The sequence below is a fragment of the Bacteroides sp. 11BF genome, from assembly GCF_019633765.1.
GTDB lineage: Bacteria > Bacteroidota > Bacteroidia > Bacteroidales > Bacteroidaceae > Bacteroides > Bacteroides hominis.
This window is the reverse complement of sequence record NZ_JAFKPJ010000009.1, coordinates 1-57,671: the sequence shown is the minus strand read 5'-3', so window position 1 is coordinate 57,671 and position 57,671 is coordinate 1. Positions and strand designations below refer to the sequence as shown.

Below are 57,671 nucleotides of genomic sequence, written 5' to 3'. Positions count from 1 at the left end.
GGTGGCAGTGTAAAGTCGTTTATAAGATAGAAACCGGTTGACGAAGACAATAACCAGACATTTTTTGATGCGTCCCATCGGATACTGCGGAGTTTGTCATGCCACGGATTGTCTGAATCAAGAGTTGTTCCGGGGATGGGGTTCGTGTTCACCAAAACAAAAGGTATCATTAAAGGCGGTCGGAGACACATACCCGTAACAGATAACAATATGGTCAGTACGATCAGCCATGTACCCAATTTATTGTGCCAGTTCAGTGAAGTTTTCAAGGCTTTTGCCTGTGTTTTGACAGGGAGCCTTTTTCTGTGTCTTCGGCGAATGAATGAGGGAAGAAAAGTATATATGATTCCCGTTATACTGAGAATGATTAATACTACTCCCAGAAAATCAACTACCAATTTGCCGGGTGTACCGAACAACTCTCCGCTATGGAGGAGCCAGATGGTACGGAATAAGGAGGTTTTCGGTGAATAATTTTCGGGGGCTTTTAATTCTATTTTTCTGAATTGATGGTAAGGAGACACACTGGTATACAGATTAGAACGTGTGAGCACAACCAGAGTATCTCCGCGTTGGGTTATATCTGAGATTCGTTCCTCGTTTCCGGATATCGGATACTCCTGCCATTTGTTTTTGTTCAGGAGATAGACAGAGTATAATCCGGCACACCAAATATCGTTATTGGCAAGGCGGATGATATTACTTATTTTGCGATTGTCGATTCCCCGAACCAGACCTTGGTTGAAATCGGTAAAGGTGATGAAACAGGAGTCTGTTTGCCAGACTCCTGCATTACCATATGCCAGAATTTTCCCATCAGGAAGGCGTAATGTTCCTTTTATAATTCCATTATTCCAGTTTCTGTAGTGATAGCTTTCCGGCATCCAGTTTCTGTTGACTTCAACTTTTGAGAAAATTGTACGGTGATTGAGTACAATGCCTGAGAAACAGAACATCAGGATAAAGAAGCTAAAGAACAAACCTACCCATTTATGGTATTTCTTCCAGAAATTTTTCATTAGAGATTGTTACTTAGTTTAAATTGGTACTGCCATTCGGCTGAATGGCGTATTCAAAGGAATAAATGCCACTATTGCCTTCGTCATCATAAAAACTTTTGGCTTTTAGTTTTGCATATTTCCCACTGGCTGTGCGGACGATAAATACATAATCACTTGGCGTGTAAGTGGGAGGGGGGCCGGCAAAAGTGATTGCTTTACAAAGTACTTCGTTGGCAGTAGACTCCATGGTAGGAGGAGGAAATCCGGTGCCGGGAGCGGTAATGGTATAGGATGCATCGACAGTGAATGTTCCTTGAGGAACTGTCGTACAGGCTGCCATATCTTTGATATTCGTGAGTAAAGCACCGCCTTTTCCCTTACCGGACGCGCCGCTGTTGGTACGCACATTGTAACGGTTGAATGCGATATCCCAATCTGTATTTTCGGCATGGGTTTCTTCACTGACGTTTACTTCTTTTCCTTTTTCAAGTGAATAATAAATCCAGTCGTTCCCATATGCTGTTTTCCGGCTCAGGCTTACCTGTTTTACCGGTAAAGCATCTCCCCCCTGTGAGGGATCGTCGGGCAGAGAACCGTTATTGTCACCTGAGCAGGAGGTACTGATAAATGCTGATAGTACGCCAAATAATAGAATGGCGAATCTGAATTTGCTTTTGTTGTTCATACTTGTTTTAGTTTAATTTATAGTGTATAATTACATGCGATAAAATAGTTTCTTCCCGGTGAAGTGGAAGTATTGAAAGTTACCCGGTCTGAGGTATAATCGAACAGGTTGGTTATTCCTGCCGTGATTCTCAGGTTCTGCATGATGTATTGTGACACCGTCAGATCCCAAAGACAATAGGGGTTCACCTTAGCCTGATAGTAGGCTTCTACTTTCTTTCCCTCTATTTCGAGTTCGTCCAATACGTCGAATCTCTTTTTTCCCATGATATTGCCGGACAGATTGACAACTGTGGCATAACGGGGGATACGTGTATTGTATTCGGCACGGATGTTGCCGGAATGTGGGCTGGAAGAACTTAACCGGACTCCGTCAGCGTCTTTGCTTGTGTAGAGGTAATTGTAAGCTCCGTGTACATTGATGTGTCTGTTTATCTGTACCTTGCACATGGTTTCAACTCCTGCCAGATGACTTTTCCCCACATTAGTATAATGGAGTTCGGTTTGGTCATTACTCCACATTCCTTCTATTTTGTTTCGGAACCAGTTACTGTAGATGTTGGCATTGATATTGATCCAACTATTCACGTACTCTCCTGATAGTGATATATAATTGTTGGTTTCAGGTTTCAGTTTACTGTTGCCATATATCCAGAACATCCCCAGGTGATCCCAGTTCATATAGAGTTCTTTAATGCTGGGTGAACGGTATCCGCGTGCATAATTGAAGCGGACTGTGAATGGGAATACTTTATACATGACAGAAGCTTTGGGAGTGACGTTGGCACCATATTTTTCATGATAGTCACATCGCAGTCCCGCCACAACGGAGAATTGCTTGTTGATACTCCAGTCGTCCTGGAGGAAAGCGGTAGCATACCATTGGCTTTTGTTCTCTTTTACACCGGTTTCGAATTTATCACTGAACAATGACTCTCTGTAAAATTCCAAACCGCCCGTGATGGTCTGTTTGTCCAATGCCGTGGTAGTGTAAACGACGCGTGGCTGAATAATATTGTTTTTATATTCAAGGCGGCGCCCGCTTTTCAATTCGTATTTATCATAACGATTGTAATGGTCGGCATGAATAGAAGCAACCAGAGCCGATTTATCGGAAATCGTATAGTCTATTGTGCCCCCATAAGTATAGTCTGCTGATTTTTCGAATATGTTATCTGCTTGAAAATCATACTTGTTTAGCATATAATAGCTTCCCTTTAACTGGACCTTCAGTCGTTTACTGAAACGATAATCCATTTTATGGGTTACTTGCACGTCTTCGTATCCCGATATGCTGGTGGGAGTTGTGTTGAGTTCTTCGGTAATTGTGGTGTTATAGGCCGGGAAGAATTTTACCAACGGCTTTTTGTCATATAATTGATATCCGTCGAAACTTTTATAAAGTATATCGGTGTTCATCGTGAATTTTCCTAAGTTTAATCCAAGGGATAAATTGGTGTTCAGATTGGGTTTATCTAAATGGGTCCGGTACTTGTATTGTGAATGGTCCTTGGGGGTATCTTTATAATTTTGCTGGTTTCTTCCCGCATAACGTATCCCTGCGGAGGCTTCAAACTTCTTTTTGGCTTTACGGGTAATGATATTGATGACTCCACCCATAGCTTGTGAGCCGTAAAGGGCAGAAGAGGCCCCTTTGACTATTTCGATATGGTCGATGTTATAAAGATTGATTCGTGAATAGTCAATGTTGCCACCGTTTTCTCCTGCTATGCGTTCACCGTCTATCAGGAAAAGGATATGTTTGGAGCCCAAGCCCTGTATGTCGATACTGGTTCCATAACCGACTTCCTGAAAATTGAGTCCGGGTACTTCCTGGGTCAAGAGATCCTGGATGTTACCGGTTCCCCTTTCTTCTATTTGTTTTGCGGTGATTACCTGAGTGATAACCGGTGTATTTTTTATTTTTTTTTCAGTTCGGGTGGCTGTAACCACAATTTGTTCAAGGTTGAAAGGATCATCATTCATATAAGAAACTGTGTCCTTTTCTTGCCGTACATTCTGTGCTGCTAAAGGGAGTGCACCTATAAAAGTTAGTAGTAATGCAAATTTTGTTCTTATCATAATCTTTGTTTTTGGAGCAGCAAAGATATAGGGTACTTAAAGAGTGTGAAATACCTAAAAATAGGTAAAAGACGGATGCAGATTAATACTAATTCCATCGAAATAATTAGTTCAGCTTCCGGATGGCTTTTCTCACCTCGCATATCGGAGGGATTCTGCCACTTCTCTTAAAGAATTTGCAGGAGATGGTGTAAGGAGTGGAATAAAAATCGTATTTTTGCAACCAACTTTTTTAAAATAACCGGTTATGAATACCATTCAGATAAAAGATAAACTATTCACTGTTTCTATCAAGGAACAAGAGATTCAAAAAGAAGTGATTCGCGTGGCGAATGAAATTAATCGTGACCTGGCAGGTAAGAACCCTTTGTTCCTCAGTGTGTTGAATGGTTCGTTCATGTTTACTGCCGATTTGCTGAAACATATAACGATTCCCTGCGAAATTTCATTTGTAAAGTTAGCCTCTTATCAGGGAGTATCGTCTACCGGTACTATTAAAGAAGTGATCGGTATCAATGAAGATATAGCGGGACGTACTGTTGTTATCGTAGAAGATATTGTAGATACGGGACTGACTATGCAGCGTTTGCTGGAAACACTGGGAACGCGCGGGCCACAGGAAATCCACATTGCTTCGTTGCTGGTAAAGCCGGATAAGCTTAAGGTGGATCTGAATATTGAATATGTCGCAATGAATATTCCCAATGATTTCATTGTAGGATACGGACTCGATTACGACGGTTTCGGGCGTAATTATCCGGATATTTATACAGTTATAGACTAACATAAAATAAATAATAGGTATACCAGTAATGGTAAAATGTAGAATTATAAATTAACAAGATGCTGAACATTGTAATTTTCGGTGCTCCCGGTTCAGGAAAGGGAACACAAAGCGAACGTATTGTAGAGAAATACGGAATTAACCACATTTCAACAGGAGATGTATTGCGTGCAGAAATTAAAAACGGCACAGAGCTGGGTAAAACAGCTAAAGGCTACATTGATCAGGGACAGTTGATTCCGGATGAATTGATGGTAGACATTCTGGCAAGCGTATTCGATAGCTTTAAGGATAGTAAAGGGGTTATTTTTGATGGTTTCCCAAGAACTATTCCGCAAGCTGAGGCGTTGAAAGTGATGTTGAAAGAACGTGGACAGGATATCTCTGTGATGCTGGATCTGGATGTTCCGGAAGAAGAGTTGATGACTCGTCTGATTAAGCGTGGTCAGGAATCAGGTCGGGCTGATGATAATGAAGAGACTATCAAAAAGCGTCTGGTTGTATATAATACACAGACTTCACCGTTGAAAGAGTATTATAAGGGCGAAGGCAAATACCAGCATATCAATGGTCTTGGCACCATGGAAGGTATCTTTGAAGATATTTGTAAAGCGGTAGATACATTATAATTATATATGTGCCGATGTGCTCATTAAGAAAATAGCATGGATTATGGGTATGTCGGCACATGATCACATTGAAAATTTATTGATTATGGCTGAATCGAATTTTGTTGATTACGTAAAGATATACTGCCGCTCGGGTAAGGGTGGAAGAGGCTCTACGCACATGAGGCGAGAAAAATATACTCCTAACGGTGGTCCCGATGGAGGAGATGGTGGTAGAGGAGGCCATGTTATCCTGCGTGGTAACCGGAACTACTGGACATTGCTTCACCTGAGGTATGACCGTCATGCTATGGCCGGTCATGGAGAATCGGGGAGCAAGAATCGCAGTTTTGGTAAAGACGGCGCAGATAAGATTATTGAAGTCCCCTGTGGTACGGTAGTTTACAATGCCGAAACGGGAGAATATGTATGTGATGTTACGGAACATGGACAGGAAGTCATTCTCCTGAAGGGTGGCCGAGGCGGATTGGGAAACTGGCATTTCAAGACAGCTACCCGTCAGGCTCCCCGTTTTGCCCAGCCGGGTGAACCGATGCAAGAAATGACAGTGATCCTTGAATTGAAGCTGTTGGCAGATGTAGGTCTGGTTGGTTTTCCGAATGCCGGAAAGTCTACGTTATTGTCGGCTATTTCTGCGGCAAAACCCAAAATAGCTGATTATCCGTTTACTACTTTGGAGCCTAATCTGGGTATTGTGTCTTACCGTGACGGACAGTCGTTCGTGATGGCAGATATTCCGGGAATTATTGAGGGAGCCAGTGAGGGTAAAGGGCTTGGATTACGATTCTTACGTCACATTGAACGCAACTCTTTATTACTGTTTATGATACCGGCAGATAGTGACGATATCCGTAAAGATTATGAAGTGCTGCTAAACGAGCTGAAAACGTTTAATCCGGAAATGCTGGATAAGCAACGGGTACTCGCAGTCACCAAAAGTGATATGCTCGATCAGGAGTTGATGGATGAAATAGAGCCGACATTGCCTGAGGGAATCCCTCATGTGTTCATTTCGTCCGTATCCGGTCTGGGTATTTCAGTATTGAAGGATATTCTGTGGACGGAACTGAATAAAGAGAGCAATAAAATAGAGGCTATTGTGCATCGTCCGAAGGATGTCAGCAGACTGCAACAGGAACTCAAAGACATGGGAGAGGATGAAGAACTCGACTATGAGTATGAGGACGATAGTGATGAAGATGATCTGGATTACGAATACGAAGAAGAAGATTGGGAAGATAAATGATTTCACTCACCGACGATAAGAAAATGTTGGGGTATGGGCTGTTGGGCGCATACCCCAACATTTCTCATTTTGTGACGACCCGACATGGAGGTTATAGTGAGGGAGCGTATGCTTCTTTTAATTGTTCTCCTTACTCGGGGGATGAATTTGAAAAAGCAAAAAAGAATCAGCTTTTATTGTTTCAATCGTTACCGCAAGTACCGAAACATCTGATCCTCCCTTTCCAGACGCATGGAACAAAAGTGCTTCTGATTAATAAGGATTTTCTGGAGACTTCTATAGAATGTCAACAGGAAATGCTGAGCGGGATAGATGCATTGATTACCAATGAACCGGGGTGTTGTATCGGTATTTCAACGGCAGATTGTATTCCGGTACTGCTATATGATAAAGTACATGGGGGTGTAGCAGCAGTACATGCCGGATGGCGGGGAACTGTGGGGTATATCGTGGGACACACGCTTGAGAAAATGCGGGCGGCATTTGGTACAGAGGGACGGGATGTGATTGCATGTATCGGCCCGGGTATTTCTATTCAATCATTCGAAGTAGGGGACGAAGTTTATGAAGCTTTTCGTTTGAATGGTTTTGATATGTCGCGTATCTCTTTCCGACATTCGGTTACCCATAAGTACCATATTGACTTATGGGAGGCAAACCGGCAGCAACTATTAGACTTTGGTGTGCCGGGAGTTCAGATTGAAGTAGCGGATATCTGTACTTACATCCATTATGAAGATTTCTTTTCAGCGAGAAGATTAGGCATAAAGTCCGGACGTATTCTATCGGGTATTATGATAAACTGCTGATGGACAAAATTTTGATTTATTATGTATACCATTACTATATCGAAAGAGTTAAAAGAAGCATCTCCTGTTTTTGCAGGAGCTGCTGTATATGCTGAAGTGAAAAACACTTCTTATTGTGAAGGACTTTGGAAGGAGATTCAATCTTTTACAGAAAAGCTCACTACAACAACCCAGTTGGAAGATATTAAAAAACAACCAGTGATAGCTGCCACACGTGAGGCTTACAAACGGTGTGGAAAAGACCCCGGAAGATATCGCCCATCGGCCGAAGCATTACGTCGCAGGCTGATGCGGGGAATTGCCTTGTATCAGATTGATACTCTGGTCGATTTGATCAATCTGGTTTCTCTTCGGACCGGGCATTCGATAGGTGGTTTTGATGCGGATAAGATAGCGGGCACCAATCTGGAGCTGGGGATAGGCAAAAAAGAAGAGCCTTTCGAAGGTATTGGCCGTGGAGTACTGAACATAGAGGGACTTCCGGTATACCGCGATGCCGTGGGAGGAATAGGAACACCTACCAGTGATAACGAGCGGACAAAGATGGATCTGGAAACGACTCATATATTAGCCATCGTTAATGGTTATAATGGGAAGGAAGGATTGCAGGAGGCTGCCGGGATGATACAGACTTTATTGCGAAGATATGCAGGATCGGACGGAGGAACGATCACCTATTTTGAATAACAAGCGTCCATGAAGAACATACACACTTTTTTGATTTTATCTCTGTTTTCGTTGTGTACGAGTGCACAACGCAGTGCACAAACCAAATTCTCGGATATGGAGGTTAATCATGTCCGGGTGGCTACACCGGGACTTTTTGCTAAAGAGAATTGCATCATGCTCGATCTGAATTCCCTGTCTCGGAATTACTCTTTTCCTTTGCCGGGAGGTAAAGTCATTTCCGGTTATGGAACCCGTGGCGGACATAGTGGGGATGATATAAAAACTTGTGCCCGTGATACGATTCGCGCTGCTTTTGACGGAGTGGTACGTATGGCAAAACCTTATGGTGCATACGGCAATGTAATTGTGATTCGCCATCCCAATGGGTTGGAAACGGTGTACAGTCATAATGTGAAGAATCTGGTAAAAAGCGGAGATGCTGTGAAAGCGGGAAAAGCTATTGCCCTGACCGGACGTACCGGGCGGGCTACTACGGAACATTTGCATTTCGAAACGCGGATTAACGGGCAACATTTTAATCCCGGTCTTATTTTTGATATGGATAAACGCACTTTGCGCAAGGATTATCTGCAATGTACGAAGAAGGGGAAAGGGATTATTGTGAAAGCTTTGAAAAGCGAAAAAGTTCCCCCTAAGTATAAAACTCTTTCGCCTTTCCTTTATGAACTGCCCGGTATTAAAAAACCGGAATGGAATATACCAGGCCTAGCGAAATCCGCTGTGTATTCGGGTCTATAGCTTCTAAACGGCGGGCAGCTTTCAGGAGTTCGTTCCGTTTGTACTGATAATGGAGGAAGATCAATAGTTCGCTGTTTCGCATCGGATAGTATTCTAGGCAGGCTTGCCCGCACCAGGTACGACGATAGGTGCCTTTCTCAAAGATTCCGTTTGTTTTATAAATCTTACCGGTTTCGTAGATACCTTTCAAGTATACATTCCAATTGGGATGGAGACGGTAGTCCACATTGGCAATGGTAGTGAAGTATTCGGTATATTGGGCCGTTTGTGGATTCTCCAGGTCAGTGTGGGGTAAGGCACTGATAATGCCTTTGTTGTCGATCCCCTGTCGGGAGTACATCAAATCTACATAAGCGATCCATGGCCCTTTTTCATAGACGTTTCCGGCAGTGAGATACAGGATGTTTCTTCCTTTGGCCTGCTGTCCCCATGAAGCGGCATATCTTAACTGGATGGCTTTATCCAGATAGTAACTGTTCCAGTTGATAGTTGAGATCAGGGGAACTTTAGTAGCTTCTACATTTGCCGGTAGCCCGTGGAGATAGGTATCTTCATCCCCACCATTACGGTTGTTTACTATCTGGAAGTTCAATTCCTGAGTAGGGGTTACATTCCAGGTGGCAGATACACCTGCCAGAAAGCAGTTGACATAATTATTAAACTCACTGAACTCACGCACTTTAATCGGGTTGACATAGTATTCATAGCCACCCAGCATGAGGAACTGTTTTCCGGCGGTGATGGAAAAGCGTTCGGAGAGGTGATAGGTCAGATAAGCATACTCTACAGAAGAAGACAGGTTGTCCAGTACAAAGGGATTGCTGTATTTATTAAAAGATTGACGGAAATGGTAAGAGAACTTTTGGTTGATATTTCCTACAATTTCTAATTTGAACCGATTAAGTTTGAAAGCGACCTCCTCTAATTCATTCTCGGTAAAAGAAGCAGCACATGAGGTGTAGAGTTGCAGGTTCATGTGAGCGGAGAATCCTTTGTTTTCTTTTCCGGTGATGCGTTGGACTACAGAAGAAATAGAGTCGTTTGGGGAAATAATGGGTTGCTGTTGGGCCGTAACAGTACCCATGGTAAACAAGGTTACCAAAAGGAAGACGTGTCTTTTCATATTTGTGAAATCTCTTTGGGTTAATAAAAGTGATGCAAAAATAATAAAAAACGTCTTCCTTTTCGTCTTTTCAAGGTAAAACTGTCTGTTTCTCCTTAAAGTTCCTGTTCTGTTAGTCTACAAATTTCAGGCAAACAGGTTTGTCTACTTTTATATCTTTCTTGATATCGGTCAATAGTCCGGTAGTCTGGTTCCTTTCAAATATCTGAATGGTATTGGTGTCGCGGCACGCTACCAGCAAATATTTGCCGTTGGGGGTAATGATGAAGTTACGCGGATGGATTCCCGTTAACTGATAACCTACCTTGGTCAGGGTACCATTGGTCTTGTCGACTTTGAAGATGGCAATTCCGTCTGCTTTCAGGCGGTTGCTGGCATAGAGATATTTTCCGTCCGGACTGATGTGGATATCGCCACTGCCTTGCGCATTTACAGTATCGGCTGCAATGGTTTGAATTTCATCCAGCATTCCGTCGGTATACCGGAAAGCTATTACCGTCCCTCCTATTTCGTTAATAAGGTAAGCAAACTTGCTGTCCGGACTGAATATCAGATGTCGGGGACCAGAACCCGGAGCAACCTTAAAAGCTTCCGGATTACCCTTTGTCAGGAGTTTCTCTTTGTTATCGGCATTGGCATTCGGATTGAGATTGAATTTATGTATCTGATCGGTACCTAAGTCATCGGCGAGTAAATATTTGCCATCCGGAGTGATACGTACGCAGTGCAGATGAGGCATTGTCTGTCGTTCTTTATCCGGTCCGGAACCTTTAAATTCGATTACATCGGAGGCGGTTAGCAGAGAACCGTCTTTTCCGATGGGAAAGACAGTGATACTCCCTCCGCTATAGTTGGCAGTGATAACATTCTTTCCGTTGGTGATCAGGTAACACGGATCGGCCCCCATTGTTTTCTGAGTATTCAATAAGCGAAGCGTTCCTTTGGTTTTATCGAAAGCAAAGGCGCTCACAGATGCCTGGTCTTTGCTGAATTCATTGACGGAATAAACGAATTTTCCGTCGTCCGACGGAACGAGGTATGATGGGTTAGCAACTTCTGTATCACTGAGTGGTACCGATTCTCCGGTTTCTTCGTTGAATCGGAAAGTGTAAATGCCTTTACTGTCGCCGGAAGTATATGTTCCTACCAGCATAGTCAGTTCGTTGTCAGTTGTTGTTGGATCTGCCGGCTGTGCGGTTGTCTTCTTTGGAGAACAACTGGCTACAAGCATGCCGACTGCACAGATACTAATGATTTTTTCGACCATAATAAATAGATGTTATTTTGAGGGTTTGTTGGTTACCTTCGTTATATTCTGAAAACACAAAGTTAGTATAATCTCCTGTGTTTCTTTCCGGAATGAATAAAATATCTAAAATCCATCCTCTTTTTCTTTCTTTATGATGAATATTCCCTATCTTTGCAGCCACATAAGTGGTTACCACTTCCTCATCTCAAAAGGGGTTGACTGGTTTTGACAGCGGGCAGAAATGGTGGGTAAGCATGCAGTGCGTCGGTGATTTGCACTTTAATCTCAGTTATCAAAATTTTATCTGGCGAAACTAATTACGCTCTTGCTGCTTAATCGAATCATAGTAGATTAGCTTAATCCAGGCACCAGGTGCCAGGACGAGACATCACTCGGAAGCTGTTGCTCCGAAGCATTCCGGTTCAGTGGTGCAGTTACATCGGGGATAGTCAGAAGTGGCCTCGCGCTTCGGATGAAAATTTAGAGGATAAGGCAGGAATTGATGGCTTTGGTTCTGCTCCTGCACGAAAAACTTAGGCAAAGATAAGCATGTAGAAAGCTTATGATTTCCTCGTTTGGACGAGGGTTCGAATCCCTCCAGCTCCACTTTATGACAGAAACGTCCCTCTGAACCGGTAAGTTCAGGGGGATTTTTTGTTAAGAATATCCGGATTGTCCGGGTTATTTGTTACGTTTTCAACGTAAGTCGTTGATAGGTAGCTGCCTATCGGCATTTAAACTGCTGTTATTTGTCCGGGTACTTTATTTTGTCTTTTAAAATAAACACTCTACATTTGACTTCTGAGCAATTCGTCATAGAGAGTCGACAAGTGAGAAACGGTCTAATCCCAAGTATGGTTAAAGAAATTATTGTCTGCTCATATTTATTGTTTATTCATATTCCGGTAAATGCCCTTGCCAATCTATCTTTTTCTTAATAAAAACCGTATTGGGGAAACAAACTGAATATTGTCTCGTTATAATGTAGATCAGATTGATTTTTCATGTGAGTCGCCTTTCTTGATGTCCTGTTGCTCACCGATAAACGATGTGAACATCTCATTACTATTGTTTTGTTAGTATCCTCTACGACAACAGGGAGGGATTTAAGGCGTTCAGGAGCGCCACAAATCCGGTCACCTACTCACGTGATGTGCAGAAGGTAGTGTTTTTCTTTCCCCCATGACTACCTTACTATAGGGTTCCCACTTTTAATAAAACTACTCCATTTTAATTATAACAAACAAAAAGAATGAAATATATTTTATACTTCATGATGATGATATATGGTTCGTTATGCCATGCCATCGTTTGCAAACACATTGTAGAAATAAGTGAAACGAATACTCGTAAAGTGCATCAGATACGGAGAGATGCCTTGGGATATATGTGGTTTATGAGCCATACCGGAATAAGCCGGTTTGATGGAACGAAGCTGAAACACTATAAGTTGTCTGCCGAAGGACAGACTGTGGATTATTATATGGGCTGTTGCCGGCTGCTTACGGACAATGAGAATGGGTTATGGGCGGTTACCCGAAACGGAGATTTATGGACGTATAATCCGTCATTGGATAAGTTTGAGTGCAGAAACCATCTGCCGAACCAGGATAAAGCGTCAGTGCGCTTTCTCAGTGCAGATAGTCAGGGGCATATCTGGTTTTCCGCCGGAAACCGGTTGATTGTTTATCGGGGAATCACTAATACTTTCTATCGGGTGAATCACAATCTGAAACAGATTTCCGGTATGGTAGAAGTAGCTCCGGGAGAGTATTTTGTGGGTTCGGATGAAGGTCTGTTTGAGATAACCATGAAGGGGTATTCCATAGAAAAACAATCCGGCGAACTGTCCGGGAAGAGATGTCGCCGGATACATGAAATGCTTTTTCATCCGTATAGCGGCAGACTGATTATCGCAGACTATTCGGAAGGGTTAATGGTGTGGGACACGAAGTCGGAGCGGATGATTTATACATGGGACAGGCCTGTGAACAGCCGGATTAGCAGTTTGCGAACATTGGACGACCGGAATGTCTTAGTAGCAACGGACGGTGAGGGATTATATCGCATGGACATTATTAACCCGGAAATCAGGTCTTTTGTACATACCGATTTTGAGAATGGCAATTCAATTCGTACGAACCGGATTGCCGATTTGTTTGTGGATGATCAGAAACATATCTGGGTGGCGGATTATCCGGAAGGCGTATCAATGATTGATATGGATTCTCCGGATGATTATAAGTGGTATAGGTTTCAGGCAGGAAATACGCATTCATTGGCGAACAACCGGATAAATGCGGTATTACATGATTCGGACGGGGATGTCTGGTTTGCGACGGATCGTGGTATCAGTTGTTTTCACCCGTCGACAGGTAGATGGGAACGGATTGTTACAGATCTTCCTTGCCAGATGTATACTGCACTTAGCGAAACAGGTCCTGGAGAGATATGTGCCGGAAACTATGTACACGGCTTGTACATCATCCGTAAGAAGAATAATAATCAGGTTGTTCCGCATGCCCGCATTTCCGGGGTCAATGCACTTTGCCGTAAGGATAAAGATCGGTTGTGGATTGGGACGGATGAAGGTTTGTTTCTCTATTGTCCCAATGATAATGGTGTTGTGGAAGTGAAATCCTTGTCTGGTCTGCACATTCATGCCTTGTATCAGTCCGATAGCAATTGCCTGTATATTGGAACCGAAGGAAACGGTTTGCTGGTCTACCGTCCGGAGCAATCCCGGCTGGATACTGTGAAAAATTCAGGAGTTACTAATGTGTACGCTGTTTGGGAGGATGACAAGAAGCGGCTGATAGGAAGCAGTGATCAGTTTGCCTTTTCATTTGATCCTGTACAGCATTCGTTTCGGCGGTTTCCCAATAAAGGACTCCGGATTACGTCGGGAGCTTTTATTGGAGACGGCAGGCAGATACTGGGTACATACCAGGGAGCAATTGATTATGACAAACAAGAGCCTCGTTCGTTACACAAGACCTGCCTGGGATTTTATCTGGACGGGCTTCGGGTTCTGGATAAGGATATGACCGTAGAAACAGAAAATACTCCGTTAGAAAAAGCACTGAATTATACAGCTACCTTACAGTTGGATCATGATGAAAACACTTTTTCGTTTACGGCTACTGCCGTCCGCTACGATGAAATACAGGATATAGCTTACAGCTGGAAACTGGATAATACGGACTGGAGTAATCCGTCGCCGGAGAATAGAATTCGTTTTTCGAACCTTGCTCCGGGTGAATATGTCTTCTCCGTACGGGCAATATCCATTGGCAACGGACGTCCGTTTGCACAGAGGAATATGAATATCGTGATTCGTAAACCGCTCTGGAAGACAAATGGCGCTTTTCTTTGTTATGGAGTTTTGGCTATTACGCTGGGGTCTTTAGCTGTTCGTTCGTGGTTCATCTGGCAAGACAGGAATCTTTCAAGAGAAAAGATACAATTGTTTATGAATACTACCCGTAACCTCTGCATGCCGCTTACGTTGATAAAGGTTCCGTTGGAGTATCTTTATGAAAAATCGTCTTCCGAACTTGTCAATAACGTATTGCAACAGATTAAGGGTGTAAACAATCTGCTGGCCGACCTGGAAAGCATCAGCCGTATTTCGGCTTCTTCCGGGTGCCTGTCTCTTGCCGATCATGAGTTATCCATGTTTCTCAAAGAGACGGTGAACCGGTTCAGTGATTACGCAAACGAAAAATGTATTACGTTTCGTTGGGTGGACGAGCCGGCTTTTGTTACTGTGTGTCTGGATAGGGAGAAGATGGCTGCAATCCTCCGGAACCTTTTGATGGCTTTTACCGACAGTATAGACAGGGGCGGGGAAATACTTCTGAGTACATCGTGCAATACTCAAAACTGGGAGTTGAGGCTGGAGTCTGAAGATAACGGACTTCTTAAAAAAAAATTCTAAATTATAAGGGACTGGTTTCGGGAGGCTCTGCCGAGACCATGAGTTGGTTATTTATACGCAAATTAATCTGTTTGCATAAAGGCAAAATCAAATTTACTTATAAAGAAGAGCATAAACTGGTTCTTATCTTAGTCTTTCCTGTTGCCATCCGGCAATCGGAGAAATCTTCCGACCTTTCCGATCTGCTTTCCGTACCTGAATTTCCGACGAAGGACAGCGAACTGTTACCGGCTAACGAAACGTTGCCGGCAATGGAAACTCCATTCCCGAAACATCGGGAGAAGAGACGCAACGGACGTTCTTTGGTATTGGTCGAAACCCATAAAGAATTACGTAATTATCTTGTGCGAATCCTGATGCCGGATTACGAAGTTGTGTCGGTTTGCGATGCGGAAACGGCCTTTACGACTATATGTGAACGGCATCCCGATGCTGTTCTGGCCTCTTCAGCCCTTGTCGGAATTTCGGGGGAAGAACTTGCTGTCCGGATTAAATCGGATGACAGGGTAGCACATGTACCTGTGATATTGCTCGTGAAACCGGGCGAAGACAGCAAGGAGACCCAACGGAACGCCGATCTTTATGTGACAATGCCTTTTGCCATTTCGTTCTTAAAAGCAGAGATTGAAAGTCTGATTACTAACCGGGAGATTATCCGCAAGAGGTATATCCGTTTGACATTAGGGGTTGATGCTCCGGATGATGTCGAAGCCGATGTGCCGTTGTCGGATAGTGATCAGGAATTTATCAGTCTGGTGAGAAGCCTGATTGAAGAGAGACTCACCGATTCCAGGTTTACGATTGACGAACTGAGTGATTGTGTGAATATGAGCCGTTCGAGCTTTTACAATAGGATTAAGGAGATAACCGGCCATGCACCCGCAGACTATGTTCGTAGTGTACGCCTTAACAAGGCGCTGATCTTGCTGATGAGTAGGAAATATACTGTAGCCGAGGTTGCCGACATGACGGGATTCAGTGATCCGAAATATTTCAGGATCGTGTTTAAGAAACGTTTCGGAGATTCACCGACAAAGTATATAAACAATTTGTAAGTCAACGGGAGGCCGGCCGGGGGAGTGCCTTGCCGGTCTTCATTTTATTAACTAATCCTGTCAGTGGGATTGAAAGAATAACTCTTATCTTTGCTTCTCAAAATGTGAACTGCGATGTAGAATTATTGCAGAAATGGGCGAACGTAAGATTATACATATTGATATGGATGCTTTCTATGCTTCCGTGGAGCAGAGAGACCATCCGGAATTGCGTGGTAAACCGCTTGCTGTCGGGCATGCCGAGGAGCGGGGAGTAGTGGCGGCGGCAAGCTATGAAGCGCGTCGGTACGGAGTGCGTTCGGCTATGTCGTCACAGAAGGCAAAGCGCTTATGTCCGCAACTGATTTTCGTTCCCGGACGGATGGACGTATATAAATCGGTTTCCCGCCGGGTACACGAGATCTTTCATGAATACACCGATTTGATTGAACCCCTTTCGTTGGACGAGGCATTCCTGGATGTGACAGAGAATAAACAGGGAATTTTACTGGCGGTAGATATAGCCAGGGCTATCAAGCAGCGCATCCGTGAAGAGTTGAACCTGGTAGCATCGGCGGGTGTATCTTATAATAAATTCCTGGCAAAGATTGCTTCGGATTTTCGCAAGCCCGACGGACTCTGTACCATCCATCCCGATCAGGCGCTCGATTTCATTGCCCGTCTGCCCATCGAGTCATTTTGGGGAGTAGGACCGGTGACTGCCCGGAAGATGCATTTGCTGGGTATTCACAATGGCCTTCAGCTACGTGGCTGTTCGTCAGAAATGTTGGTACGGCAGTTTGGTAAAGTAGGACTGCTCTATTATGATTTTGCACGAGGAATCGATCTCCGTCCCGTAGAAGCGGTATGGATACGTAAATCAATCGGTTGCGAACATACGTTGGAGAAAGATATTCATGTGAAATCGGCTGTGATTATAGAACTTTATCACGTAGCTACGGAACTTGTGGAACGGTTGCAACGGAAGGACTTCCGGGGAAAGACGCTGATGCTGAAAATCAAATTTCATGACTTTAGCCAGATCACACGGAGCATGACGCAGGCTCAGGAACTGACGAGCCTTGAAAGAATTCTGCCTCTTGCCAAACAGTTGCTGAAAGAGGTGGAGTATGAGCAACATCCCATTCGGTTGATAGGGCTTTCGGTGTCGAATCCGAGAGAGGAGACAGATGAGCATCGGGGAGTGTGGGAACAATTGAGTTTTGAGTTCAGTGACTGGGGAAAATAGTTAAAGATCGGGATGCGGGGATGAAATAGTCGGGTGATTGTATCTGTTTAGTATTATTTTTCTTATCTTTGGGAGTGATACGGCATTGAGAACTAATAAATTATAAAAGATCATGAACCTGAGCAGATGTCCAATTCTCTTGTTGCTACTATTTGCGTTGTTCTGTAGTTGCCACGATGAAGACAGGGAGGATATACCTCCGACCGACGAACGAACCGCGAACTTCATTGTGAAATATAACGACGGATCCGGAATACATCCGGATTATAATGCTAAAGTATATATTTATTATGGAATATATTTGATGGATATTGCAGGTTTCCGCTATCTTCCGGATGGAGTTCTGGAATATGGCGGACAGGAAATAGTTCCTGATATAGAATTGTCTGCTGATGGGAAAGAAGATGTATCACTGTTATTAAATAACACGGAGAAGGTAACGGTCGTGGTTGAGAGTTCCTTTTATGAAGGGAAAATAGGAATAACAAGTTACTCTCCGGGGGATATGCCCATAAAGGGTACATTTATATTTTGGGGATAGTATGGTGGCTCGGGACAGCCGCCTGAATGTCTGTCCTCGTTTTATGATATATAAGAAAGGGGAGAAGCCGAAACTTCTCCCCTTCTGTATAGAGGCTCTGTTTGCTATGAACAGAGCCTTTGTTTGGTACGGATAGAGCCTCTGTTCAGCTTCTGCAGAGTCTCTATTTCCGGCAAGTGCTTACTTCATTCGTTTTCGGAGCAACCGGCTTCCAGTGCTTTTCCCGGTTGCATCCGGGGGAATTGCCGGTTTCTCCGGAAAAGCCCTTAAAGCTGCCGGAATCTGTTTGCTACAATCCGTGTATCACTTTCATCAGTTGTTCGCCCAGTCCGATGGTATAGCCTTGTGAAACAAAAACTACCCGGTTGAACGTATCACCGATAATAAACATCGGCAAGATGGTGCTGTTAGGCAATTTCATTGATTCGGCAATTTGTTTCTGGATGGCTCCGTTTACATCGATACCATAGATAATGGTCGAGGGCAGTCCAGGGAATTCTGTTGGGCGGAACTTCTTATATTGTTCTTCATTAGGGAAAAGCAGTACCATTTTGCGGCCCCATTTTTCGAATTCGCTGCTTAGGGCCGCAATATCCCGGAGAGCATGGTTTGTCGGTTCTTGTCCGGCTCCCAACACGGCAACTACAAAATATCCCCGTCCGCAAGTCTGAAGAATGCTTTGCGGTTCGGTGGTTCCTATCGGCAGGTAGGTGGATTCGGAGTTGAAATTACCGATCACCTGCACCTGATCCTTACTTTCGCGCATCACCAGATCGACAGTTGTTGTCTTTCCCTCTTCGATGGTGAAGAAAGTGATGTTGGCCAACACTGCTCCACTTGCCATACGGGTTCCGGTTACCATCATATAGTATCCGGTATCCATGCGGGCGCCATTTTTCAGCAAGTTCGACCAGGTAGCTCCGCCGCCCATATCTACGTCCCCTTCATCGTAGTTCAGCAATTGGAAAGTCCCGTTGCGGAATTTCGAGAGAGTGAAGTGTGAATAGTATTTCGGATCGCTCAACGAAGGGATAGGCTGGTAGCGGGCTACGAGCGTTCCGGTCGGTGCCTGTGTCTGCTGTGCTGCTTCAAAATCCACGTCGTAGACTTTACCGTTCTTTAGATCGTTGTCATTGAAACTCCGGTATTGAATTTTTCCGGTCACTTCGTCTATCCAGGCGGGGATACCCAGACTACGTGCCATGGATACAAAGAAAATGTTACGGGACTTTTCGTCTGCTACCCGGGCTTTCCATACTCCCATTGGAGACATCGGAATACGTTGTGAGTTCAGTTCATTGTTGATAGTGATCTCTTTTCTGCACCATTCTACCAAAGCCTGTGGATTCTTTCGGAAAGCTTCCGCTTCAGTTGCCGGGATCTCTTTCTGGAAGAATGCTTTGTAGGGAGTGATCATTTCGTTGGCCACACGAGGGTTCAGTACGTTGCTGTAGAAGTCCTCGGAACCGGGCAGACCGGAGTTGTTCAGATGATCGTTCAGTACTTCCGGACTAACGTCTCTCAGGTCCTTGGCTGAGATTACTTTCAGCAAGCTGATGGCCTGACTGGCTTTATCGGCTTTTACGACAGCAGAAAGGAAATCTGTCAGAGTCTGATGGTTACCTCTGGAAGCTATCAGTAGGCGTACTGTTTCGGTTTCATCCAGCTTGTTCTCTTTGGTAAAAGTCCGGGCTTGCTCTTCGGTAATGAAAGTGGCTACGTAAGCATTGCGGATGGAATCTTCCTGTGCCATGCGGCGATCGTTTTCAGTACGTTGCTCCGGAGTCACTTCGGGCAGGTTGGCACCTTCGGCCGGAGGAACAATATCCAGTGGGAGTGAATAGGTTTCACCGGCGTTTTTGTCCAGTGCGATCTTCAGTTCGTTATCTTTGCCGAATGACAATTTGGAATAACCGAACCGTCCGTCTTTAGAGGCCCATACCAGCATATCGCCCTTGCCGGCAGTCAGCGATGCGCGTCCTGCCTTATCCGTATGTTTAGTGGCTACGGTGTAGAATTCAGCATAATTATACACCTTGAACTCTACAGTGGCATCGGATACCGGCTGCCCTTCGGCATCTGTCACCAATACCGAGCCTTTGGCTGTCGGAGCATAGTTGTCGATTACATTGATTTCCGTATAGTTCGGAGTTTCGTACATGATTTCCTCTTGTCCGGCATAGCGTCCGAATACTTTGGTATGCATCAGCATGCCACGGCTGGCAGGAGCATTAAACCAGCCCAGGTTCAGTACCGGTTCCGGTTCGCAGGCGCCGAAGAAATACCATTTACCATCTACCCAGGCTTCTACCCAGGCATGGTTATCGTCGGTATGCGCCCAACGCGGAGTATAAACCTGCCGTGCCGGAATGCCTACCGAGCGGAGAGCGGCTACAGTGAAGGTCGATTCTTCACCACAACGGCCATAGGCGGTCTTTACCGAAGCGAGTGGGGAACTGGTACGGGCATCGCTTGGGGTGTAGACTACCTTTTCGTGGCACCAGTGGTTCACTTCAAGCACAGCGTCGTGCAGTGACAGGTTTTTCACACGATCTTTCAGTTCATTGTAAAATACCCGGCGCGAGTCGTCCAGATTTTCGTTGTTTACCCGGATAGGGAGTACGAAATGGCGGAATACGTCATCGGGGATCTCTTTTCCCCAAGGCATTTCGCGACGCGCCTGATCGGAGAGTCTGACATTCTCCAGATAGTAGTCACCTGTATAATCCGTCACGTCACCTGTGGGCATATAGGCATAGAGGAACATCAAAGCCTCCTGTTCAGGAGTGGTGAGTTTTTCATTAAACACTGCGAACAGATCTCCGTTAGGGAGCTGTTGCTTCTTCTTTTCAAAATCTTGCGTCACTTGGCTACGGTAAGTCTCATCTTTCAGGAAGTGGGACTCACTGCATGAAAAAAACGCAACCGACAACATCGGGATGATTAGAAAGCGGGTCAGGGTTTTCATACAATTTGTTGTTAAATAAGGCTTCGCTCCTTTTTCTCTCCCGGAGAGAGGGGAGGAGTGAATGCTGTTGGTTTATATATTTGATTATGATTTCTTTTTTTATTTCCTAAAATCCGTTCATTGGGAAGAGTACTGTGGGGATCAGCAATACCATTCCCAGAATGATGAATAAAAGAAGTACCTTCCAGAACCATTTTACCCATATCTCGTAGGGGATGCGGGCAATGCCCAAGGCTCCCATCAATACGGCGGAAGTAGGTGTGATCATGTTGGTAAATCCGTCACCAAACTGATAAGCCATTACTGTAGCTTGCCGCGAAAGCCCGATGACATCGGAAAAAGGTGCCATGATAGGCATGGTTAATGCAGCTTTGGCCGATCCGGACGGGATAATCAGGTTGATCAGTGTCTGTATCAGGTACATCACCCCCAAAGATACTATTTTTCCGGTTTCTCCCATCAGTGAAGCCAGAGAATGTAAGATCGGGTCGATGATATGTCCGTCTTGCAGTATTTGGATGATCCCTCCTGCCAGACCTACCACGATGGCAGCTGATAGCATATCTTTGGCTCCGTCCATGAATTGCCTGATGATGTTATCTGTTTTTTCACTGTTGGCAAATCCCGAGAGAATACCCATTGCGAGGAAGATGGCGGAGATCTCCGGCAGATACCAGCCATGTCCCATGACACCGGTAATCAGGAAAAGAATGGTGAACGCAAGCAGGGTCAGTATGAAGAACTGATTGGATTTACGTAAACCCAGCCAGCCGAAGGCGGCAAACAAAACAGACAGGACGGGCACTGCATAGCAGGTGACAGACGCTTCGCCTATTGCGAAAGTACTGGTTGGGTAAATGATGGAAAACAGGCACAAGGATATGAGTAACAGTATGTAGACGATCCATGCCGGACGAGTCGTGACACGGGATATCTCTCCGTTGCTTTCTTCTTCCCGTTTCCGCCAATAAGCATCGGCATGATACATGGGCGATTTCTCCGGATGCTTTTTAATGACGGCGGCATATCTGAGTACACAGACTATCAGGACCGTGGTCAGTATCAGCCAGCAAAGCATGCGATATTCAAATCCGGAAAATAGCGGTAAGTCGGACAAGCCTTGTGCAATGCCAATGGTAAACGGGTTCAGTACGGCACCCGAAAAACCTATGTGGGCAGCGACATATACCATGCAAAGCCCCGTGATGGAATCATATCCCATTGAAATGGCCAACGGGACGATGATAATGACAAAGGCCAGGGTTTCTTCACTCATGCCAAATACGGAGCCGAAGAGGCTGAAGAGAATAATGACTAAGGAAATCACCACATTGTTTACCCCCAATGATTTAATCAGTCTGTGCTTTTCAAGCCCCTTTGTAAAGTTCAGGAATGAAAAGATGCCGGTATCGATGGCACGGCTGCTGTTCATTATCTGAAAGGCACCTCCCATGATCAATAAGAAGGCGATGATTCCCGCTTGCCGTTCGAAGCCTTCAAGAAGAGCGCTGAACACTTGCCAGGTCTGTGGCGTCTGTTCTACCCGGTGGAAAGAGTGGTCTATAATGACTGTGCGGGAAGTGCCGTTGACGTCAATGGTCTCGCGCACATATTCACCTGCGGGAATGATCCAGGAAAGCACTGCACAGAGCAAGATGACAGAAGAAATGATGGTGTATGTGTGTGGTATCCGTTTTAGCATAGTCGTTTTTCTTGATAAAGCGCAAAGTTATGCAATATATTTGTAATATGCACTTGCCAAATCTGCCCATATAAAAAGAAAAATCAACTAATAACACACTTTTCTTATGTTTTAGAACATGTTTTCGAAAACATTTCGTATCTTTGCAGTGTTAATAAAGAAAACAAGATGTAAAACCGCTCTTCAAAACGTGGGGAGCAAAAAAAGAGGACCAAAATTATGAAAAAGAATGCAAATGAAATTATGATGTTGCAGTACCGTATCAAACGTTACCAAGCAATGGGAAATGGAACAATGTGCCAGCTGTTGAATGGCAAACTTCAAAAACTGCTTGCAAAGCAGGTTACCATGTAATTAAACACACCTATATTATATGAATAAGAAGCGGGGAATCGGATGATTCTCCGCTTTTTTTGTCATTTATCTGTCTGTACCGGGAACAATCATTATAAAATATTCGTTAATTAAACAACGAATCCTGTTTTATCTCAAATTTATTACTACGTTTGCGGTCACTATGATAAAGTACGTATTCTGCATATTGATAGGTATCTTCTTAATGTATGGAGCCGGTTGCACAGCCCCTGCAGAAGAGAACGCGGAACTTCCTGCGGGAGTTACTGCAACCTTTATATCGCAATGTGCCGGAGACCACTCTTTATTCAACGACCAGACGGCTGACTCGAAAGTGAGTGATGCCATCCTTCCCCACGGTTCTTTTTCACGGGAACTCGGTTCATCCAAAGTATTAAAACTTAAATTACAGACTGCCATCCGCTTGCTTAATACCTTTCATATCCGCCAGTCGGAGAAGGGAGATGCTTATCCGGATTTCAATCATAACTTCATTAAATATTCCAGCGGGTATTATGTATACTCGTTAGGGCATATCCTGATTTAGCTTTTCGGTTTCACACTTCCGTATTGAAGTGATTGGGTAATCCCATTTATCTGTTCCGATAAATGCCGGGGAAGTGTGTCTTGTCTCTCTCCGGTAGTCGTCATTCGTTGCATTTTATTTTTTCAATCTAAAATCATACCATGTTATGTTTAGTTTATTGTTATCCACTTTTGCCATGATGGGGCTTACCTTCGTCATTGGCTTTTTCGTTGCCGGAGTAATAAAGCTGATTGCTTCTGCGGCTGATTCATTGGCTTTCTACAGTTCACACCAGGAAGAGCTTGCCCGGTTGAAACGTATTCGGAAACTTCATCAGAAAGTAGCTATCTTGATAACCGAAAGTGCCCTTAGCGACGAGGAGTACGGGAGTGACGGGCGTGAAGACTTCAGCAGGGGCATCACCAAACATCCCGGAGACAATCGCGGGTTCTATCACGGTGTCAGTCCCGGTGAGCCGGAACGCGGACTGATGGATTATTTTTATCCGGAAGATACAAGATCCATGTTTCTTCGCAAAGAAGAACAAATGTTACAGCATGACAAAAAGAACAATAAGAAAGCATCTTCAATCAATAAAAACAAATAAATCTTGATAGTATGGAAAGTATAGACTTTGGAACCCTGTTTCAGGGATTTGGAACAATGATGGCCAGCGGATGGTTTCTGGCCAGTGCCCGTATGTTTTTAATAGCTTTGGGATTTCTGCTCATCTATCTGGGCTGGAAGGGTGTACTTGAGCCGATGGTTATGATTCCGATGGGACTGGGGATGGTAGCCATTAATTGCGGAACACTGATTATGCCCGACGGAGCATTGGGGAACCTTTTTCTGGACCCTATGTTATCGGATACGGACGCGTTGATGAATACGATGCAGATTGACTTTCTGCAACCGGTATATACATTGACGTTTAGTAACGGACTGATAGCCTGCTTTGTGTTTATGGGAATCGGTACGTTGCTTGATGTCGGATTCTTGTTGCAGAAACCGTTTGCCAGTATTTTCCTGGCCCTTTGTGCTGAGTTGGGGACTTTCCTTACAGTGCCTATCGCTTCGGGTCTGGGGTTGTCTTTAAAGGAAAGCGCTTCTGTTGCAATGGTCGGCGGAGCCGATGGACCGATGGTGCTGTTTACTTCGCTTGCCTTGGCCAAACACTTGTTTGTGCCTATTACGGTGGTGGCTTATCTGTATTTGGGATTAACATACGGGGGATATCCTTATTTGGTAAAGCTGTTGATTCCTAAACGTCTGCGTGCTATCAAGATGGTGGAGAAGAAAGCTCCTAAAAATTATGACGCGAAAGTGAAACTTGCCTTTTCTGCTATTTTGTGCGCTGTGCTGTGTTTCTTGTTTCCGGTTGCTTCTCCACTATTCTTCTCTCTCTTCTTGGGGGTAGCTGTACGCGAGTCCGGCATGAAGCATATCTATGATTTTGTAAGTGGTCCGTTGCTTTATGGTTCTACCTTTATGCTGGGATTACTATTGGGTGTGCTCTGTGACGCCCATTTGTTGCTCGATCCTAAGATTCTGAAACTTTTAGTGTTGGGTATGCTTGCTTTGTTATTGTCGGGTATCGGGGGAATCATGGGTGGTTACATCATGTATTTCATTAAGAAAGGAAACTATAATCCGGTGATCGGTATTGCTGCCGTGAGTTGTGTGCCTACTACGGCAAAGGTTGCCCAGAAGTTGGTAAGTAAAGATAATCCGAACTCTTTCATCCTGGGGGATGCACTGGGTGCAAACATTTCAGGAGTAATCACTTCGGCTATCATTACGGGTATTTACATAACGATTATACCTTATTTATAATAATGTTGTAGCTGACAGAATGATTTCATGAGTGACTGACAGAGCTTATCCATTTACAGTTTGTATATTTGTCGCTCTCAGATAGTTTGAAAGACAAGGTTATGAAAAAACTTATCCCTCGATATACCTTTTTAAAGAATAAGTACGGCAGTGAGTTGCTGGTGGATATAGTAGAACTGAAAGATATAAAGAAATATGTCGTTAAAAGTTCTGTTCATACCCTGACTTATTATGACATTACCTTTATCACCGAAGGGGAAGGAAGTTTCATTCTTGATAATCATACCTACCGGGGCGGTGTGGGAGATGTGTTCTTCTCCAAGCCGGGAGAGATACGTAGCTGGGATACAAATGCGATTGTGAATGGATATGCTCTGATATTTGAAGAAGAGTTTTTATCTTCTTTCTTTAAAGATTCTTTGTTTGTGCAGCATCTTTCCTTTTTTAATCCGGTGAAGGAATCGTTGAAAATACATTTGCCGGAACGCTCTTTTCTGCGCATGTTGCAACTTCTGCAATCTATTAAGGAGGAGATTGATCTGTTCAGACAGAATGACGTTCATGTGTTGAGAGCGCAACTTTATGAAGCGTTGATGCTGCTTAACCGTTTTTACGTGCAGACCGTATCGGATGCAGGGATAAACAAGGAAGGACGCAGTCCGTATCTTGTTCAGTTTGTACATTTGGTCGACCGTACGTTCAGTGAATATCGTACCGTGCGGTATTATGCCGGAAAACTGTGTATTACTCCTAACTATCTGAATGAAATAGTGAGTATCGCTATGCAGATAAGCGCCAAGCAATATATTCAGAATAAAGTGATGGAAGAAGCAAAGCGGATGCTTGCTTACACGGATTTGCCGGTTGCCGAAATCGCTTTCGAACTGAATTATGAAACGGTTTCTTATTTCAGCCGTTGTTTTCGCCGGTATACGGGAGAAACTCCTTTGGGCTACCGGAGGGGACATAAACCATAAAAAGTGTCATTTCTGCCTTTGTTTCTGTCACATACCCTCTTTTTTCTTTCTGTACCTTTGTGTCAGTGTAAAACTATTAAAATTTAGAACAATGAAAGATGTAGAGAAAACGATTGGGAATCTGATTGATAAGCAAAAGATCGCATTTATCGGATCTGTTGATATAGAAGGCTTCCCCAATATTAAAGCAATGTTACAGCCCCGGAAGCGTGAAGGTATCCGGATTCTTTATTTTACCACCAATACCTCTTCTATACGTACCACTCAATACCTGAAGAACCAGCATGCTTGTGTCTACTTCTGTGACTCTCGCTTTTTTAGGGGAGTTATGCTGAAAGGTAAGATGGAAGTGCTTACAGATAATTCCACCAAAGAAATGATATGGAGAGAAGGCGATACGCTCTACTATCCGCTTGGCGTTACAGATCCGGACTATTGTGTACTGAAGTTTACCGCTATCACCGGCAGGCGTTATGGAAACTTCAGTTCGGAAGATTTTGAGGTAGAGTAGCTTGTTCTCAATCTTAGAAGCTGATTGAAAACAGTGCTTCTACCTGGAATTTTCCATAGTCGATCGGCTGGATCAGCCGTACGCCTGTCGTGAGCGGATAACTCATACGTAGCACATTCCAATCGAAAATAAGATCGCCTCCGTAAGAGCTTTGTGTGCTCCAGTTGCTTTTGCGACTGGCTTGGTTGCGTGACAAGTCATAAAAAAGATTTGCACGCAGCCTGCGTATGTAAATCAGTGAACTGATGCTCAGGTCGGGCGAAAGCAGGGGTAAAGCATAATCTGCTTTGAAGGCCCATTGTTGGCGGGTTTGATATTGGAAATGATATCCGCGAGGCTTTTCCAGCAGATGTTTGGGGAGATACAGTGATTTATTGTCAAGGTCTTGATATTGGTAACCCAAGCGGAGCATCAATCCGTGATTCCTGATGATACCCGGCCAATAGGTAGTCAGCCGGGCAGCGTACAGACTACCGAAATTCTCCTTATTGAACGGGGTTTTCAAGTATTGCAGCCGAAGCTGGTAACCGTTTCGGGGAAGGATGTCGCGTTGTGCTTTTCGTCTGTAATCATAAAATAGGATTTCCGGGAGAATGTATTGGAAGTTGCGATACTTTCCACTATGATACTCCTGATACTTATTGTTTGTGAAATAGTAAGTAAAAGCAGGCTGTATGCCTCGTATGCGTTGGTTACGTGTCAGGTTGAAAGGGAGGTAAACTCGCGCTTCCGCTTCTAGTAGATTGCGCCCGGGATAATATCCTTTGGTGATATCCTGACCTTTGTCATCTTTGGTCCAGCCGATATTGAAAGCCTTATCACCATAGTCGGCAGCAAGATTTATTATAGGAAACCAGCCCTGATAGGTGAATGACAGTTTACCGTGATGGTAGCCTTCGTCATAATACCAGCCGGCCTGCATGATGGCGGTGTTCAGTGTATTTTGTGACATAATGGTTGCTCCCGGCTTGACAATTGTACTTAAATCACTTGCACTGCTGTTCATTGCTTCGGCCACATCATAATAGAAAGGTGCCCAGCTGTGTATCTTGAAAGTATGTGTACCTTTATGATAGCGTTTGGGGGTGAAATCGATGCTATCCAGACGGGTAGAGTCAAGGTTGAACTGTTCTTGAGCAGCCAATGTTTTAACGAATGGCATCGGAGCAGGACGGGCTAAATCGGCCTTTTCAAATAGTAAGCTGTCAGTCGGCAACGCAGCAATCCGGTATCCGTCTGCTTGATAATCAGCAAAAAGCAGATGGTTGCCTGACTGGGAAAATGAAGGATCGAATGCACCGAAACGAGCGGCTGTCAGCCGATAAACCTGTTTGTCGGAGAGATGAAGACAGTAGATATTATTTGTGCCGTTGGCTCCCGACTCAAAAAAGAGTTTTCCGTCTTTCCAAATAGGAGAGGTGATGTTGGCCGAGGTGGTTTTTATCAACTCCTTCCACTCTCCGGACTGCGGATTGAATTCCAACAGACTGGTTCCCGAATCGGCTACGGCTATGGAGAAAATATCAAGGCCTTCTCCGAATGTGAGTTCTTTGATAAATGCGTTGTCAGGTACGTCGAAAGAGGATAGCTCTTTTCCCTTTTCTGCATTTATCAATACAAGTTGGTTTTTGCCTTCTACAGTGGGGCGGGAGACCGCAATGGTCTGACCGGACTTGTCGATAGCCGGGGCCAGATAACGTTGGCGCGGGGTGATTGTTTTTATCTGCTTTTTATCCAAATCATAATATTTCAGAACGGAATAGTTCTCGTGCGTCCAACGGAGCCCGGGAACCAATTCACTCCAGTAAATCCGGTTGTTCCGGAAGTTGAGACGACTATTGATACTTCCGATATAACTCAGATGCTTTTCTTTACCGTTGCTGATGGCTACCAGAGAGTTAATATCTTTCAGTCCGGATTTGACGGCAATAATTACACTGTCATTGATCGATTGGGGATATCGATAAGAGGTGTAGGCTTTTGAGGTAGAAGAAAGGTAGTCGGGCACAAGTGTACAGGTATCCTGTTTTTCCCATTCTTTCCGCAAGAAATCGAATGTGTCGTGCTGAAGCCGTTTGAAACTGCTTCCTGTGTAATGCTTGAATGAGCCTTCAAATAATAAATTCCGGACATAACGGCTGGTACTTTTATCCCAGATATCAGCTCCATAACGCTGGCGGGCATATGAAGCCATATCGTAGCCCAATGCATAATAAGTTCCTGTATAATTTTTGTAAGATCCCATTAACCACTTGTCGAAAGTATAAGGCTTTCCGCCTGCTAATAATTGGGCACGATAGATCATGTTGAATTCCGGAAGACGTCCCCGTCCGCCGTTTGACATGGCAGTTTCGGTGCTTACTGCATCTCCTTCGAGAAACCACACCGGAAGAAAAAAGGAGGCGACGCCGGCTGCCTGTTCACCTATTATATAATAAAGAGGTTTGAAGATACCATGCATCACCTTTCCGGTCTGGAATACGTGGCGCGACTCGTGCAATACCAGATGTTTATCCCAGCTTTGAGTACTTAGGTCCGAAGAAGGAGTTGTAATCAGTTCCATCCGTCTCGGTGCCCAGGAAACCATTCCGTTGGATTGCATGCTGGCCGGATGGAGAATGACCGGGAAACGGGCTTTGATCGGCTTTCCGATGGTCTTGGACATATGGGGATATACATTTTCAAGAAAGAGAGCATATCGATAGGCCATTGAATCATTTCCTTGCGGGTATACCAGATCATAGTGAGGCAGTTTCGCTATGTTCCATTTAAACCGGGCGGGATCCGACCCGTAATCCATGAATTGTGCATGAAGCCGGAGCGGTGCCAGCAGGCAAAGAAGCGAAAGAAACAGGTATTTGGATTGTAACATGAGCTGATTTTAAATAGTTATCTGTCGCAAAGCTATAAAAAAATCTCAGTCTGTTCTGTTAAATTCGTTTATACATCAAGAAATTAGTCATTTCTATGCCGTTCACATCGACCGTTTGTTCTTTTTCGGTGATATATCCGTGTTTTTCAAAAAAAGACCGGGCGGTGATACTTACTTCCGAGTGAACCGATACAGCGCGACAATTGCGGGCATGCTCTTCAGCTTTTCTCAACAGACTGGAAGCGATACCCCGATGCTGATATTGGGGATGGACGAACATGCTGTGCAGATACCCTTTAGGGTTGATAGAGGTGAATCCGGCTACTTGTGATTGTCTGATATCTTCTGCTAACAGAAAACATAAGTCACTTTGAAATAATTCCTGCCAACGTTGTTGAGTTCCTCGTCCGATCCATGTTTGAATTTGTAGGTGATTATAATCAGCGGAACAAGTGTTCTGTACGCTTTGTGTAAACACTGTTTGCAACAAACCCATATCTTGGATCCTTGCTTTTCGCAGCCGGACAGGAGGAATTTGCAAGTGTAAAACTGGAAATGGCTTTCCCGTTCCGTCCAACGCGTCGCGGCCTGTCACTTCAAATCCTTGATGTAGATAGAATCCTAATGCTGCCGTGTTTTGCTCATTTACGTCTACTTTATAAATGTGTTTTTCACGGATGGCGAATTCAACCAGTTCACTGCCATAGCCTTGTTCCTGGGCCTTAGGACTGACAAACAGCATTTCGATACAATCGGTGCTCAGTCCCATGAAGGCAGCGATGGTTCCCGAATCTTCACGGATGACATAAAGTTGTACTGCGGCAAAGTATTCGTTCCGGATCAAAGGTTTATAAAACTGTATATCCGTTTCGGTCAGGAAGTGGTGGGTAGTGCGAACTGCCTCCTCCCAAACCTGAAGAAGCTCGTCATACTCGTGTATGTTGGGTTGTTCTATCATTGGTTATTTGTTAAAAGTCAGCTTTCTTTTCAATATATATTCTTTGTCCGGACATCGGATGGGTAAATTCCAGACGTTCCGCATGTAAATAAAGCCTCTCCGCTCTCTTACCGTAGAGTTCATCGCCTGCGATGGGGCAATTCAGACCTGACGGATGGGCGGAGTGAACGCGTAACTGGTGTGTACGTCCCGTTTGCGGGAAGAAAGCGATACGGGTTCGTCCGTTTTTGCGATCTATTACGCGGTATCGGGTGACAGCCTTTTTACCTGATTCTCTGTCTGCTTTTTGTCTGGGTCTGTCAAGAAGATCCGGACAAATGGGAAGATCGATGGTTCCTTCGTCTGTCGGTAAGATACCTTCCAGCAGTGCTGTATACTGCTTTTTAATGCTGTGGCTTTCAAACTGCGCCTGTAAGTGCTGATGTACTTCTTTGGTTTTGGCTACCAACAACAATCCTGAAGTTGCCATGTCCAGTCGATGTACGATCATCGGTCCCGTAGCTTCAGGATAGCGGGCTCTGAGTAGACTGTAGGCGGACAGTTCTTCCGATTTTCCAGGTACGGAGAGTAGTCCTTCCGGTTTATGGATAACCAGAAGCCATTCGTCTTCAAAAAGAATCTCTATTTCCTTTGGCGGGGCAGGGGCTGTTGCCAAAGGATCCGGTTCGACATCCAGACCTTGTAACATGTGACGTAAAATGGGCCCGCATTTTCCTTTGCAGGACGGATAGTAATAACCGTGACGCCTGATTTCTGTTTTCGGTGATTCTCCCCACCAGAATTCGGCCATGGCAATGGGCTTCAATCCATTTAGGTAAGCATATTGCAATAGCTTGGGCGCGGCACATTCACCTGCTCCGGCAGGTGGTATCTGCTGAATGGTTTGTTCGAAGATAGCACACAAGTTCTTGCTTTCTCCCCTGGCATTCAAAAAGCTGAATTGATGGAATAGCTTTTGCTGCAATGCCGCCGAACGGTTTTTGCGTTCTGCTTTGAGAGATTCAATCTGCGATGAAATACTTTCCAGTTCTGCTTTCACTTCGGAAATTCGCTCTTTCCAATATCTTTCCAGACGTTTGAATTCTGCTTTCTGATATTGGCTTTCACGTATCATGGCAGCTTGTTCATCTTCATCCGGTTGCTGCTGCCGGCGCTGTTCCCGTTTTTCTTTTGCCGTTTTCAGAGTCTTTCTCGCTTCGGTCAATACCTGTTGTGATGAGGCTGTTTCTTTCGCCAGCCTTTGTTGGAGTTTCACATACCGGTCACTGTTTTGCAATTGTCCGATTCGGCGGTTAATAGCTGAGATCTGTTCTTCTTCTATCTTGAAGAAACCATCCGGTTGCAGCAAATCGTATATCGGTGGTACAAAGAAAGAGTGTGAATTGCTTCCGCACAAATTACCCGAAAAAGCAGCCAAATATCCCGTTTGTCCGTTAGAAGTACGGACTATCAATACGCCGAACATTTTTCCTTTGTCCAATTCTTCTTTCCATCTTGTCTGCTTATTTATGTAAGCCTGTACTTCTCCTGCTGCCATTACACATAACGGATGAGGAGTGTAATGGAAGGGATAAGTAAACAAGCGGGGCAATTCGATGCCGGCAATGGAGGTCTGGAAGGAATGAAACATGCTACTTTATTGGATTTAAACGGATTCTTGTGTGACGATTTTCAAGAGATCTTCGAAGGAGCTTACTTTATCATATTTAAGCTTTCCACCGTTTGTCTTCGCAAAATGTTTTTTGGCACATTCGATCTTTGCCTCTTCTATTTTCCGATCTTGCAGGGAGGAATCGCTGGCTTTGGTTTCGGCAATAAAATAAGGATACTTCGATAACTTTTGTTTGAAGACGATGGCCCAGTCCGGATGGTATTTTCCCATCGGAGTAGGGATATAGAAATTGCCGGGTAGCTTTACATAAGCTTCTATTTCGTCATTTTCTTCCAGTCTTTCCATGAATGTTTTTTCATTTTGGGAGTCGAATCTCACATGATCGTACAGATGTTTATCTGCTTTTATTGTGTTTACTCCTAAACGTCCCTGAATAGTTGTCCGGGTAAAGACCGATACATCATAGTACTGGTTGATTGGAGTATATTCGATATGTTTTACTATCAGACATGCTTTTTCTTCGTTAATCAGTTCCGAAGCCTTGATAATAAAATCCTCGGGGTTATTTTTGAATTGGCCGAATACATTCGGTTTTATCCGGGCGAGAATCTGAGCAACTGCCTGTCGGGTCAGATTGGTGGCGTCTGTGAGTTTACCGAGCAAATCATATTTTACTTGATCGTTTGCCATGGCATTTATCTTTTCATAGTGCGCCTGATTGGCATCTACCTTAAATGCCTCTCCCGAAATTAAAGCTGCTTTGGACTTGATTTTTTCCATTTGGCCCGTAATGACAGAAAGATAGAGCTGGGATACTCTTAACTTTTCATTTAAACTTTCGATCGCTCTCTCTACCAATTCTTTTTCGTCAAACTTTACGGTGTAGGTTGACTTACTGCATAGCAACTTTAACAATTCCTGAAGTTTGCTATTTTCAAGTTTATCTTTCGACAACCGAAGATTTATCTTACTTTTCCTTGCATCGTTCGGCTGCATCTCCCTTGGATTATAGATAGAGGCCAGGATGGTCATGATAGACGCCTTATAATCGGTGAGCTCGTCGTCGAAAATCACTTCTCCCTGTTTACGGTCTTCATAGAATTTGTCTGTTAGTTCTCCTTTCTTGATGTACTTGTTTTCAAGTAAAGAGTCGTAGATACTTTGTGCTATATCTTCGGTGGCTATGATGGTTTCACCGTTGGGCAATCGGAGCGACTGGTCCTTGAATAATTGGATGGTTACTTTCTGTGGACGGTCGGCTATGGCTTCCGCCATTTCTGTCTGTAAGCCTTTGGCAAACGATTCATACGATTCACTGGCTATCACGGTCAGTAGGTTGACACGATGCACTTCTTCGCCTAAAACGTTGACGTCCATGCGATCTCCCTGCCCGTTTACACAGAGGCGCAGCCCGCGTCCCACTTCCTGACGCTTGCGTACCTCTGCCGAACTTTGTTTCAGGGTACAGATCTGAAAGACATTCGGGTTGTCCCATCCTTCCCGCAGAGCGGAATGTGAGAAAATAAAGCGAATCGGCTCTTTCCGGTCAAGCAGACGTTCTTTATTCTTCATAATCAAATCGTAAGCATCTTCATCTGCCGATTCTTTGGTTCCCCGCTCGGTTTTACTGTCAATCAGTTTTCCTTTTTTATCTTTGGAGAAGTACCCTTCGTGAGCTTTCGATGCCACGGTCGATTTCAGGTAATCGATATATTCCGGCTGATTGAATAACGAAAGATCCAGGTGCTTTATGATATCGGTATATTCCTGTTCGAAAATCTCGGCATATTCTCCCTTTCCGTCCGGGTTATACCGGCGGTATTTGGCTACTTCATCGATGAAGAAAAGGGAGAGAACTTTGATGTCTTTCTCAAACAGTTCCTGTTCTTTTTCTATGTGTGACAAGATGGTTTCCCGTATCTGGATACGTCGTAGTTGAGTTTCGTTGACGCTACCCGCTACGTCACCTGCATAAAGTTTGATGCCGTTCCGGAAGGTGACGGAGTCTTCAACGCCGTTGATATCTGTAATTACATAGTCGTTTCGGTATTCTTCCAGATGGTTTGATTTAGCATACAAGTCATCATTTATTTTCAGAGCTCGTACTACCTGATTCACTGCTTTGGTTCTTTTTACTTCGAATCCGATATTGGCAGTCGGGTTTTTGTCCGGATACAGGTTCAAACCTTCCAGATAAACGAATCCTTCAGTAGCTGTTGTCCCACTGATAGAGATACCCTTGACAGCGATCTTCTTAACCAGTTGCAGGTTGTAAGCTTCCATCGCGTCCAGGCGATAGACCAGGTTATAGAGTTCGCGGTGTGTAGCCGAATAACGCAGTGTGAACAGGGGATTGAATCGTTTCAATCCCTCTTTTGTTTTGGCTCCTTCTACCGACTGAGGTTCGTCGATAATCAGTATCGGGTTCATCTGCGCAATCACATCGATGGGACAGTTGCCGCCAAAATCATCCAGCTTCATGTAGATGCGGCGGGCATCTTTGTTCGTTGCATTGAACTTCTGTGAATTGATGATCATTACATGGATTCTGCTGTCTGTGACAAATGCGTTCAATTCACCCAACTGTTTGGAGTCGTAGATGAAATAAGACAGAGGGGTGCTGTAATCCGAGGCAAAGTGTTCCTTCATAATCTCCAGGCTTTTGTGGACTCCTTCGCGGATGGCAACACTGGGTACGACAATGATGAACTTGCACCAACCGTAGCGTTTGTTCAGTTCGAAGATGGTTTTGATGTAGGTATATGTTTTGCCAACTCCTGTCTCCATCTCGATGGTGAGATTGTATTTCCCTTCCAACGCTTCCGACGGTTTGATTTGTTGGGCACGCTGGATATCCTGGATATGTTTCAGAACGATCTCATCTGTGAGTTGGGGTACGACAGGGTGGTTACGGAATCCTGTAAACCTTTCGTAACTGGTCTGTCCGTCTTTCTTCCGGGTCTCTACTTGATAGTCGAGCATCTTGTATGGCTGCCCGGCAAAGACATCACATACCGCTTTTGCTGCGTCTTCCTGAAACTTTTGATGTTTGAATTTTAATTTCATTTCTGTATCTTCCTTCTCTGTTTAAAGAATCTCGATCATAGTACCGGGAGATAACGTTTTAAATATCTCGTCTATGTTGATGCGATCGGCACTATCCCTGAACGAGGCATCCCGGAAAACAACTCGGCGTGGTTGCCTACCGGCTATTTCACGGAAGACTTCTTCGGGAATCTGTTCTGCGAAACATGCCATTAATTCGGTCTTGTCGACAGAATAAACCGTATATCCATTTATATCCTCTTCATCGTGTGGGAGTGACAGGGATAGTCCCAGGTTGGTCAGGCAACCATAAAGCAGATCGAGTCCGGTACGGTCTTCTTTGATATTGTCTGTGAAATAAAACAAATCACTTTGTGAATATTCCCCTGCACTGTAATATACGTCTTTCATATTGCTGTCGGCAATCCGAAAAACACGGAAACCGATGTCCGGGCGGTTCTTTAATTTAAGTTGGTTACATTCCGCCTCAATTGTGTCTCCGGCACGTCGAATACGTTCTTTGGACAGTTCGCAGATGTTCAATGCTTTATGCTTTTCCGTGAGGAAGTCGATCGCATTTTGCATGATCTCTTTTTCACTGGGAGTCTTGGCCTTTTTTATTGTTTCAGTCACATCTTCCGGCAGTTGCACGAGAATGTACTTCACCTTGTTTTTACGTGGTTTCATGTTCATCCGCATAACCGCTTCGGCAGTAGTGCCACTACCTGAGAAGAAGTCCATTACAATACAATCTTTGTTTTTGGTGTCGATAAACTCACATAAATATTGAATCAGACTGACAGGTTTCGGAAAGTTGAACACTTTCTTATCAAAGAACTGTAGTTGATGGTTACCGGCCTGTTCATTGGTTTCAACTCCTACTTTGTAATTGATCAGGTTGGGCGGGACTTCCGGATCATATTCCAGCTTTTCGTACGAAGGACTTAACTTGAGAGTCGGTATTTTAATAGTTGTTCCTTTTTTTATCTCTTTGTCCAGATTTGCTTGGCTCCATTTGAATTTGGCTTTCAGCTTGACGGGAGTTGTAAACAGTCCGTCACGTACGGTGGTATCTTCCAGTAATTCCACGTCATACGCATCTGTTCCGTACATGCCCGCTTTGATCACTCCGTCGGGGATGGAAGTAACTACTTTGTTGGCCGGGAAAGTTAGAATGCCGACGGAATTCGGTTGATTCAACAGACCGTTTGAACTGACCGACTCCTTCTTCAGACCCTGGAATTTCATGTCGTTTTTCTTCTTCTGATAGCAGACGATGTATTCGATGATTTGCTTGCTTTTTTTCGAGAGATTTTCCGGAGTTTCCGTCTTTGCCCAATTAAATACATCGATGAAATTAGAAGCATTGAATACTTCATTGCCTATTTTAATCAGATTTGCCAGTTCGTGATCATCAATGGAAATGAAAATGATGCCATTATCATTTAACAGGGTACGGGCAAGCATCAGCCGGGCATACATCATGCTACACCAATCGGAGTGAAACTTTCCGTTAGCCTCCGTATTCTGAAACAATCGTTGTCCTTCTTCATTATATCTTCCCTGTTTCTCGTCGGATTCTTCCTGTGAAAGAGCGAATGTATCATTGAAGATAAAGTCTTTACCCGTGTTGTAAGGCGGATCGATATAGATAACGTCTACCTTTCCTGCATAACTCTTTTTCAGGAGTTTCATTGCGTCCAGATTGTCTCCCTCGATGTATAGGTTTTGGGTCTGTTCCCAATTCCTGCTCTCTTCCGGGCAGGGACGCAATGTTTTGCGGATAGGATGCGCCGCCTCTCTTATCGCCTGCTTCTTGCCCACCCATGTTAATTCGTAACGTTCGTCGTCATCATATACCACTCCCATTTCTGCTTGGTTGGCTGTAAGGAGGAATTTCAGTTTATCAAAGTCGATAGCTTTATGTAGTTGTCCGTCCTTACCCATCGATTCAGTGACTACGTTTGGGAAGAGTTCGGCTATTTTATTCAGGCTGTCCTCTGCGATACTCACAGATTCCATTTTTAGCTTTTCCATATATGATTTCATTTTTGTCCTGCAAAGTTAAGATTTTCATTCTGATTGGCTAATTTCCTCTATAAATAATGTGTGTTTAATGAAGTAACCTATCGATATCACGAACCGGTTGTTAGCTTACGTAACAAGGCAAGTGCTTTATCTTGCTGACCGGATAGTCTTATGTTCTAATCATCAATCGAAAAACACCCTCATGTTTTTCGATTGATGATTAGGAGGAAATGGGCATAGGGTGTGAAGGTGTTTCTTGAATTATAGGAAGCAAGTGTTTTTTACTTGTATTTATTTTCATAGAATATGCCTTTTCTGAATACTTTTGCCTATTTTTGCGTATTCAATCTATTGACAGAATGGAGTAATATTTAGTTGAAATTTTATAGTAAAAATCATGAAGAACGCAATTGGTAATTGTAAGCAGCGAAAAGCAGTGCTCTTCGCTCTCGCTTTGCCTCTGATGTTTTCCGGTTCGCCTATGCAGGCTATGCATCGGTCCGAAATCGTTAGAGAAGTGACACAACAAAACTTGAAGATCGTTAGTGCAAAGAAAATCAATCCGACTACGATTGAAGTACTGTTCTCTAATAACCAGAGAATGACATTCGATTTCTACGGAGAGAACATCTTCAGAGTATTTCAGGACAATGATGGAGGAATCATCCGTGATCCGGAAGCGAAACCTGAAGCACAAATTCTGGTAAATAATCCCAGAAACACAGTCTCTACGCTTGACTTAAATGATGGCGGCAATCTCCTTTCTATCACTACGGGGAAAATCAAGGTGGAAATCGATAAGAATACCTCTTTGATGAAAGTGATTGACTTGGAAAAGAATACCGTAGCTTTTGAAGAAGCCGAACCGGTACTTTTTGATAAAGGAAAAGTTACTGTAACTCTGAAAGAGAACCCCAACGAATATTTCTATGGCGGCGGTGTGCAGAACGGACGTTTTTCGCACAAAGGAAAAGCAATTAATATTGTAAACGAAAATAGCTGGACAGACGGTGGAGTAGCTTCACCCACACCTTTCTATTGGTCTACTAACGGCTATGGTATGATGTGGTATACTTTCAAACCGGGTAAATATGATTTCGGTGCGGAAGAAAAAGGTAAAGTGAAGCTTATGCACGATTCTCCTTACCTTGATGTATTCTATATGGTTAGTGATGGTGCCGTAGGGATTCTGAATGACTTTTATCAATTGACCGGTAATCCGGTGCTGTTGCCTAAGTTTGGTTTCTATCAGGGCCACTTGAATGCTTATAACCGTGACTACTGGAAGGAAGACGAAAAAGGAATCTTGTTCGAAGACGGAAAACGCTATAAGGAAAGCCAGAAAGATAATGGTGGAATCAAGGAATCATTGAACGGAGAAAAGAATAATTATCAGTTCTCGGCCCGTGCAGTGATTGATCGCTATAAGAATCATGACATGCCTTTGGGCTGGTTGCTGCCAAACGACGGATATGGTGCCGGATACGGACAGACCGAAACCCTTGACGGAAACATCCAGAATCTGAAAAGTCTGGGCGACTATGCTCGTAAGAATGGTGTCGAAATCGGTTTGTGGACACAGTCTGACTTGCATCCGAAAGAAGGTGTGAGTGCGTTGCTGCAAAGAGATATTGTGAAGGAAGTGAGAGATGCCGGTGTGCGTGTATTGAAAACAGACGTTGCATGGGTAGGCTGGGGATATTCCTTCGGACTGAATGGTGTGGCAGACGTAGGTCATATTATGCCTTATTACGGAGATGATGCCCGTCCGTTCATTATTTCACTCGATGGTTGGGCCGGTACACAACGATATGCCGGAATCTGGTCGGGCGACCAGACAGGCGGTGTATGGGAGTACATCCGTTTTCACATCCCGACTTATATCGGTTCAGGTCTGTCAGGTCAGCCTAACATCTCTTCGGATATGGATGGTATCTTTGGCGGCAAGAATATGATTGTCAACACCAGAGACTTCCAGTGGAAAACTTTCACTCCGATGCAGCTGAATATGGATGGATGGGGATCGAACGAAAAATATCCGCATGCTTTGGGCGAACCTGCCACTTCTATTAATCGCTGGTATCTGAAACTGAAATCGGAATTGATGCCTTATACTTATAGTTTTGCGAAAGAAGCTGTAACCGGAATGCCGCTTATTCGTGCTATGTTCCTGGAATATCCGAATGCTTATACTCTGGGTACAGCCACGCAGTATCAGTTTATGTATGGTACCGACTTCCTGGTAGCACCTATCTATAAAGCTACAAAAGCAGATGCTGAAGGGAATGATATCCGTGACGGTATTTATCTGCCTGAAGGAGAATGGATCGATTATTTCACCGGAGAAAAATATCAGGGTAACTGTGTACTCAACAACTTTGCTGCTCCTCTCTGGAAACTTCCGGTATTTGTGAAGAACGGAGCTATTATCCCGATGACCAATCCTAACAATAACGTTGCTGAAATCAACAAAGGACTTCGTATCTACGAGATCTATCCGTATAAGCACATGATGACTGTTGAATATGATGATGACGGTGTATCGGAAGCATATAAGGATGGTAAAGGTGCCACAACTTTCATTGAGTCAAATGTTGATTCGAAAAACAATGTGAAGATTTCTATTCGTCCTACGCAGGGTGATTTCGACGGTTTTGTAAAAGAAAAAGCTACTGAGTTTAGAGTAAACGTTACTGCCAAACCAAAGAAAGTTTCTGCTCAGGTGGGTAAAAGCAAAGTGAAGTTGATCGAAGTGGCCTCTATGGATGATTTCCAGAAAGGCGAGAATGTATACTTTTATGATGCTGCTCCTAATCTGAATAAATTTGCTACGAAAGGCAGTGAATTTGAAAAGAAGGTAATCACTAAGAATCCTCAGCTTCTTGTGAAGTTGGCTGCTACTGACATTACTAAAAATCAGGTTGTGATGAATATCGAAGGCTTCCAGTATGCGCCTGCCGATAATTACAGAGTTACGTCCGGTTCGCTGACTGCTCCTGCAGCTCAGATTACTGCCGAGAATATTGAAGCTTATACTTTGAAACCTACATGGAGCAAAGTGCCGAATGCCGATTTCTATGAAATAGAGTTCAATGGCATGTTGTATACAACAATTAAGGATACTGAGTTGCTGTTTGACGGGCTGGCTGCTGAAACCGACTACGCATTCAAGATCCGTGCCGTAAACAAGGATGGCTATTCGGATTGGGCTGAATTCAGCGCTAAGACAAAAGCTAACCCGCTGGAATTTGCTCTTCACGGAATCAAGGGTGAAACAACTGCGAAGAATCAGGAAGGATTTGATATCGATCGTTTGTTCGACTTTGCCGAATTGGGTGATATGTGGCATACGAAGTATGGAGCGAAAGCGCTGCCATATGATATGATTATCGACTTGAGAACTGTGAACCAGTTGGATAAATTCGAATACCTGCCACGTACCGACGGTGGTAACGGAACGATTCTGAAAGGTACTGTATATTACAGTATGGATAAAGAGAATTGGACTGAGGCCGGAGCAATCGACTGGAAACGTAATGGTGATGTGAAAGTATTTACATTTACTGAGCGCCCGACTGCACGCTATATCAAACTGGCTGTAACGGAAGGTGTGAACAATTATGGTTCGGGTAGAGAATTGTATGTGTTTAAAGTTCCTGGAACAGAGAGCCGTTTGCAGGGTGATATCAATAATGACGGTAAGATCGATAATAACGATTTAACTTCGTATACTAACTATACCGGTCTGAGAAAAGGTGATTCCGACTATGAAGGCTATATCAGCGTAGGTGATATCGACCAGAATGGTTTGATCGATGCTTATGACATTTCTGTTGTGGCAACACAATTGGAAGATGGTGTCAGCGATGAACCGATTGAGAAACTGGATGGCACTATTGAGATCAGTACGGCTAAACGAAATTACAGTAAAGGTGATGTGGTTGAAGTGCTTGTAAAAGGTATCAACCTCCGTTCTGTAAATGCCTTGAGTTTTGCGTTGCCATACAATCAGCAAGATTATGAATTTGTAGGTGTCGAACCTTTGAACCTTAAAGCAATGGAAAATCTGACTTACGACAGACTCCATACCAATGGTACAAAAGCACTCTATCCTACATTCGTTAACCTTGGAGCTAAAGAAGCCCTTGAAGGAACAAACGATCTGTTTATTCTGAAGCTGAAAGCGAAACGTGCCGTGAAGTTTGATCTGAAAGCTATTGATGGCGTTTTGGTCGACAAGAACCTGAACACACGTAAGTTTTAAACTTGTGTAAGAATACTCCGCCGTTTGAACGGAGAAAAATAAAAAGCTGCCCGGAAATTTCCGAGGGCACTGAAAAAACAGATGGCTTTTCAGTGCCCTCTTGAAGAGCAAAAGTGAGAGTCGCCAAGTTAGAAATACTAACTTGGCGATTTTTCTATTTGGTTCCAGTAAGTAAAATGCTTCACATAACGGTTGACATCGTACTTACGAACGTAGTTGTTAAACCGAGTTCTGTTCAAAAAAGTGGAAAAGTTGAGAAAAAGCGTATTTATCTTGATTCATCATTACAGCTGCAAAAATAGAAATTCAAATCCGTTTTATTTCAAAATATAACTTAATCGACTATATTTCAATTATTTCAAAGAACTATTATTCACTTTAACGGAACAGTAGTGAAACATTTATTATATAAATACAAAATATTATCATAATTCATAGTAATAATTATATTAATAATAGTAGCTTTGTTACTCCTTAAACATATAGTTAAACAATGAAACTAAAACACAAATTAAACTATATACTACAATGAAAAACATGAAAATTGCATCCTTTATGATAAAATTCATAATGATGCCCCTGCTTGTCAGCACTTCCTGTGTAAATGAAATTTCAGAAGAACCGACAACCCTCCCCGGAGAAATTCCTATCCGCCTTTCTACACAAATTTTATGCAACCGCACACGTGTTATTGATAACAAATTTCAAGAAAAGGACGCCATTGGCCTGTATGTATTGACACAACCATCAGCTATCAATCAGAAACGATACATTGATAATATGCGTTTCACATGTTCCCAAACCTCCGGCTTCGAACCGGAAGAAACGATTTATTATCCTAAAGGAAACGGAGAATGTAACTTTATCAGTTATTATCCTTTTCAAGAAACAGGTATTGAACCGGATAAAAGTACAATGCAGATCCAAATACAGACCGACCAAAGTACTGTGGGCGGACTATCACTTTCCGACTTTATGATCGCTGTAAACAATGGCATTACACCCAGTCAGAACATGGTTGCCATGGAATATGAACACAAACTCTGCAAACTGGAAATCATTATAAGACCCGCAGCCGGAGAAGACTTACAAGAGCTCTTGGCTGATAATCCTACCCTATCCTTAAACGGATTCCATTCGGAAGCATCTTATGATTTTCTCACCAAGCAATTCGGACCATCGGGACAAACGAGCGGCATTATTCCTTATGGAGAATGGAAAATAGAGAATAATACCCTTACAGGCAAAAAAGCGATACTGATACCCGAAAAAATAGAGTCCGGCAGTCACTACATAAATATGGAAATAGATGGAAAGAGCTATAGCTGCCCATTTCCGGACAACTTTCAACTGTCCAGTGAAAAAAGCTGTTCCATAGGCATTATCTATAAGTCATCCGAAGGTATTCAAATCAACAACTTCGATCATAGCATTGCAGACTGGACAGAAGGGGAGTCCGGTGAAACGACAGCTCAGGAAACATCAGGTATAATTCACCTGGCTGCACTGAAATTCAGTAAGAGTAATGTATATAAAGCAATTAACGAAGGGACGCAGGTAGCAGAGATCTGTAAAGAGTACCTATTGGCAGACAATATCGATGCACAAGCCATCGTTGCCTATCCTGTTCTAAATGGAAAGACAGATTTAAACAACGGCACGGTAATTTGTTTACTTGACGAAGCAGCGGCCGTTCACGGAGGCAAGGTCTCTTGGAACAAAGTTAATAATGTATTAGCCTACACGCCCGGAAATCAAAGCGTCATCAACGACTTCTACATAGCCGAAGACAACTCAATATCAATATCCAAACCGGAAAATCCTCTACCTGTGCGATTGCAAGAAGATGTCTTGACAGATATACGGAATACGGAAACCAAAACTTATCCTATAGTAAAAATAGGAATCCAATATTGGATGGGACGTAGTTTGGAAGCGACACGCTATACCGACGGTAAAACAATTACTTTGAAAAAAGATTTCACGGCAACAGCAGGCTATTACACCGGGAAATATCAAGATGCGCCTCAAAATTTTTACTTTTACAATTCTGAGGCTGTTATTTCAGGCAAGTTATCACCCCAAGGATGGAATATTCCTACCGAGACCGAGTGGGAACAACTAAAGCAATATATAAACAATGATGCTTCTAAACTGAAATCCGGACCATGGTCAAGCGATGAAAACGGTGACAAGCTTCCTATACTTAACACTACAGGATTCAATGGAATGCCGGAAGGATATATTCTAAAAAGTAAGAACGGATATACCAACGGCTTATATACGGTGGTATACTGGTCTACCAATTCATCTGGAAATCAAATAAATAAAGCAATCTATTTGCTGCATACTACAAATGAAATAAAAGACGGCAATATAACAGACAGAGCTCTTTCTGTCAGATGCATCCGTAAATAACAAGCACTTTGCCTATCATACAGAATCTAAAGTTTAGGTAGATCTCCTCACCGCTACTGGCCCAAACTTTAGATTCTGTATTTTATCGTTAAATTATTCTTTTCATTCGAATAGGGAATCTTCTTCTTTTTTCTGTCTTTATAATCAAGAAATCAATTATAAAACCCAAAACAGAAAACATATGCAGAAAGTATTATTTATCACTACAATTCTACTTACATTATTCGCCCTCTCTATCCATGCTGAGCACAATCCTCAAAAAAGACCAGATGCATCTGCCCAATTCCAAACCGTCTCCGGTCACAGTATCAGTTTAAATGGTATCGGACTGGCATATAGTTATGAATATGCTTTTGCTCCGAAAGGTACTGTTATTTTTAGCGCAGGAGCTTCTTATGCTTTTGAAAGAACATGGCAACTCAAAATGGAATCACTTCGCGAATTCCATATCGCCACCAAAGACTATCATTTAGTAACCGGAGATTTAGCCATAGAACCACGTTTTTATTATAACCTGAAGAAAAGGCATCGCAATGGCAAGCGTACTTGGGGTAATTCCGGTGGGTATTTATCTGCCTGTTTCGGATATTCTTTTCCAATAGCCATCAGCAGCGGAGTAAAAACAGCGCATATATATGTTATCACCCCATATTGGGGATTTCGACGCGTATGGAAACATTTTCTTTTCGATCTATCTGGCGGAGCCGGTTATATAAAGTCCTCCAACGGCAATTCCGCCATCTATCCTACTGTGAGAATAGGACTGGGATATAGATTTTAAACGTCATACTCTAATTGAAGAATAAATAACCAAAGTACCGAATACAAAAAATGGCTACTCATCCCGAGCAACCAATCTTTTGTTAACCTTAAATCTAATACTTATGAAAAAAACACAATACAAATATACCGAATTTCAAGCAATTAGCAAATATCAGAGCAAAAATATCCTGTATTATAACACCGTTTAATACTCGCTCTTGTTTTGTTAATACTTTAGGCTAAAAACGTTAACAATTAACACATTCGTTCACAGTTCTCCTGTAGCTCTATAGCCATAGGAAAAACAATATTATTTTCTAAATGAATATGATGATGCAAATTTTTCTCAAATGTCTCCAACATTTCAAACAATAACCTGTAGGTGTCACAAGCATCATCGGGTACTAAATATCCCTGAGCCAATAAAGAAATCCGGCGAAAACGTTCACCTTCGGCATCATGTTCATGCATCATTACCGAAATAGGGCTACTGACACTGCCACAATGAAAAGGCGGAACGGGGCGGTGTTGGGTCACTGCATCGAACAAATCGTATATATAAGGAAACAACACCATTTCCTCCTTGGTAAGATGATTATTCAGATCTATCCAGGACTCTTGAAACAACCCACGTATCTCATAAAGTTCCGGATGTTTCTCACCGTGTACCTCACAAACTTTATCAAGCAATTGAAGAATCTGCGGTCCCTGGTAACGGATATTACGATGATGGAATTTCAGGATGTAATCTACCAATAAATCCATAGGCCAACTTTTAAAATCAAAAATCGGAGAATGGTTCGGTTGCGTTTGCCCCAACTCTTCCAACAAGCTGTCCACCCCTGCTCCGGCTCTTTCACAAGCATCAGTCAGCGAGATATCTCCATTGCAACAGAAATCAATGCCATACTTATTGAATACCTTTGCGTGGTCAAAACGATCGGCTACAATCTGGCCGACTGTCATAAGTTTATAATCTTTCATATTTTCCTCTTTTATTATTCAGAGGACAAAGGTCGGGAACAGAAAACAAATAATTTGTAACCAATGTTACAGGAAGGATTTTCTTTTGTCTTTCGAAGCAATATGAAGTATAAAACAATGGCATACACAGTCTTCTATAACTTGTGTATGCCATATTCTTTTCTTAATTAAAATAATACAGAAAGATAGCGATACCTTCGAGTGCTTTCTTAGGCTGATCTTTAATCTCAATCGCAAACTTAATTTCAGCTTTAGCCACACCACGCAAGTTAGTAAGAGAATGCAGACTTGCCTTCAGTCGCACACTTTGACCTGACAGTACTGCTTGCCCGAACTTCATCTTGTCCATACCATAATTAATCATCATCTTCAAATTATTTACTTCAATAATCTGGTTCCACAAATGAGGAAGTAATGACAATGTCAGATATCCGTGAACAATGGTGCTATGATAAGGGCTCTCCACCTTAGCACGCTCTGTGTCCACATGAATCCACTGATGATCTAGTGTTGCATCAGCGAAAAGGTTGATACGTTCCTGAGAAACCTCCAGATAGTCAGAGACTCCAATCTGCTGCCCCACTAATTTCTCAAAATCTTCATAAGAATTAATAATTACTTTATCCATATTTCTTCATTTAAAAATGTACATCTTTGCTACAAAGATATATTTTTTTTAGATAAGTTAAAATTAATCTGGTCTTTTAGATTCTTCATTAGAAAAACTCGCCGGCTTAGTACATGAATCTACTTTCCCAAATATCCGATACCGATATTTGGAAACCAATAAATACAATGCATCCCTTACTTTTACCGGAATCAGGATCAATGGATAAAAACACTGCCAGAATCCTCCCAGGTCTTTTAAGATATAAAGTATAGCCGTAGATTTAGAATAACAATCTCCTTTCCGGAAATAATAGAGAGTCTTATTATTACTTTCAACAGCATACCGGTCCAACAAAGTTTTACCCGCTTCAGATTGCAGTGAAACAAAACGGAACAGCTTTCTTTTATCCCTCTTTACAATAAAAGAAACTGTCCCGTTGCAGAGATTACATATACCATCGAAAAGTATAATATTCATTCTATATTTCTAAATAATGGAAGTCTCGTATGCACTGGTCAACATATCATAATCGGCATCACTGTATTCTCCTTTTTCCCGAGCCTTCTGCACCTGTTTGATAAATGTTTCTACCTGTGAAAGGAAAGTCTGATAAGACTTCATCTCGCTTTCATGACCATTCACGGCAGGAAGTTTTTTAGCAGCATCGAGTTGTTTGGTAAGTTCAGTTACTTTCAGGTCAATGCGGGGGCCATCCATCATATGCTTACGTGCATACAGGTTCAAAATACTCTGCATCGTAGCAGACATCTTCCGTACAGACATAATCTGTTCTTTCAGCGGACTGTCCGCCAGAAGCACCTGTTCAGCCTGTTCGGTAAACGGACTCAGAATATCAAAAACATTCTGCTTGTATTCAGACATCTGTGTGCTCAACTGATAATTCGCATCTAACAGTTGCTTCGCTTTAGTTACATCTTTCTTTTTCAAGTAAGAAAGATAGGTATCGAAATTTGCGTAAAACTCTGCTCTCGCCTTAAACAATCCGGCATAGTTCTGCACCAGATTCTGGCGGGTTTCTCCATTGAAGTAATCTCCGGGATTCATCACCGTCGCCGAATCTTTTGCAACAACTGCCGGTGGGGCGATGGCGGTAAGAGCCGGTACTTTTCCTTTTTGTTCCATATAATCCAAAACGGCATTTACATCTTTTTCCTTCACCATATCTTTTAATACTCCGAGAGAAGTATTATAATACTTGATTACTTCTGTCGCATTTTCAATATCTGCCGTACTGGCAACAGGAGCTTTGCTCTTGCTTCCACCCGAACAAGAGGCCAACAGAAAAGCACTCACAAGTGCTCCAAAAAACAATAGATTCTTTTTCATAATGTTTCCTTTAATAATTAGTAAATAGAACAAGCCTATAGATAGCTGATATTGCACTAATAACAATATAAAAGTCGTTTTGCTCTCAAAACCATCTATAAATTACAAAGGGAACAAAGAAATTAAAGAAATAAATATCATCGGAAGCGAAACCACATTACTGCATAAAACAAAAAATGGCTACTCGTCCCGAGCAACCAATCTTTTGTTAACCTTAAATCTAATACTTATGAAAAAACACAATACAAAAATACCGATTCCCAACTAATTAGCAAATTTACGCACGATATTCTGCTCTATTATAACATGGTTTAAAGTTACCGATAACTTATTAACATTTCACACTTGTATTGTTAACCATTAACAAGCTCCATTACTCGTTTTCAGACATAAAAAGGCTATCATACGTCATCCACCCAATAACGATGATATCCCCACCGGTACAATATTACTGAATTTCTTTATCTCCCGGATCATATTCCAATCCTTCAGATAACAATTTTTTCGATGACAATGAACATGTTACAGGTATAACCGGTATTTCATTCATAACGAAATGAATGTAGACCTCAAAAGATAGTTTATAACCAACCCACACAACCCTATGCATTTCTGAAGCAGAAAGATAGAAATCAGACAAAGGCAGTAATCTATTATTCAATTCTAACAGTTCGAATGATGGAAGAAAAGAGAAGTCGATATTGTGATATTCTTTCAATAATAGAATCTTGTCGCTTAATTTATTCTTTTTGATTTCTTGTATATTAATGTTTTTTTCTTGCTTTAGACATCAGATAGTGGTATATTTACCCCGAAACACTTCAGCCCGTTTCTTAACCTTAAAAGGAATTGAATATGAAAAATTTAAAATAATTATTGATCGTACTAATCTTTGTTACATAAAAAAACAAATAAAACAAATAAGATGAAACAAGTAAACACAGTTTTGACAGTCATTCTGTTGGTAGTATTGACAGGATGTGGAAGAAATAAACAATCAAACGATGATTTAATCATCGTGGACGTTTCGAAAAGCTATCCTAAAAAAGAATTGATTCTTCAGGATTTTATGAATGTGGAATATGTTGCGCTGGAAACTACAGATGAGTTTCTTACACAAGGCTTAGTACAAGATGTGGGAAAAGAATACTTATTGGTAACCAATAGGAATAATGATGGGGATATTTTTATTTTTGACAGGCAAACCGGTAAAGGATTAAAAAAGATAAATCGGCGAGGGCAAGGGGCAGAAGAATATGCAAGGATTAATGAGATTATTCTTGATGAAAGCAATGATGAAATATTCGTAAAGTCACCGGGAAATAAAATCTTAGTATACGATCTTAACGGAGAATTCAAACGGTGTTTGAATCTTGGTAGAGATATTTCATCTATTTTTGATTATGACAAACATAATTTGATCTGTTATGATATGTCAGATTATCATAACAAAGGAAAAGATAGAAACAAATCGTACCATATTCTTATATCAAAACAGGATGGAAGTATCACCCGGGAAATTTTTATTCCTTTTAAAACTATTAACACACCGATTGTGACTGATGGAGATCGATTTATAGCAAATTATTCTTACCAAATACGCCTAAGTAACGGCAAATGGACACTTATGGACGCATCAGCCGATACATTGTATAACTATGCACCGGATGGTACATTAACCCCCTTTATTGTAAGAACCCCCTCTGCAAATACTATGGAGCCTGAAATTTTTCTTTATATGGGTATTCATACCGACCGTTATTACTTTATGGAAACCGTTAAAAATGTATTTAACTTTGAAAAAGGTAACGGATTCTATACAGATGAGCTGGTGTACGACAAGAAGGAAAAAGCCATATTTCAAGTTGCCGTATATAATGATGACTATGCAGAAAAAAGAACTGTAGCTATGACGGCGAAATCAATTAATCGCGATATCGAAGATGTCACGAGTTTAAGTGCATCCCAACTTATTGAGATTTATAAGAAAGAGCAACTGAAAGATGGCAGATTGAAAGAAATTGCTTCAAAATTGAATGAAGAAGACAATCCTGTAATCATGTTGGTAAAGCAAAAAAATAGTGGTTTAAAATGAAAAAGGCAACCAACTATTTTATCAAGAGCAGTGGATCATCCAGCACCTGCTGAACACTCCTTTTATTCCATTCGCAGGATTGTTGACCGAATAGATGGTGTTGCTCTTGTTCTTTATGTATACTATGAGGTTGTGTCAAAACGTTTTTGACACAACCTCCTTTTCACATTTACATTCAATCATTATAAAAATAACTAACCTTTCATCATGCTATGCTTATCATGATTTTATTTAGCCTTTTACGGTAATTCGTTTGTAACCATATACAGCACGGTCACCCAATTCTTCTTCTATACGGAGCAACTGATTGTACTTCGCCATGCGGTCCGAACGGCTCAACGAACCGGTCTTAATCTGTCCGCTGTTTGTTGCTACGGCAATATCTGCAATGGTTGCATCTTCTGTTTCGCCGGAACGGTGAGAGGTGACTGTTGTATATCCGTGGCGGTGTGCCATTTCAATAGCGTTTAATGTTTCTGTCAGCGAACCTATTTGGTTTACTTTAATCAGAATAGAATTGGCACAACCTTTTTCGATACCTTTTGCCAGGAAATCAACATTAGTAACGAAAAGGTCATCACCTACCAATTGGCAGCGGTCGCCGATACGTTGAGTTAATTTTTTCCAGCCTTCCCAGTCATTTTCACTCATACCGTCTTCGATGGAATCAATCGGATATTCGTTGATAAGTTTCTCCAGATAGTCAATCTGTTCCTCGGCTGTACGTTTTTTACCCTTTTCACCTTCAAACTTGGTGTAATCGTAGATACCGTCATGATAGAATTCGGAAGAAGCGCAGTCCATGCCGATCATTACATCCTTACCCGGTTCATATCCGGCAGCTTTAATAGCGGCAAGGATAGAGTTTAGTGCATCTTCTGTGCCTTCCAGATTCGGAGCGAAGCCTCCTTCATCACCTACAGCTGTACTCAAACCACGGTCTTTTAATACTTTTTTCAAGGCGTGGAATACTTCGGCACCCATGCGCAGTCCCTCTTTGAAAGAGTTTGCACCAACTGGGCGAATCATAAATTCTTGAAAGGCAATTGGGGCATCGCTATGTGATCCTCCATTAATGATATTCATCATTGGGACGGGCAAAACATAAGTATTTGTGCCGCCGATATATCTGTAAAGGGGAATATCAAGATAATTGGCAGCTGCTTTGGCTACGGCAAGTGAAACACCCAGGATAGCGTTTGCACCCAGTTTGGCTTTTGTCTTTGTTCCGTCCAGTGCCAGCATAGCATGGTCAATGCCCATTTGGTCGAGGGCTGACATACCAATCAGATGTGGGGCAATGACTTTATTAACGTTCTCTACTGCTTTCTGTACACCCTTACCGCCGTAACGATGTTTATCACCGTCGCGGAGTTCAAGCGCTTCATGCTCACCGGTCGATGCGCCCGACGGAACGGATGCACGTCCCATGATGCCTGATTCCAATACTACGTCTACTTCTACTGTAGGGTTACCTCTTGAGTCGAGAATCTCTCGTCCTGTAATTTTTTCTATTTTCATTATTTCTCTTGTTTTTTAGTCTCTGCAAATGTACTCACTTATGGGAAGCGGTAGAATAACTATTAATAGGTATTCCGTGCGGTCTCTTTCCCTATAAATCAGTATTATCGCTTTTATACTATAAAACAAAGAGAGGGGTGGAAAAGTTCAGTCGTCTTCAACCTTGACTCCTAACAGAGGCAGTAAGTCCATTGCCTGTAATGAACTGACTATAGCCCCTTTCAGGTCAGCTATGTTTAGTTGAATACCTGTTATTCTTGAGCTCCTGAGGTCGATACCTTTTAAAGACGTATGCGAAAAATCTGCTTCAAGCAGTTCACAATTGTCGAAAGCTGCCGGTATTAATTTACTGTCATTGAGGCTGGCGTTTCGAAAATCACAATGGCTGAAACGAACGGTTCGCATTTTCGTCATGGAAAGATTGATATATTGTCCATAACAATGCTCCATCCGGACATGGTTTAGGGTGGCTTCCGGAAAACCTGTTCCTAAGAGCTTGCATGATATAAATTCTACCCGGTAGAAAGTAGTTCCGGCAAAAGACACGTTGGATAAGTCGCAATTTTCAAAACGTATGTCTGTTAATTGGGCTGATTTCAACTGGCATTCGTTGAATATTTGTTGTTTGAAAGTACAATTGTTAATACTTAGATAGGGCTTATTTACTTGTCGGACAACTCCTTTAGAGAAATATAAATCAGAAATTTTCTCTTCATCCACCAAAATATCGAGCGGAGTGATGCTTTCGGACTGCTCATTGATGAATGGGGCTATGACTTTAACAGGTTGGACTTTCTTAATTGCTGGTTTCATATATTAGTCTATTGTTTTAAATGTTCTCCGAGGTATCCTCCACCTAATACGGCTAAAAGCCCGAGTATCATACTGGCTAATGTATAAAATGCGAATATGCCGTAGAAGCCTCCTTTCAGTAAACTCAGGCCATCATTAGCCAAAGTAGAAAATGTGGTAAAACCTCCACAGAAACCAACAGTCAAAAATAGCCTTAATTCGAAGGATAGATCAAGACGTTCCGAAAGTGAATAAAATAATCCTATTAACAAACTTCCAGCAATGTTCACGGCAAATGTTCCCCACGGAAAGGGGAAAAAAGTAGGGCTAAGTTTCTCGTTGACGGCTATTTGTGCCAGATAGCGGGATACACTGCCTATGCCTCCTCCGATAAATATATAAATAATCTCTTTCATCTTTTTTATTTTGTTGGCAAAGTTACCACTGTCAACTGTTTATGCAAACGTTTTCTGATAAATCTTCTTTATTTCAGTTCTATTTGTCGAACCGGAATCTGCTTCTTGCTTATCTTTGTTGCATGATTACTAATTTATATTAAACCATATCATGAAGAACATGAATAAACTGACTTTTAAGTTGGCTTGCTTTTTTCTTTCTCTTTTAGTGAGTAGTGTGGCAATGGCCGAAAGCATTACTTCTCCAAATGGACTCTTGAAACTGAACTTTTCGGTGAATGGAAAAGGGGAGCCTGTGTATGAACTTTCTTATAAGGGTAAAGAAGTGATTAAACCTTCTAAACTGGGCCTTGAACTGAAAGATGATCCCGGTCTGATGGATGGTTTTACATTGATTGATGCCAAGACTTCTTCTTTTGACGAAACCTGGAAACCTGTTTGGGGAGAAGTAAAGCAAATCCGTAATAATTATAATGAGCTTGCGGTAACTTTAGACCAAAAAGCTCTGGATCGTAAGATGTTGATTCGTTTTCGTTTGTATGATGACGGACTTGGTTTTCGCTATGAATTTCCGCAGCAAAAGAATCTGAATTATTTTGTGATAAAAGAGGAGCATTCTCAATTTGCTATGACAGGCGATCATACTGCTTTCTGGATACCGGGCGATTATGATACACAAGAATATGATTATACTCGATCGAAGCTTTCGGAAATACGTGGCCTGATGAAAACAGCTGTTACTCCCAATGCTTCCCAGACTCCTTTTTCTCCTACCGGGGTTCAGACTGCTTTACAAATGAAGACCGATGATGGATTGTATATCAACCTTCATGAAGCTGCCTTGGTAGATTACTCTTGTATGCATCTTAATTTAGATGATAAAAACTTTGTTTTTGAATCATGGCTGACTCCTGATGCACAGGGAGATAAAGGATATATGCAGACTCCTTGTCAGTCTCCATGGCGTACAATCATGGTCAGTGATGATGCACGTGACATTCTTACTTCCAAATTAACATTAAACCTGAACGAGCCATGTAAATTGGAGGATACTTCTTGGATTAAGCCTGTCAAATATGTAGGTGTATGGTGGGAGATGATTACAGGTAAAAGTACATGGGCTTATACTGACGACGTTTATTCAGTGAAGTTGGGTGAGACCGATTATGCTAAGACCAAGCCCAATGGGCGTCATGGTGCCAATAATGAGAATGTGAAACGTTATATCGATTTTGCCGCTGAACACGGTTTTGACCAGGTATTGGTTGAGGGCTGGAATGAAGGATGGGAGGACTGGCTTGGCAAGTCAAAAGATTATGTGTTTGATTTCGTCACTCCATATCCCGACTTTGATGTGAAAATGTTGAATGAATATGCCAAGAATAAAGGGGTAAAGTTGATGATGCACCATGAAACCTCTGCATCTGTTCGTAACTATGAACGCCATATGGACAAAGCTTACCAATTTATGGAAGATAACGGCTACAACGCTGTGAAGAGCGGATATGTAGGCAATATAATCCCACGCGGTGAGCATCATTACGGGCAATGGCTGAATAATCATTATCTCTATGCAGTGAAGAAAGCAGCCGATCATAAAATCATGGTAAATGCTCACGAAGCCGTTCGTCCAACCGGATTGTGTCGTACGTATCCGAATCTGATCGGTAACGAGTCTGCCCGTGGAACAGAATATGAAGCTTTTGGTGGGAATAAACCATTCCACACTACATTGCTTCCTTTTACACGCTTGATTGGTGGTCCAATGGATTATACTCCAGGTATTTTTGACACTCAATTGTCTTTCTTGAGTGGTGAACATAGTTTTGTGCATACTACTTTGGCAAAACAATTGGCCCTTTATGTTACACTTTATAGTCCGCTGCAAATGGCTGCCGACCTTCCGGAGAGTTATGAGCGCCACATGGATGCATTTCAGTTTATTAAAGACGTGGCAGTAGACTGGGATGACAGTAAATATATTGAAGCAGAACCGGGAGAATATATCACGGTGGCTCGAAAAGCCAAAGGAACCGATAATTGGTTTGTTGGAGGTATTACAGGTGAAAATTCCCGTACTTCTACATTTATTCTTGATTTTCTGGATCCGGGGAAACAGTATGTAGCCACTTTATATGCTGATGGGAAAGATGCGGATTATGAGAAGAATCCTACCTCTTATGAGATTAAAAAAGGTATAGTGACTAATAAAACCAAGATTTCTACTAAATTGGCTCGTAGTGGAGGTTTCGCTCTCAGTCTGATAGAAGCTACTCCGGCCGACCGAAAAGAACTTAAAAAGTGGAAATAAAGGTGGGTTAGTGGTAAAAAGGTTAGTTTGGTTATTTTTTTGAAATGAAAGAGTCCGGATACACAATATGTATGTCCGGACTCCTTTTGTTGATAGTTACTATATTATCAATTAAGTGAGTTATCTCTTGACTTTCTATTTTTATCTGCTGTTCTTATCTTTATTGATTATATTGTTTTTAATCAAGAGATTAGTTGTCTAATGTTGAATGTTTATAAAGCTAACTTTAACATAGAGTTAAAGCTTGTTTTTTGAATGCAAAGAACAAGTTGTTTGCATTTAAAAGATTTGTTCTTTGTACAGAGGGAATAACGATCTTTGTTTTCTCCTTAACATTGTTAAATTATTCTGTTGTGATTATATCTTTGCTTTGATAGCTTTTGTTCCCTATATATAATAAGGTGTAAACAACTCTACTTATTAGCTCCTCCATCCAGTAACTCGGCTATTTTCTTTTTCAGGTTTAGCTTGATAATTTCATCTTGCTGCAGTTCTATTTCTACTGTAATTTTGGCATTTCCCAATTTATATCTGATATCTTCATTATCATAATTTCTCTGTTCTTTTTTGATGCTATATAAAAGGGAAAAATCATAATCTAACGCCAGTGAAATATTGTATAATGTATCCGTATCGATGCTTTTCCTTGTTAGTAGGTAATCTACACTTTGAGGCTTAACGTCCAACCGTCTTGCGAGTTCGGCTTTAGTAACCTGTCTCTCAGACATTACATTCTTGATAATTTCACCTATATAAATATTACTTTTTTTCATTTGCATGAAAGTACAACATAATCTGAAGAGTTAGGTTTATCGATATAAAAGAATCTCTGTCTATTTTTGTATTTTGTTCATAATTTATTTGTTTTATCAGATAAATTAGGATATATTTGCAGCGGATCACTGAGAGAAGTGAAACAACACTCTTCTGGTAGCAGAAGAAAAACAGAGTGGAACATAACATTTATATTATTACTATTATTCATTAAAATTTTGAGATTATGAAAAAGAAACTCGTGATGGTAGCAGTGCTCTTGGGTGCTTTGTCACTGGGAGCTTGCGTTGATAACAACGAATCGGCTTCAGTAGAGGCAGTGCGTAATGCGAAAGCTGAGCAGTTGATGTCTATTGCTAACCTAAACAATGCGAATGCTGATGCTAAAAAAGCTGTTTCTGCAGCTGAAGTTGCATTGAAAGAGGCTGAAGCTGCTTATAAAAAAGCACAGGCAGAAGCAGCACAGGCAGAGGCCGATCAACAGAAACTGTTATTAGAGAAGGCTCAGGCTACTTTAGAAATGGAAATTGAAGCACTAAAGCTACAAGCTGAGGCGGAATTGAATGCTGCAAAGGCTCAATTGGAACAAGCAAAAGCTGATTTGATTGCTGCTTTGGATAAAGTAGATCAAGCTGAAAAAAAGAGAATAAAGGATTTACTTGGTAAAGCTGAGGAATTATTGGGTGATATTAATGAAGAGCGTTCATCTTTGGTTACTGCTAAAAACGATTTGGCAAAACTTAATGCAGGTTTAATTACCGCTGAAGAAGTACGTAAACAAACAATTGCTGAACAGGAAGAGATAAAGGCAACTGCACAGGCTTTGATCACTGAATATGAAAAGTATAGCCAGGAAGATAAAGCTAACGCTGAAGCTGCTGCCAAAGAAGCTAATTCTAAGAAAATAGCTTTAGGAAAAATTCGAGAAGAGAAAAATACTGCATCTATTATTGCTAATAATGATTACAACACAGCTTCTGGAAATGCTTTTAACTGTCATTTTGTACAGGCTTTGCAAGATATGGGAAGTAATTATTATACTGTAGAATATGTAAATAGTGAAAGTGTTTCTTATACTAATGATGATGCTACTACCGGGCAGGTTTGGAAAAATGGTTATCAAAAGTATGTAGCTAATGTAGATCTCATTCAGGAAGAGGTTAAGTCTTACTCAAGAGGTTTAGCTGTTGCTGAGAAGAAACTGGCAGATGCAAAATCTGAACTTACTAAAGCTAAAGAAACTGATACTTATAAGAATTATGCAAAAGCTGTAACAGATGCCCAGAAGAAATATGATGAAGCTCAGACTGGTACCGAAAAAGAACAAGCTTTATATGAACTGCAAGCTGCTGAACAGACTTTGAAATCTTATATTCAGCCGTATGAGTCGGGTATTACATCAGCTGAAGGAGAGGTAGAGGATAAAACTGAATCTTTAGCAGAGTGGAATGAATATGTGGATATTGTTACAGGTGATGATTCAAAAGCCTATGAAACTTTGATTAAGTCTTTGGTTACTGCTATTGATAATCTGCTTGATGCGAATATTGCATATGGCAAAGCCAATCATAATTATACTGTTCAGGCTCAATTGACTTCTGCGTTAGAGAATGTCGCTAATGGCTTGTCTGATTATGCAGAATTAATTCAAGCACAGAAGATTGTGATTACTCGGGCTGATGAAGTAATTGCTGATGCAAGTACAATTGTAACGAAAGAACAAGCTATTGCCAATAAAGAAAAGGAAATTGCTCAGTTAGAAAATAGCCTATCTGTAAATGAGCCGATTTATGCTGATTATCTGGCTCAAATCAAAGCTTTAGTTGAAAGTGCTGAATAACACATCTTCAAAAACGGCATAGAATTAAAAATAAACTAAAAGGATTATGAAAATAAAAAGACTTTTAATATTGGCCGTTCTACCCATGATGTGTCTTGCAGCTAATGCGCAGAACTGTAGTAAAGACAATACTCCTAAAAAAGGAGACTTTACGGTAGCAGCTACTGTTGGATACAATAGTTACACAAATGTCACAGCCCCTTCGGGGCTGCTGACTGACTATGAAGTCAGAGCGCTTTCAACCAACTGGGCAGACAAAAAGCTGATGGTTGGTTTTGAAGGGGGCTGGTTCTTCAAAGATCAGTGGAAACTAAATTTGGGTGGCGGTGTCAGCTTCACGAATAACCCCGGT

At 42.3% G+C, this 57,671-nt stretch carries 44 protein-coding genes and 1 other RNA gene (1 of these 45 running past the window's edge); 24 read left to right on the top strand and 21 right to left on the bottom strand.

What is annotated here, in order from left to right:
• The 3 genes in view from JZY04_RS11150 to JZY04_RS11140 are tightly spaced (at most 17 nt apart) and all read right to left on the bottom strand, a layout consistent with a single transcriptional unit that may run on beyond the window.
• Nucleotides 1–1,019, bottom strand: the 5' portion of a protein-coding gene (locus JZY04_RS11150; RefSeq protein ID WP_122142831.1) for a PepSY-associated TM helix domain-containing protein. 496 nt of this gene lie to the left of the window's left edge; the window shows 1,019 of its 1,515 coding nt (coding positions 1–1,019); the start codon lies at nt 1,017–1,019; its stop codon lies beyond the left edge, outside the window.
• A 13-nt stretch (nt 1,020–1,032) separates the two neighbouring features.
• Nucleotides 1,033–1,686, bottom strand: a complete 654-nt coding sequence (locus tag JZY04_RS11145; protein WP_032540890.1) for an HmuY family protein — start codon at nt 1,684–1,686, stop codon at nt 1,033–1,035.
• Nucleotides 1,687–1,703: 17 nt separating this feature from the next.
• Nucleotides 1,704–3,767 (bottom strand): TonB-dependent siderophore receptor, encoded by a 2,064-nt coding sequence (locus JZY04_RS11140; RefSeq protein WP_122142830.1) that lies wholly within the window; start codon nt 3,765–3,767, stop codon nt 1,704–1,706.
• A gap of 247 nt (nt 3,768–4,014) precedes the next feature.
• Here JZY04_RS11140 and hpt point away from each other — a divergent pair, with 247 nt between their 5' ends.
• The 6 genes from hpt to JZY04_RS11110 all read left to right on the top strand — a co-directional run bounded on the left by hpt (nt 4,015) and on the right by JZY04_RS11110 (nt 8,663).
• Nucleotides 4,015–4,551, top strand: coding sequence for a hypoxanthine phosphoribosyltransferase (gene hpt / locus JZY04_RS11135; protein WP_005809904.1), 537 nt, complete (start codon nt 4,015–4,017; stop codon nt 4,549–4,551).
• Nucleotides 4,552–4,610: 59 nt separating this feature from the next.
• Nucleotides 4,611–5,180 carry an adenylate kinase gene (locus tag JZY04_RS11130; protein ID WP_005809902.1) on the top strand — a complete coding sequence of 190 codons (570 nt, stop codon included), beginning with the start codon at nt 4,611–4,613 and terminating at the stop codon, nt 5,178–5,180.
• Between the two features lie 85 nt (nt 5,181–5,265).
• Nucleotides 5,266–6,426, top strand: coding sequence for a GTPase ObgE (gene obgE, locus JZY04_RS11125; RefSeq protein WP_032529872.1), 1,161 nt, complete (start codon nt 5,266–5,268; stop codon nt 6,424–6,426).
• Nucleotides 6,423–7,235 carry a peptidoglycan editing factor PgeF gene (gene pgeF, locus JZY04_RS11120; RefSeq protein ID WP_122142829.1) on the top strand — a complete coding sequence of 271 codons (813 nt, stop codon included), beginning with the start codon at nt 6,423–6,425 and terminating at the stop codon, nt 7,233–7,235. Before obgE ends, pgeF begins: the two co-directional genes overlap by 4 nt.
• Before the next feature lie 21 nt (nt 7,236–7,256).
• Complete coding sequence (locus tag JZY04_RS11115) at nt 7,257–7,922, top strand: B3/4 domain-containing protein (RefSeq protein WP_032542339.1); 666 nt, start codon at nt 7,257–7,259, stop codon at nt 7,920–7,922.
• 9 nt (nt 7,923–7,931) lie between these two features.
• Complete coding sequence (locus JZY04_RS11110) at nt 7,932–8,663, top strand: M23 family metallopeptidase (RefSeq protein WP_005809895.1); 732 nt, start codon at nt 7,932–7,934, stop codon at nt 8,661–8,663.
• On the opposite strand, the gene JZY04_RS11105 is transcribed toward JZY04_RS11110, so the two are convergent.
• Nucleotides 8,602–9,786 carry an OprO/OprP family phosphate-selective porin gene (locus JZY04_RS11105; RefSeq protein ID WP_122142828.1) on the bottom strand — a complete coding sequence of 395 codons (1,185 nt, stop codon included), beginning with the start codon at nt 9,784–9,786 and terminating at the stop codon, nt 8,602–8,604. The two genes, JZY04_RS11110 and JZY04_RS11105, sit on opposite strands and share 62 nt — an antisense overlap.
• 112 nt (nt 9,787–9,898) lie before the next feature.
• Nucleotides 9,899–11,053, bottom strand: coding sequence for a lactonase family protein (locus JZY04_RS11100; RefSeq protein ID WP_122142827.1), 1,155 nt, complete (start codon nt 11,051–11,053; stop codon nt 9,899–9,901).
• Nucleotides 11,054–11,246: 193 nt separating this feature from the next.
• Between JZY04_RS11100 and ssrA the strand changes: the two genes are divergently transcribed.
• The 5 genes from ssrA to JZY04_RS11075 all read left to right on the top strand — a co-directional run bounded on the left by ssrA (nt 11,247) and on the right by JZY04_RS11075 (nt 17,799).
• Nucleotides 11,247–11,644, top strand: a transfer-messenger RNA (tmRNA) gene (ssrA, locus tag JZY04_RS11095).
• A 643-nt stretch (nt 11,645–12,287) separates the two neighbouring features.
• Nucleotides 12,288–14,975 (top strand): two-component regulator propeller domain-containing protein, encoded by a 2,688-nt coding sequence (locus tag JZY04_RS11090; protein ID WP_220575451.1) that lies wholly within the window; start codon nt 12,288–12,290, stop codon nt 14,973–14,975.
• A gap of 38 nt (nt 14,976–15,013) precedes the next feature.
• Nucleotides 15,014–16,030, top strand: a complete 1,017-nt coding sequence (locus tag JZY04_RS11085; protein WP_122143610.1) for an AraC family transcriptional regulator — start codon at nt 15,014–15,016, stop codon at nt 16,028–16,030.
• 133 nt (nt 16,031–16,163) lie between these two features.
• Complete coding sequence (dinB, locus tag JZY04_RS11080) at nt 16,164–17,258, top strand: DNA polymerase IV (protein WP_220577428.1); 1,095 nt, start codon at nt 16,164–16,166, stop codon at nt 17,256–17,258.
• 112 nt (nt 17,259–17,370) lie between these two features.
• Nucleotides 17,371–17,799: a hypothetical protein gene (locus JZY04_RS11075; protein WP_122143608.1), complete on the top strand. Its 429-nt coding sequence runs from the start codon at nt 17,371–17,373 to the stop codon at nt 17,797–17,799.
• A 289-nt stretch (nt 17,800–18,088) separates the two neighbouring features.
• Here JZY04_RS11075 and JZY04_RS11070 read toward each other — a convergent pair whose 3' ends face one another.
• Nucleotides 18,089–20,767, bottom strand: coding sequence for a transglutaminase domain-containing protein (locus JZY04_RS11070; RefSeq protein ID WP_122143607.1), 2,679 nt, complete (start codon nt 20,765–20,767; stop codon nt 18,089–18,091).
• Nucleotides 20,768–20,873: 106 nt separating this feature from the next.
• On the bottom strand, nt 20,874–22,469 hold the full coding sequence (locus tag JZY04_RS11065) for a YfcC family protein (protein ID WP_122143606.1): 1,596 nt from the start codon (nt 22,467–22,469) through the stop codon (nt 20,874–20,876).
• A gap of 219 nt (nt 22,470–22,688) precedes the next feature.
• Here JZY04_RS11065 and JZY04_RS21305 point away from each other — a divergent pair, with 219 nt between their 5' ends.
• The 6 genes from JZY04_RS21305 (at nt 22,689) to JZY04_RS11040 (ending at nt 26,670) form a co-directional block, all read left to right on the top strand.
• Entirely contained in the window at nt 22,689–22,823 is a 135-nt protein-coding gene (locus JZY04_RS21305) for a hypothetical protein (RefSeq protein ID WP_005775876.1), read from the top strand.
• A gap of 163 nt (nt 22,824–22,986) precedes the next feature.
• On the top strand, nt 22,987–23,370 hold the full coding sequence (locus JZY04_RS11060; RefSeq protein ID WP_005818739.1) for a hypothetical protein: 384 nt from the start codon (nt 22,987–22,989) through the stop codon (nt 23,368–23,370).
• Nucleotides 23,371–23,515: 145 nt separating this feature from the next.
• Entirely contained in the window at nt 23,516–23,956 is a 441-nt protein-coding gene (locus tag JZY04_RS11055) for a LapA family protein (RefSeq protein WP_181996536.1), read from the top strand.
• A gap of 11 nt (nt 23,957–23,967) precedes the next feature.
• Complete coding sequence (locus JZY04_RS11050) at nt 23,968–25,182, top strand: sodium ion-translocating decarboxylase subunit beta (protein ID WP_005775879.1); 1,215 nt, start codon at nt 23,968–23,970, stop codon at nt 25,180–25,182.
• Nucleotides 25,183–25,283: 101 nt separating this feature from the next.
• A complete protein-coding gene (locus JZY04_RS11045; RefSeq protein ID WP_122143605.1) occupies nt 25,284–26,159 on the top strand; it encodes an AraC family transcriptional regulator in 876 nt (291 codons plus the stop codon).
• Nucleotides 26,160–26,250: 91 nt separating this feature from the next.
• Nucleotides 26,251–26,670 carry a pyridoxamine 5'-phosphate oxidase family protein gene (locus JZY04_RS11040; protein WP_122143604.1) on the top strand — a complete coding sequence of 140 codons (420 nt, stop codon included), beginning with the start codon at nt 26,251–26,253 and terminating at the stop codon, nt 26,668–26,670.
• A gap of 13 nt (nt 26,671–26,683) precedes the next feature.
• Here the strand turns inward: JZY04_RS11040 and JZY04_RS11035 are convergent, their stop codons facing one another.
• The 5 genes from JZY04_RS11035 to JZY04_RS11015 are packed head-to-tail and all read right to left on the bottom strand — an operon-like array spanning nt 26,684 to nt 37,194.
• Nucleotides 26,684–29,542: a hypothetical protein gene (locus tag JZY04_RS11035; protein ID WP_122143603.1), complete on the bottom strand. Its 2,859-nt coding sequence runs from the start codon at nt 29,540–29,542 to the stop codon at nt 26,684–26,686.
• Between the two features lie 58 nt (nt 29,543–29,600).
• A complete protein-coding gene (locus JZY04_RS11030; protein WP_122143602.1) occupies nt 29,601–30,500 on the bottom strand; it encodes a GNAT family N-acetyltransferase in 900 nt (299 codons plus the stop codon).
• Between the two features lie 10 nt (nt 30,501–30,510).
• On the bottom strand, nt 30,511–32,130 hold the full coding sequence (locus JZY04_RS11025) for an RluA family pseudouridine synthase (protein ID WP_122143601.1): 1,620 nt from the start codon (nt 32,128–32,130) through the stop codon (nt 30,511–30,513).
• Between the two features lie 15 nt (nt 32,131–32,145).
• Nucleotides 32,146–35,178: a type III restriction-modification system endonuclease gene (locus tag JZY04_RS11020; protein WP_122143600.1), complete on the bottom strand. Its 3,033-nt coding sequence runs from the start codon at nt 35,176–35,178 to the stop codon at nt 32,146–32,148.
• Nucleotides 35,179–35,199: 21 nt separating this feature from the next.
• The gene (locus JZY04_RS11015; RefSeq protein WP_181996534.1) at nt 35,200–37,194 is read right to left on the bottom strand and encodes a site-specific DNA-methyltransferase; all 1,995 of its coding nucleotides are present in this window, start codon (nt 37,192–37,194) and stop codon (nt 35,200–35,202) included.
• Between the two features lie 388 nt (nt 37,195–37,582).
• Here JZY04_RS11015 and JZY04_RS11010 point away from each other — a divergent pair, with 388 nt between their 5' ends.
• Nucleotides 37,583–41,449 carry a TIM-barrel domain-containing protein gene (locus JZY04_RS11010; protein ID WP_122143598.1) on the top strand — a complete coding sequence of 1,289 codons (3,867 nt, stop codon included), beginning with the start codon at nt 37,583–37,585 and terminating at the stop codon, nt 41,447–41,449.
• A gap of 137 nt (nt 41,450–41,586) precedes the next feature.
• On the opposite strand, the gene JZY04_RS11005 is transcribed toward JZY04_RS11010, so the two are convergent.
• Nucleotides 41,587–41,688 carry a DUF4372 domain-containing protein gene (locus JZY04_RS11005; RefSeq protein ID WP_157195908.1) on the bottom strand — a complete coding sequence of 34 codons (102 nt, stop codon included), beginning with the start codon at nt 41,686–41,688 and terminating at the stop codon, nt 41,587–41,589.
• A gap of 289 nt (nt 41,689–41,977) precedes the next feature.
• On the opposite strand from JZY04_RS11005, the gene JZY04_RS11000 reads away from it, so the two are divergent.
• Together JZY04_RS11000 and JZY04_RS10995 are read left to right on the top strand one after the other, a co-directional pair.
• Nucleotides 41,978–43,867: a fimbrillin family protein gene (locus JZY04_RS11000; RefSeq protein ID WP_122143597.1), complete on the top strand. Its 1,890-nt coding sequence runs from the start codon at nt 41,978–41,980 to the stop codon at nt 43,865–43,867.
• A 181-nt stretch (nt 43,868–44,048) separates the two neighbouring features.
• On the top strand, nt 44,049–44,648 hold the full coding sequence (locus JZY04_RS10995; protein ID WP_022011834.1) for a hypothetical protein: 600 nt from the start codon (nt 44,049–44,051) through the stop codon (nt 44,646–44,648).
• 236 nt (nt 44,649–44,884) lie between these two features.
• Here the strand turns inward: JZY04_RS10995 and ric are convergent, their stop codons facing one another.
• From ric to JZY04_RS10975, 4 genes are all read right to left on the bottom strand, one after another.
• Nucleotides 44,885–45,613 carry an iron-sulfur cluster repair di-iron protein gene (gene ric / locus JZY04_RS10990; RefSeq protein ID WP_005775899.1) on the bottom strand — a complete coding sequence of 243 codons (729 nt, stop codon included), beginning with the start codon at nt 45,611–45,613 and terminating at the stop codon, nt 44,885–44,887.
• 163 nt (nt 45,614–45,776) lie between these two features.
• The gene (locus JZY04_RS10985) at nt 45,777–46,241 is read right to left on the bottom strand and encodes a MaoC family dehydratase (protein ID WP_005775901.1); all 465 of its coding nucleotides are present in this window, start codon (nt 46,239–46,241) and stop codon (nt 45,777–45,779) included.
• 63 nt (nt 46,242–46,304) lie between these two features.
• Complete coding sequence (locus tag JZY04_RS10980) at nt 46,305–46,700, bottom strand: thiol-disulfide oxidoreductase DCC family protein (protein ID WP_122143596.1); 396 nt, start codon at nt 46,698–46,700, stop codon at nt 46,305–46,307.
• Nucleotides 46,701–46,709: 9 nt separating this feature from the next.
• A complete protein-coding gene (locus JZY04_RS10975) occupies nt 46,710–47,570 on the bottom strand; it encodes a hypothetical protein (RefSeq protein ID WP_181996532.1) in 861 nt (286 codons plus the stop codon).
• A 925-nt stretch (nt 47,571–48,495) separates the two neighbouring features.
• Between JZY04_RS10975 and JZY04_RS10970 the strand changes: the two genes are divergently transcribed.
• Complete coding sequence (locus tag JZY04_RS10970) at nt 48,496–49,665, top strand: 6-bladed beta-propeller (protein ID WP_122143593.1); 1,170 nt, start codon at nt 48,496–48,498, stop codon at nt 49,663–49,665.
• 231 nt (nt 49,666–49,896) lie between these two features.
• Here JZY04_RS10970 and eno read toward each other — a convergent pair whose 3' ends face one another.
• From eno to crcB, 3 genes are all read right to left on the bottom strand, one after another.
• Complete coding sequence (gene eno, locus JZY04_RS10965; protein ID WP_005775910.1) at nt 49,897–51,186, bottom strand: phosphopyruvate hydratase; 1,290 nt, start codon at nt 51,184–51,186, stop codon at nt 49,897–49,899.
• 147 nt (nt 51,187–51,333) lie between these two features.
• Complete coding sequence (locus JZY04_RS10960) at nt 51,334–51,999, bottom strand: pentapeptide repeat-containing protein (protein ID WP_032540879.1); 666 nt, start codon at nt 51,997–51,999, stop codon at nt 51,334–51,336.
• 8 nt (nt 52,000–52,007) lie between these two features.
• Nucleotides 52,008–52,394, bottom strand: a complete 387-nt coding sequence (gene crcB, locus JZY04_RS10955; RefSeq protein ID WP_005809844.1) for a fluoride efflux transporter CrcB — start codon at nt 52,392–52,394, stop codon at nt 52,008–52,010.
• Between the two features lie 151 nt (nt 52,395–52,545).
• On the opposite strand from crcB, the gene JZY04_RS10950 reads away from it, so the two are divergent.
• Nucleotides 52,546–54,705: a glycoside hydrolase family 97 protein gene (locus JZY04_RS10950; protein WP_122143705.1), complete on the top strand. Its 2,160-nt coding sequence runs from the start codon at nt 52,546–52,548 to the stop codon at nt 54,703–54,705.
• A gap of 413 nt (nt 54,706–55,118) precedes the next feature.
• Here JZY04_RS10950 and JZY04_RS10945 read toward each other — a convergent pair whose 3' ends face one another.
• The gene (locus tag JZY04_RS10945; RefSeq protein WP_005775915.1) at nt 55,119–55,478 is read right to left on the bottom strand and encodes a helix-turn-helix domain-containing protein; all 360 of its coding nucleotides are present in this window, start codon (nt 55,476–55,478) and stop codon (nt 55,119–55,121) included.
• 227 nt (nt 55,479–55,705) lie between these two features.
• Here JZY04_RS10945 and JZY04_RS10940 point away from each other — a divergent pair, with 227 nt between their 5' ends.
• Nucleotides 55,706–57,319: a hypothetical protein gene (locus tag JZY04_RS10940; RefSeq protein WP_122143704.1), complete on the top strand. Its 1,614-nt coding sequence runs from the start codon at nt 55,706–55,708 to the stop codon at nt 57,317–57,319.
• A 46-nt stretch (nt 57,320–57,365) separates the two neighbouring features.
• A partial coding sequence (locus JZY04_RS10935) for a BT1926 family outer membrane beta-barrel protein (RefSeq protein ID WP_255584437.1) occupies nt 57,366–57,671 on the top strand: 306 nt, incomplete at its 3' end.

Excerpts from the sequence above, each read along its gene's own strand:
- JZY04_RS11145 (WP_032540890.1), bottom strand. The coding sequence starts at position 1,686 with ATGAACAACAAAAGCAAATTCAGATTCGCCATTCTATTATTTGGCGTA.
- JZY04_RS11140 (WP_122142830.1), bottom strand. The coding sequence starts at position 3,767 with ATGATAAGAACAAAATTTGCATTACTACTAACTTTTATAGGTGCACTC.
- hpt (WP_005809904.1), top strand. The coding sequence starts at position 4,015 with ATGAATACCATTCAGATAAAAGATAAACTATTCACTGTTTCTATCAAG.
- JZY04_RS11130 (WP_005809902.1), top strand. The coding sequence starts at position 4,611 with ATGCTGAACATTGTAATTTTCGGTGCTCCCGGTTCAGGAAAGGGAACA.
- obgE (WP_032529872.1), top strand. The coding sequence starts at position 5,266 with ATGGCTGAATCGAATTTTGTTGATTACGTAAAGATATACTGCCGCTCG.
- pgeF (WP_122142829.1), top strand. The coding sequence starts at position 6,423 with ATGATTTCACTCACCGACGATAAGAAAATGTTGGGGTATGGGCTGTTG.
- JZY04_RS11115 (WP_032542339.1), top strand. The coding sequence starts at position 7,257 with ATGTATACCATTACTATATCGAAAGAGTTAAAAGAAGCATCTCCTGTT.
- JZY04_RS11110 (WP_005809895.1), top strand. The coding sequence starts at position 7,932 with ATGAAGAACATACACACTTTTTTGATTTTATCTCTGTTTTCGTTGTGT.
- JZY04_RS11105 (WP_122142828.1), bottom strand. The coding sequence starts at position 9,786 with ATGAAAAGACACGTCTTCCTTTTGGTAACCTTGTTTACCATGGGTACT.
- JZY04_RS11100 (WP_122142827.1), bottom strand. The coding sequence starts at position 11,053 with ATGGTCGAAAAAATCATTAGTATCTGTGCAGTCGGCATGCTTGTAGCC.
- JZY04_RS11090 (WP_220575451.1), top strand. The coding sequence starts at position 12,288 with ATGAAATATATTTTATACTTCATGATGATGATATATGGTTCGTTATGC.
- JZY04_RS11085 (WP_122143610.1), top strand. The coding sequence starts at position 15,014 with ATGAGTTGGTTATTTATACGCAAATTAATCTGTTTGCATAAAGGCAAA.
- dinB (WP_220577428.1), top strand. The coding sequence starts at position 16,164 with ATGGGCGAACGTAAGATTATACATATTGATATGGATGCTTTCTATGCT.
- JZY04_RS11075 (WP_122143608.1), top strand. The coding sequence starts at position 17,371 with ATGAACCTGAGCAGATGTCCAATTCTCTTGTTGCTACTATTTGCGTTG.
- JZY04_RS11070 (WP_122143607.1), bottom strand. The coding sequence starts at position 20,767 with ATGAAAACCCTGACCCGCTTTCTAATCATCCCGATGTTGTCGGTTGCG.
- JZY04_RS11065 (WP_122143606.1), bottom strand. The coding sequence starts at position 22,469 with ATGCTAAAACGGATACCACACACATACACCATCATTTCTTCTGTCATC.
- JZY04_RS21305 (WP_005775876.1), top strand. The coding sequence starts at position 22,689 with ATGAAAAAGAATGCAAATGAAATTATGATGTTGCAGTACCGTATCAAA.
- JZY04_RS11060 (WP_005818739.1), top strand. The coding sequence starts at position 22,987 with ATGATAAAGTACGTATTCTGCATATTGATAGGTATCTTCTTAATGTAT.
- JZY04_RS11055 (WP_181996536.1), top strand. The coding sequence starts at position 23,516 with ATGTTTAGTTTATTGTTATCCACTTTTGCCATGATGGGGCTTACCTTC.
- JZY04_RS11050 (WP_005775879.1), top strand. The coding sequence starts at position 23,968 with ATGGAAAGTATAGACTTTGGAACCCTGTTTCAGGGATTTGGAACAATG.
- JZY04_RS11045 (WP_122143605.1), top strand. The coding sequence starts at position 25,284 with ATGAAAAAACTTATCCCTCGATATACCTTTTTAAAGAATAAGTACGGC.
- JZY04_RS11040 (WP_122143604.1), top strand. The coding sequence starts at position 26,251 with ATGAAAGATGTAGAGAAAACGATTGGGAATCTGATTGATAAGCAAAAG.
- JZY04_RS11035 (WP_122143603.1), bottom strand. The coding sequence starts at position 29,542 with ATGTTACAATCCAAATACCTGTTTCTTTCGCTTCTTTGCCTGCTGGCA.
- JZY04_RS11030 (WP_122143602.1), bottom strand. The coding sequence starts at position 30,500 with ATGATAGAACAACCCAACATACACGAGTATGACGAGCTTCTTCAGGTT.
- JZY04_RS11025 (WP_122143601.1), bottom strand. The coding sequence starts at position 32,130 with ATGTTTCATTCCTTCCAGACCTCCATTGCCGGCATCGAATTGCCCCGC.
- JZY04_RS11020 (WP_122143600.1), bottom strand. The coding sequence starts at position 35,178 with ATGAAATTAAAATTCAAACATCAAAAGTTTCAGGAAGACGCAGCAAAA.
- JZY04_RS11015 (WP_181996534.1), bottom strand. The coding sequence starts at position 37,194 with ATGGAAAAGCTAAAAATGGAATCTGTGAGTATCGCAGAGGACAGCCTG.
- JZY04_RS11010 (WP_122143598.1), top strand. The coding sequence starts at position 37,583 with ATGAAGAACGCAATTGGTAATTGTAAGCAGCGAAAAGCAGTGCTCTTC.
- JZY04_RS11000 (WP_122143597.1), top strand. The coding sequence starts at position 41,978 with ATGAAAAACATGAAAATTGCATCCTTTATGATAAAATTCATAATGATG.
- JZY04_RS10995 (WP_022011834.1), top strand. The coding sequence starts at position 44,049 with ATGCAGAAAGTATTATTTATCACTACAATTCTACTTACATTATTCGCC.
- ric (WP_005775899.1), bottom strand. The coding sequence starts at position 45,613 with ATGAAAGATTATAAACTTATGACAGTCGGCCAGATTGTAGCCGATCGT.
- JZY04_RS10985 (WP_005775901.1), bottom strand. The coding sequence starts at position 46,241 with ATGGATAAAGTAATTATTAATTCTTATGAAGATTTTGAGAAATTAGTG.
- JZY04_RS10980 (WP_122143596.1), bottom strand. The coding sequence starts at position 46,700 with ATGAATATTATACTTTTCGATGGTATATGTAATCTCTGCAACGGGACA.
- JZY04_RS10975 (WP_181996532.1), bottom strand. The coding sequence starts at position 47,570 with ATGAAAAAGAATCTATTGTTTTTTGGAGCACTTGTGAGTGCTTTTCTG.
- JZY04_RS10970 (WP_122143593.1), top strand. The coding sequence starts at position 48,496 with ATGAAACAAGTAAACACAGTTTTGACAGTCATTCTGTTGGTAGTATTG.
- eno (WP_005775910.1), bottom strand. The coding sequence starts at position 51,186 with ATGAAAATAGAAAAAATTACAGGACGAGAGATTCTCGACTCAAGAGGT.
- JZY04_RS10960 (WP_032540879.1), bottom strand. The coding sequence starts at position 51,999 with ATGAAACCAGCAATTAAGAAAGTCCAACCTGTTAAAGTCATAGCCCCA.
- crcB (WP_005809844.1), bottom strand. The coding sequence starts at position 52,394 with ATGAAAGAGATTATTTATATATTTATCGGAGGAGGCATAGGCAGTGTA.
- JZY04_RS10950 (WP_122143705.1), top strand. The coding sequence starts at position 52,546 with ATGAAGAACATGAATAAACTGACTTTTAAGTTGGCTTGCTTTTTTCTT.
- JZY04_RS10945 (WP_005775915.1), bottom strand. The coding sequence starts at position 55,478 with ATGAAAAAAAGTAATATTTATATAGGTGAAATTATCAAGAATGTAATG.
- JZY04_RS10940 (WP_122143704.1), top strand. The coding sequence starts at position 55,706 with ATGAAAAAGAAACTCGTGATGGTAGCAGTGCTCTTGGGTGCTTTGTCA.